Origin of the sequence: Streptomyces sp. NPDC050448 (assembly GCF_040655295.1) — a bacterium.
In the GTDB taxonomy this organism is placed as follows: domain Bacteria; phylum Actinomycetota; class Actinomycetes; order Streptomycetales; family Streptomycetaceae; genus Streptomyces.
In genome coordinates, this window is sequence record NZ_JBFAJR010000022.1 from 54296 (window position 1) to 108264 (window position 53969).

General features: G+C 71.4%; 56 protein-coding genes, 1 tRNA gene and 1 riboswitch (2 of these 58 running past the window's edge). Of the genes, 32 read left to right on the top strand and 25 right to left on the bottom strand.

Going from position 1 to position 53969, the window contains the following annotated elements; translation table 11 throughout:
* Window positions 1-772, bottom strand: the 5' portion of a protein-coding gene (locus AB0I68_RS24380) for a class I SAM-dependent methyltransferase (RefSeq protein WP_363179462.1). It extends 38 nt beyond the left edge of the window; the window shows 772 of its 810 coding nt (coding positions 1-772); the start codon lies at window positions 770-772; the stop codon falls past the left edge of the window.
* 293 nt (window positions 773-1065) lie between these two features.
* Here AB0I68_RS24380 and mshA point away from each other — a divergent pair, with 293 nt between their 5' ends.
* On the top strand, window positions 1066-2364 hold the full coding sequence (mshA, locus tag AB0I68_RS24385; RefSeq protein WP_363179539.1) for a D-inositol-3-phosphate glycosyltransferase: 1299 nt from the start codon (window positions 1066-1068) through the stop codon (window positions 2362-2364).
* A complete protein-coding gene (locus AB0I68_RS24390) occupies window positions 2357-2857 on the top strand; it encodes a YbjN domain-containing protein (protein WP_363179463.1) in 501 nt (166 codons plus the stop codon). Before mshA ends, AB0I68_RS24390 begins: the two co-directional genes overlap by 8 nt.
* A gap of 64 nt (window positions 2858-2921) precedes the next feature.
* Here the strand turns inward: AB0I68_RS24390 and AB0I68_RS24395 are convergent, their stop codons facing one another.
* A complete protein-coding gene (locus AB0I68_RS24395) occupies window positions 2922-4244 on the bottom strand; it encodes an MFS transporter (RefSeq protein WP_363179464.1) in 1323 nt (440 codons plus the stop codon).
* A gap of 152 nt (window positions 4245-4396) precedes the next feature.
* On the opposite strand from AB0I68_RS24395, the gene AB0I68_RS24400 reads away from it, so the two are divergent.
* Both AB0I68_RS24400 and AB0I68_RS24405 read left to right on the top strand, forming a co-directional pair.
* Window positions 4397-5155 carry a phosphoglyceromutase gene (locus tag AB0I68_RS24400; RefSeq protein WP_363179465.1) on the top strand — a complete coding sequence of 253 codons (759 nt, stop codon included), beginning with the start codon at window positions 4397-4399 and terminating at the stop codon, window positions 5153-5155.
* Between the two features lie 210 nt (window positions 5156-5365).
* Window positions 5366-5722 (top strand): carboxymuconolactone decarboxylase family protein, encoded by a 357-nt coding sequence (locus tag AB0I68_RS24405; RefSeq protein WP_363179466.1) that lies wholly within the window; start codon window positions 5366-5368, stop codon window positions 5720-5722.
* A gap of 174 nt (window positions 5723-5896) precedes the next feature.
* Here the strand turns inward: AB0I68_RS24405 and AB0I68_RS24410 are convergent, their stop codons facing one another.
* On the bottom strand, window positions 5897-6046 hold the full coding sequence (locus AB0I68_RS24410; protein WP_363179467.1) for a hypothetical protein: 150 nt from the start codon (window positions 6044-6046) through the stop codon (window positions 5897-5899).
* 130 nt (window positions 6047-6176) lie between these two features.
* Window positions 6177-6854, bottom strand: a complete 678-nt coding sequence (gene phoU / locus AB0I68_RS24415; protein WP_053787880.1) for a phosphate signaling complex protein PhoU — start codon at window positions 6852-6854, stop codon at window positions 6177-6179.
* A gap of 211 nt (window positions 6855-7065) precedes the next feature.
* On the opposite strand from phoU, the gene AB0I68_RS24420 reads away from it, so the two are divergent.
* Both AB0I68_RS24420 and AB0I68_RS24425 read left to right on the top strand, forming a co-directional pair.
* A complete protein-coding gene (locus tag AB0I68_RS24420) occupies window positions 7066-8292 on the top strand; it encodes an ATP-binding protein (RefSeq protein WP_363179468.1) in 1227 nt (408 codons plus the stop codon).
* 52 nt (window positions 8293-8344) lie between these two features.
* On the top strand, window positions 8345-9025 hold the full coding sequence (locus tag AB0I68_RS24425) for a response regulator transcription factor (RefSeq protein WP_007265514.1): 681 nt from the start codon (window positions 8345-8347) through the stop codon (window positions 9023-9025).
* A 116-nt stretch (window positions 9026-9141) separates the two neighbouring features.
* Here the strand turns inward: AB0I68_RS24425 and AB0I68_RS24430 are convergent, their stop codons facing one another.
* Window positions 9142-9822: a DUF461 domain-containing protein gene (locus AB0I68_RS24430; RefSeq protein WP_363179469.1), complete on the bottom strand. Its 681-nt coding sequence runs from the start codon at window positions 9820-9822 to the stop codon at window positions 9142-9144.
* Window positions 9823-10471: 649 nt separating this feature from the next.
* Here AB0I68_RS24430 and AB0I68_RS24435 point away from each other — a divergent pair.
* The 6 genes from AB0I68_RS24435 to AB0I68_RS24460 all read left to right on the top strand — a co-directional run bounded on the left by AB0I68_RS24435 (window position 10472) and on the right by AB0I68_RS24460 (window position 16878).
* The gene (locus AB0I68_RS24435; RefSeq protein WP_003953493.1) at window positions 10472-10954 is read left to right on the top strand and encodes a CarD family transcriptional regulator; all 483 of its coding nucleotides are present in this window, start codon (window positions 10472-10474) and stop codon (window positions 10952-10954) included.
* 237 nt (window positions 10955-11191) lie between these two features.
* Window positions 11192-11938, top strand: a complete 747-nt coding sequence (gene ispD, locus AB0I68_RS24440; protein WP_363179470.1) for a 2-C-methyl-D-erythritol 4-phosphate cytidylyltransferase — start codon at window positions 11192-11194, stop codon at window positions 11936-11938.
* The gene (gene ispF, locus AB0I68_RS24445) at window positions 11928-12533 is read left to right on the top strand and encodes a 2-C-methyl-D-erythritol 2,4-cyclodiphosphate synthase (RefSeq protein ID WP_363179471.1); all 606 of its coding nucleotides are present in this window, start codon (window positions 11928-11930) and stop codon (window positions 12531-12533) included. The genes ispD and ispF overlap by 11 nt, the downstream gene beginning before the upstream one ends.
* A 129-nt stretch (window positions 12534-12662) precedes the next feature.
* On the top strand, window positions 12663-14063 hold the full coding sequence (cysS, locus tag AB0I68_RS24450; protein WP_363179472.1) for a cysteine--tRNA ligase: 1401 nt from the start codon (window positions 12663-12665) through the stop codon (window positions 14061-14063).
* A 94-nt stretch (window positions 14064-14157) separates the two neighbouring features.
* On the top strand, window positions 14158-15129 hold the full coding sequence (rlmB, locus tag AB0I68_RS24455; RefSeq protein ID WP_363179473.1) for a 23S rRNA (guanosine(2251)-2'-O)-methyltransferase RlmB: 972 nt from the start codon (window positions 14158-14160) through the stop codon (window positions 15127-15129).
* A gap of 141 nt (window positions 15130-15270) precedes the next feature.
* Window positions 15271-16878 carry a DoxX family protein gene (locus AB0I68_RS24460; protein ID WP_363179474.1) on the top strand — a complete coding sequence of 536 codons (1608 nt, stop codon included), beginning with the start codon at window positions 15271-15273 and terminating at the stop codon, window positions 16876-16878.
* A 103-nt stretch (window positions 16879-16981) separates the two neighbouring features.
* Here the strand turns inward: AB0I68_RS24460 and AB0I68_RS24465 are convergent, their stop codons facing one another.
* The 3 genes from AB0I68_RS24465 to ugpC form a co-directional block, all read right to left on the bottom strand.
* Window positions 16982-17761 (bottom strand): nucleotidyltransferase family protein, encoded by a 780-nt coding sequence (locus tag AB0I68_RS24465; RefSeq protein WP_363179475.1) that lies wholly within the window; start codon window positions 17759-17761, stop codon window positions 16982-16984.
* A gap of 47 nt (window positions 17762-17808) precedes the next feature.
* Window positions 17809-18222 (bottom strand): hypothetical protein, encoded by a 414-nt coding sequence (locus tag AB0I68_RS24470; RefSeq protein WP_266666008.1) that lies wholly within the window; start codon window positions 18220-18222, stop codon window positions 17809-17811.
* 180 nt (window positions 18223-18402) lie between these two features.
* The gene (gene ugpC, locus AB0I68_RS24475; RefSeq protein WP_363179476.1) at window positions 18403-19491 is read right to left on the bottom strand and encodes a sn-glycerol-3-phosphate ABC transporter ATP-binding protein UgpC; all 1089 of its coding nucleotides are present in this window, start codon (window positions 19489-19491) and stop codon (window positions 18403-18405) included.
* Between the two features lie 175 nt (window positions 19492-19666).
* Here ugpC and AB0I68_RS24480 point away from each other — a divergent pair, with 175 nt between their 5' ends.
* The 3 genes from AB0I68_RS24480 to AB0I68_RS24490 all read left to right on the top strand — a co-directional run bounded on the left by AB0I68_RS24480 (window position 19667) and on the right by AB0I68_RS24490 (window position 22332).
* Window positions 19667-20347, top strand: a complete 681-nt coding sequence (locus AB0I68_RS24480; protein ID WP_363179477.1) for a hypothetical protein — start codon at window positions 19667-19669, stop codon at window positions 20345-20347.
* Window positions 20348-20813: 466 nt separating this feature from the next.
* A complete protein-coding gene (locus AB0I68_RS24485; protein WP_363179478.1) occupies window positions 20814-21929 on the top strand; it encodes a hypothetical protein in 1116 nt (371 codons plus the stop codon).
* Between the two features lie 330 nt (window positions 21930-22259).
* Window positions 22260-22332 (top strand) — tRNA-Thr (locus AB0I68_RS24490).
* Window positions 22333-22431: 99 nt separating this feature from the next.
* Here AB0I68_RS24490 and AB0I68_RS24495 read toward each other — a convergent pair.
* Window positions 22432-23811 carry an FAD-dependent oxidoreductase gene (locus tag AB0I68_RS24495; protein ID WP_363179479.1) on the bottom strand — a complete coding sequence of 460 codons (1380 nt, stop codon included), beginning with the start codon at window positions 23809-23811 and terminating at the stop codon, window positions 22432-22434.
* Window positions 23812-24119: 308 nt separating this feature from the next.
* On the opposite strand from AB0I68_RS24495, the gene AB0I68_RS24500 reads away from it, so the two are divergent.
* Entirely contained in the window at window positions 24120-24599 is a 480-nt protein-coding gene (locus AB0I68_RS24500; RefSeq protein ID WP_363179480.1) for a GNAT family N-acetyltransferase, read from the top strand.
* Between the two features lie 34 nt (window positions 24600-24633).
* Here AB0I68_RS24500 and AB0I68_RS24505 read toward each other — a convergent pair whose 3' ends face one another.
* Window positions 24634-25137 carry an FBP domain-containing protein gene (locus tag AB0I68_RS24505; protein ID WP_363179481.1) on the bottom strand — a complete coding sequence of 168 codons (504 nt, stop codon included), beginning with the start codon at window positions 25135-25137 and terminating at the stop codon, window positions 24634-24636.
* 220 nt (window positions 25138-25357) lie between these two features.
* On the opposite strand from AB0I68_RS24505, the gene AB0I68_RS24510 reads away from it, so the two are divergent.
* Window positions 25358-26032: a pentapeptide repeat-containing protein gene (locus tag AB0I68_RS24510; protein WP_363179482.1), complete on the top strand. Its 675-nt coding sequence runs from the start codon at window positions 25358-25360 to the stop codon at window positions 26030-26032.
* Between the two features lie 223 nt (window positions 26033-26255).
* On the opposite strand, the gene AB0I68_RS24515 is transcribed toward AB0I68_RS24510, so the two are convergent.
* From AB0I68_RS24515 to AB0I68_RS24525, 3 genes are all read right to left on the bottom strand, one after another.
* Window positions 26256-26759 (bottom strand): hypothetical protein, encoded by a 504-nt coding sequence (locus AB0I68_RS24515; protein WP_363179483.1) that lies wholly within the window; start codon window positions 26757-26759, stop codon window positions 26256-26258.
* Between the two features lie 96 nt (window positions 26760-26855).
* Entirely contained in the window at window positions 26856-27479 is a 624-nt protein-coding gene (locus AB0I68_RS24520; RefSeq protein ID WP_363179484.1) for a response regulator transcription factor, read from the bottom strand.
* Window positions 27476-28588: a sensor histidine kinase gene (locus AB0I68_RS24525; protein ID WP_363179540.1), complete on the bottom strand. Its 1113-nt coding sequence runs from the start codon at window positions 28586-28588 to the stop codon at window positions 27476-27478. Before AB0I68_RS24525 ends, AB0I68_RS24520 begins: the two co-directional genes overlap by 4 nt.
* Window positions 28589-28950: 362 nt before the next feature.
* On the opposite strand from AB0I68_RS24525, the gene AB0I68_RS24530 reads away from it, so the two are divergent.
* Both AB0I68_RS24530 and AB0I68_RS24535 read left to right on the top strand, forming a co-directional pair.
* Entirely contained in the window at window positions 28951-29508 is a 558-nt protein-coding gene (locus AB0I68_RS24530; protein WP_363179485.1) for a heme-binding protein, read from the top strand.
* A 65-nt stretch (window positions 29509-29573) separates the two neighbouring features.
* Window positions 29574-31007, top strand: a complete 1434-nt coding sequence (locus AB0I68_RS24535) for a M1 family metallopeptidase (protein ID WP_363179486.1) — start codon at window positions 29574-29576, stop codon at window positions 31005-31007.
* 451 nt (window positions 31008-31458) lie between these two features.
* Here AB0I68_RS24535 and AB0I68_RS24540 read toward each other — a convergent pair whose 3' ends face one another.
* The gene (locus AB0I68_RS24540) at window positions 31459-32034 is read right to left on the bottom strand and encodes a TerD family protein (protein ID WP_363179487.1); all 576 of its coding nucleotides are present in this window, start codon (window positions 32032-32034) and stop codon (window positions 31459-31461) included.
* A 170-nt stretch (window positions 32035-32204) separates the two neighbouring features.
* Between AB0I68_RS24540 and arfB the strand changes: the two genes are divergently transcribed.
* Entirely contained in the window at window positions 32205-32630 is a 426-nt protein-coding gene (gene arfB, locus AB0I68_RS24545) for an alternative ribosome rescue aminoacyl-tRNA hydrolase ArfB (protein WP_363179488.1), read from the top strand.
* Window positions 32631-32643: 13 nt separating this feature from the next.
* Here arfB and AB0I68_RS24550 read toward each other — a convergent pair whose 3' ends face one another.
* Complete coding sequence (locus AB0I68_RS24550; protein WP_363179541.1) at window positions 32644-33189, bottom strand: flavin reductase family protein; 546 nt, start codon at window positions 33187-33189, stop codon at window positions 32644-32646.
* Window positions 33190-33517: 328 nt separating this feature from the next.
* Between AB0I68_RS24550 and cdgB the strand changes: the two genes are divergently transcribed.
* Together cdgB and AB0I68_RS24560 are read left to right on the top strand one after the other, a co-directional pair.
* A complete protein-coding gene (gene cdgB / locus AB0I68_RS24555) occupies window positions 33518-35227 on the top strand; it encodes a diguanylate cyclase CdgB (RefSeq protein ID WP_363179489.1) in 1710 nt (569 codons plus the stop codon).
* Window positions 35228-35295: 68 nt separating this feature from the next.
* The gene (locus AB0I68_RS24560; protein ID WP_363179490.1) at window positions 35296-36330 is read left to right on the top strand and encodes a CBM35 domain-containing protein; all 1035 of its coding nucleotides are present in this window, start codon (window positions 35296-35298) and stop codon (window positions 36328-36330) included.
* Window positions 36331-36428: 98 nt separating this feature from the next.
* On the opposite strand, the gene AB0I68_RS24565 is transcribed toward AB0I68_RS24560, so the two are convergent.
* The 4 genes from AB0I68_RS24565 to AB0I68_RS24580 form a co-directional block, all read right to left on the bottom strand.
* A complete protein-coding gene (locus AB0I68_RS24565) occupies window positions 36429-36887 on the bottom strand; it encodes a hypothetical protein (protein WP_363179491.1) in 459 nt (152 codons plus the stop codon).
* A 155-nt stretch (window positions 36888-37042) separates the two neighbouring features.
* Complete coding sequence (locus AB0I68_RS24570; RefSeq protein ID WP_363179492.1) at window positions 37043-37963, bottom strand: 1-phosphofructokinase family hexose kinase; 921 nt, start codon at window positions 37961-37963, stop codon at window positions 37043-37045.
* A gap of 94 nt (window positions 37964-38057) precedes the next feature.
* Window positions 38058-39236, bottom strand: coding sequence for an N-acetylglucosamine-6-phosphate deacetylase (gene nagA / locus AB0I68_RS24575; RefSeq protein ID WP_363179493.1), 1179 nt, complete (start codon window positions 39234-39236; stop codon window positions 38058-38060).
* Window positions 39236-40168, bottom strand: coding sequence for an ROK family protein (locus AB0I68_RS24580; protein WP_363179542.1), 933 nt, complete (start codon window positions 40166-40168; stop codon window positions 39236-39238). Before AB0I68_RS24580 ends, nagA begins: the two co-directional genes overlap by 1 nt.
* Before the next feature lie 198 nt (window positions 40169-40366).
* Between AB0I68_RS24580 and AB0I68_RS24585 the strand changes: the two genes are divergently transcribed.
* The 3 genes from AB0I68_RS24585 to otsB all read left to right on the top strand — a co-directional run bounded on the left by AB0I68_RS24585 (window position 40367) and on the right by otsB (window position 42964).
* Window positions 40367-41668, top strand: coding sequence for an extracellular solute-binding protein (locus AB0I68_RS24585; protein WP_363179494.1), 1302 nt, complete (start codon window positions 40367-40369; stop codon window positions 41666-41668).
* Window positions 41669-41783: 115 nt separating this feature from the next.
* Window positions 41784-42044 (top strand): DUF3263 domain-containing protein, encoded by a 261-nt coding sequence (locus tag AB0I68_RS24590; RefSeq protein WP_363179495.1) that lies wholly within the window; start codon window positions 41784-41786, stop codon window positions 42042-42044.
* 68 nt (window positions 42045-42112) lie between these two features.
* Entirely contained in the window at window positions 42113-42964 is an 852-nt protein-coding gene (gene otsB, locus AB0I68_RS24595; protein WP_363179496.1) for a trehalose-phosphatase, read from the top strand.
* 117 nt (window positions 42965-43081) lie between these two features.
* Here the strand turns inward: otsB and AB0I68_RS24600 are convergent, their stop codons facing one another.
* On the bottom strand, window positions 43082-44530 hold the full coding sequence (locus tag AB0I68_RS24600; protein WP_363179497.1) for a trehalose-6-phosphate synthase: 1449 nt from the start codon (window positions 44528-44530) through the stop codon (window positions 43082-43084).
* A gap of 33 nt (window positions 44531-44563) precedes the next feature.
* Entirely contained in the window at window positions 44564-45514 is a 951-nt protein-coding gene (locus tag AB0I68_RS24605) for a glucosyl-3-phosphoglycerate synthase (RefSeq protein ID WP_363179498.1), read from the bottom strand.
* Between the two features lie 195 nt (window positions 45515-45709).
* Window positions 45710-45859: riboswitch (SAM riboswitch) on the top strand.
* A 17-nt stretch (window positions 45860-45876) separates the two neighbouring features.
* On the opposite strand from AB0I68_RS24605, the gene thrC reads away from it, so the two are divergent.
* The 4 genes from thrC to groL all read left to right on the top strand — a co-directional run bounded on the left by thrC (window position 45877) and on the right by groL (window position 50016).
* Window positions 45877-47151 carry a threonine synthase gene (gene thrC, locus AB0I68_RS24610; protein WP_363179499.1) on the top strand — a complete coding sequence of 425 codons (1275 nt, stop codon included), beginning with the start codon at window positions 45877-45879 and terminating at the stop codon, window positions 47149-47151.
* Between the two features lie 35 nt (window positions 47152-47186).
* Entirely contained in the window at window positions 47187-47465 is a 279-nt protein-coding gene (locus tag AB0I68_RS24615) for a MoaD/ThiS family protein (RefSeq protein WP_363179500.1), read from the top strand.
* Between the two features lie 382 nt (window positions 47466-47847).
* A complete protein-coding gene (locus AB0I68_RS24620) occupies window positions 47848-48051 on the top strand; it encodes a cold-shock protein (protein WP_005315736.1) in 204 nt (67 codons plus the stop codon).
* A gap of 342 nt (window positions 48052-48393) precedes the next feature.
* Window positions 48394-50016 (top strand): chaperonin GroEL, encoded by a 1623-nt coding sequence (groL, locus tag AB0I68_RS24625; protein WP_363179501.1) that lies wholly within the window; start codon window positions 48394-48396, stop codon window positions 50014-50016.
* Window positions 50017-50102: 86 nt separating this feature from the next.
* On the opposite strand, the gene AB0I68_RS24630 is transcribed toward groL, so the two are convergent.
* Window positions 50103-50675, bottom strand: coding sequence for a Uma2 family endonuclease (locus tag AB0I68_RS24630; protein WP_363179543.1), 573 nt, complete (start codon window positions 50673-50675; stop codon window positions 50103-50105).
* A gap of 137 nt (window positions 50676-50812) precedes the next feature.
* Here AB0I68_RS24630 and AB0I68_RS24635 point away from each other — a divergent pair, with 137 nt between their 5' ends.
* A complete protein-coding gene (locus AB0I68_RS24635; protein ID WP_363179502.1) occupies window positions 50813-51412 on the top strand; it encodes a phosphoribosylanthranilate isomerase in 600 nt (199 codons plus the stop codon).
* An 18-nt stretch (window positions 51413-51430) separates the two neighbouring features.
* On the opposite strand, the gene AB0I68_RS24640 is transcribed toward AB0I68_RS24635, so the two are convergent.
* Window positions 51431-51709: a hypothetical protein gene (locus AB0I68_RS24640; protein WP_363179503.1), complete on the bottom strand. Its 279-nt coding sequence runs from the start codon at window positions 51707-51709 to the stop codon at window positions 51431-51433.
* Between the two features lie 102 nt (window positions 51710-51811).
* Here AB0I68_RS24640 and AB0I68_RS24645 point away from each other — a divergent pair, with 102 nt between their 5' ends.
* Both AB0I68_RS24645 and AB0I68_RS24650 read left to right on the top strand, forming a co-directional pair.
* Window positions 51812-52876, top strand: a complete 1065-nt coding sequence (locus AB0I68_RS24645) for a PQQ-binding-like beta-propeller repeat protein (RefSeq protein ID WP_363179504.1) — start codon at window positions 51812-51814, stop codon at window positions 52874-52876.
* Window positions 52877-52966: 90 nt separating this feature from the next.
* Window positions 52967-53206 carry a hypothetical protein gene (locus AB0I68_RS24650; RefSeq protein WP_363179505.1) on the top strand — a complete coding sequence of 80 codons (240 nt, stop codon included), beginning with the start codon at window positions 52967-52969 and terminating at the stop codon, window positions 53204-53206.
* 1 nt (window position 53207) lies between these two features.
* Here AB0I68_RS24650 and AB0I68_RS24655 read toward each other — a convergent pair whose 3' ends face one another.
* A complete protein-coding gene (locus AB0I68_RS24655) occupies window positions 53208-53786 on the bottom strand; it encodes a Uma2 family endonuclease (protein WP_363179506.1) in 579 nt (192 codons plus the stop codon).
* Between the two features lie 160 nt (window positions 53787-53946).
* A protein-coding gene (locus AB0I68_RS24660) for a DUF397 domain-containing protein (RefSeq protein ID WP_363179507.1) crosses the window boundary here: on the bottom strand, window positions 53947-53969 show its final stretch. It continues 175 nt past the right edge of the window; the window shows 23 of its 198 coding nt (coding positions 176-198); its start codon lies off the right edge, out of view; the stop codon is at window positions 53947-53949.

A 53969-nucleotide genomic window follows, 5' to 3' on the forward strand; every position in this document is an offset into this window, starting at 1 on the left:
GTTCACCCTGCCGCCACCGCGCCGGCCCGTCCGCCAGGGGCCAGTCGGCGGCCAGCGCCCGCGCCGTCCTGATCCAGCGCTGCCGCGCCCCGTACGAGGCGTACGGGGCCGCCGCCGCCCACGCCCGGTCGAAGTCGCGCAGGAACGCATGCACCGGCTCGCCCGGCACATTGCGGTGGATGAGCGCCTTCGGCAGCCGCTCCGCCAGGTCCGAAGGGCGCTCGAGGGAGCCCAGCCGGGTCGCGAACGTCACCGTGCGCGCCCCCTCGGGCCCCAGCGCGACCCACACATGGCGCCGCCCGATCTCGTCGCACGTGCCCTCGACGAGCAGACCGTCCGGGGTCAGCCGGGCGCACAGCCGCTCCCAGACCGCCGCCACCTGCTCCTCGTCGTACTGGCGCAGTACGTTCGCCGCGCGGATCAGCGCCGGCCGGGCCCCGCCCTCCAGCGGCACCTCGAACCCGCCGTGCCGGAAGCTGAGCCCCTCCCGCTCGTACGGCTTCGCCCCCGCGACCCGCGCCGGCTCGATCTCGATGCCGACCACCCGCACCCGCGGCGCCGCCTCCCGCAGTCGGGCCAGCAGCTCCACCGCCGTCCACGGCGCGGCCCCGTAGCCGAGGTCCACCGCGACCGGCGCCTCCGCGCGCCGCAGCACCGCCCCGTGCGTGGCCGCGATCCAGCGGTCCATCCGGCGCAGCCGGTTCGGATTCGTCGTCCCGCGCGTCACCGTGCCCACAGGGCGACGCGGGGGCGGGGCAGAGCGGGAGGACATGCGCCGAGCGTAAGCGGAGGGCCCCCGCCGGATGAAAAGAGGGCAGACCGCGCGGCAGACGCCGAGGAAAAAACCCCGTCCCGCGGAATGCGGGACACGGCCATCCGGGTTGCACTCCTTGGAGGACGCCCCGCGTGCTCCGTCCGCCATGCCCTGCCCGCCCCGCCAGCCGCCGTCCGAGTGTCGTCCGAGCGAGAGGAATTGCTCCCTTGAGCCAGTACGTGTCCCGCCTCGGCGGCACCCTCGGCGGCCGGATCGCCGCCGCCCGCAGTGCCCGCCACGACCCGCCCCGCCTGCGACTGCCGGCCGTCGGCCACCACCGCAAGCCGCGCCGCGTCGCCATGCTCAGCGTGCACACCTCACCGCTGCACCAGCCCGGCACCGGCGACGCCGGCGGCATGAACGTGTACATCGTGGAGCTGGCCAGGCGCCTCGCCGCGATCAACATCGAGGTCGAGATCTTCACCCGCGCCACCGAGGGCGGCCTCCCGCCCGTGGTCGAGCTGGCCCCCGGAGTCCTCGTACGGCACGTGGACGCGGGCCCGTACGAAGGCCTCGCCAAGGAGGAGCTCCCGGCCCAGCTGTGCGCCTTCACGCACGGCGTCATGCAGGCCTGGGCCGGCCACCGGCCCGGCTACTACGACCTCGTCCACTCCCACTACTGGCTCTCCGGCCACGTGGGCTGGCTCGCCGCCGAACGCTGGGGCGTCCCCCTCGTGCACGCCATGCACACCATGGCCAAGGTCAAGAACGCCGCGCTGGCCGAGGGCGACACGCCCGAGCCCGCCGCCCGCGTCATCGGCGAGACCCAGATCGTCGCCGCCGCCGACCGGCTCATCGCCAACACCACCGAAGAGGCCGAAGAGCTCGTCCGGTACTACGACGCCGACCCCGGCAAGGTCGCCGTCGTCCACCCCGGCGTGAACCTCGACCGCTTCACCCTCGGCGACGGCCGCGCCGCCGCCCGCGCCCGCCTCGGCCTGCCGCAGGACGCCGTCATCCCGCTCTTCGCCGGCCGGATCCAGCCGCTCAAGGCCCCCGACATCCTGCTGCGCGCGGTCGCCGAGCTCGTCGACCGGGACCCCTCGCTGCGGCAGCGCCTCTTCGTCCCCGTCGTCGGCGGCCCCAGCGGCAGCGGCCTCGCCAAGCCGGAGGGGCTGCAGAAGCTCGCCGCGAAGCTCGGCATCGCCGACCTCGTGCACTTCCACCCCCCGGTCCGCCAGGACGCGCTCGCCGACTGGTTCCGGGCGGCGTCCGTGCTGGTCATGCCCTCGTACAGCGAGTCCTTCGGGCTCGTCGCGATCGAGGCCCAGGCCACCGGTACGCCGGTGCTGGCCGCCGAGGTCGGCGGGCTGCCGGTCGCCGTCAACGACGGGGTGACGGGGATCCTCGTACCCGGGCACGACCCGGTGGACTACGCGCGCGAGCTGCGGCGCTTCGTGGACGACCCGGGGCTCGTGGACCGGATGGGCGGCGAGGCCGCGCGGCACGCGCAGTTCTTCGGCTGGGACACGGCGGCGAGCGGCACGGCGGACGTGTACACCGCGGCCATGCATGATCACCGCCGTCGCGTACGCTCCCACCATGGCTGACGCTGACACCGCCGACACCGCCGCGATCATCGAGAGCACCCTCGCCGAGGCCGGACTCGCGTGGGAGAGCCCGGCACCGGGCGCGTACGTGGTCCAGCTCCCCGGCACCCGGAAGCTGAGCACCACCTGCTCGGTCCGGATCGGCCGGCACTCCCTCTCGGTGAACGCCTTCGTCATCCGGCACCCCGACGAGAACGAGGCGGGCGTCCACCGCTGGCTGCTGGAGCGCAACCTCAAGCTGTACGGGATGGCCTACGCGGTCGACGGCCTCGGCGACGTCTACCTGACGGCCCGGCTCCCGCTGTCCGTGATCACCCCCGAGGACCTGGACCGGCTGCTCGGCACGGTCCTGGAGGCGGCGGACGGAGCCTTCAACACCCTGCTGGAGCTGGGCTTCGCCGGCGCGATCCGGCGCGAGTACGAGTGGCGCGTCTCGCGCGGCGAGCCGACGTACAACCTGGACGCCTTCAAGCACCTGACGCAGCCGTCCTGAACGCGGTACGAAGTACGAAGCCCCCGCGAGCGCAGGGGCTTCGTACCGCGCGGGCGGACCCGCCCTAGAGGTCGACGGCAGCGGGAGCCGGGGCCGGGGCCGGGGCCGGAGCCGGAGCCGTAGCCGTAGCCGGGACCGTGGGGGCGGCCGCCACCGGAGCCGGGACCACCGGCGCCGGCCCGCCCTGCTCCAGGTTCCGCATGAGCAGCCAGTAGCCCAGCGCCGCCACGGTGCCCAGCAGCGCCACGGACGCCCAGAGCCAGCCCGGCCCCCACTGGTCGATCACGAACCCGGCCGTCAGCGGAGCCATCAGCGAGGCCACCGCCCAGGACATCGAGTACATGCCCTGGTAGCGGCCGCGGCCGTGCAGCGGGGAGAGCCGGGCGACCAGGCCCATCTGGGTCGGGGAGTTGATGATCTCGGCCAGCGTCCACACGCAGACGGTCAGCCCCAGGCTCCACACCGACCCTCCGAAGGCCGTCAGCCCGAACCCGTATCCGGCCAGCAGCGCCGAGACCACCAGCAGCTTCTGCGGGTCGCCCTTCTCGATGAACCGGGTGACCGGGATCTGCAGCAGCACGATCAGCACCCCGTTGACGGCGATGACCAGACCGTAGTCCCCGGTGGAGAAACCGCCCGTGCCCATGGCCAGCGGCAGCCCGAACGACCCCTGCATGAAGATCAGCGAAATCAGGAACGACAGCCCGACCACGCCCATGAAGCGCCCGTCCCGCAGCACCGCGGCGAGCCCGATTTCCGGTTCGGCGGCGGCCTGCTCCGCGGCGGTCCGCTCCGGCCGCGACTCCGGCAGCTTCACGTACACCAGCACCGCGCAGACCAGCGTGAGCGCCGCCTCGCCGAGGAACCCGGCGAGGTAGCTGTACTCGGCGACGAAGCCCGCCGCCGTCGCCGAGACGGCGAAGCCGAGGTTGATCGCCCAGTAGTTCAGCGCGAAGGCCCGGACCCGGTCCTCCGGCCGGACGATGTCGGCCATCATCGCCTGCACCGCCGGGCGCGAGGCGTTCGAGGTCATGCCGACGAGCAGTGCCACCGCCGCGATGGACGCCGGGTGCTGCATGAAGCCGAGCAGCGCCACCGAGAACGCCGTCGAGGCCTGAGCCGCCATCAGCGTCGGGCGCCGGCCCAGCCGGTCGGCCATCACGCCTGCGACGAGCGAGGAGATCACCCCGCCGAGCCCGTGCAGGGCCACCACGAGTCCCGCGAACGAGGCCGAATAGCCCCGGTCCACGGTCAGGTACAAGGTCATGAACGTGGCGACGAAGGCCCCGAGCCGGTTGACCAGCGTGCTCGCCCACAGCCACCAGAACTCCCGCGGCAGCCCCGACACGCTCTCGCGCGCCGCCCGTCTGAGACTGGCAACGGACATACGGAATCCCCCCGGCGATGTAAGCGTCTCTCCTGCTCACCGCACCCTACGGGCGAGGGGTCCGCGAAAGCCACCGGATTGACGCGCGCCGTCAATCCACGGCCGTGGACACCGCGCGCAAGCGCCCCCGCGCGTCCATTAGGCTCGTACGCATGGCCGACGCACCGTACAAGCTGATCCTCCTCCGCCACGGCGAGAGCGAGTGGAACGCGAAGAACCTGTTCACCGGCTGGGTGGACGTCAATCTCAACGAGAAGGGCGAGAAGGAGGCGGTCCGCGGCGGTGAGCTGCTCAAGGACGCCGGCCTGCTCCCCGACGTCGTGCACACCTCGCTCCAGAAGCGCGCGATCCGCACCGCGCAGCTGGCGCTCGAGGCCGCCGACCGGCACTGGATCCCGGTCCACCGCTCCTGGCGCCTGAACGAGCGCCACTACGGTGCGCTCCAGGGCAAGGACAAGGCCCAGACCCTCGCCGAGTTCGGCGAGGAGCAGTTCATGCTGTGGCGCCGCTCGTACGACACCCCGCCGCCGGCCCTCGAGGACGGTACGGAGTTCTCCCAGTCCGGAGACCCGCGCTACTCCTCCATCCCGCCGGAGCTGCGCCCGAAGACGGAGTGCCTGAAGGACGTCGTCGTCCGCATGCTGCCGTACTGGTACGACGGCATCGTCCCGGACCTGCTGGCCGGCCGCACGGTCCTGGTCGCCGCGCACGGCAACTCCCTGCGCGCCCTGGTCAAGCACCTGGACGGCATCTCCGACGCCGACATCGCGGGCCTGAACATCCCGACCGGCATCCCGCTCGCCTACGAGCTGGACGCCGAGTTCAAGCCCCTCAAGCCGGGCGGCACCTACCTCGACCCGGCCGCCGCGGCCGCCGCCATCGAGGCCGTCAAGAACCAGGGCAAGAAGTAGCCCTCACGCACGAGAAGGCCCCCTGCCTGCGGTTTTCCGCTGGTGGGGGGCCTCTTCGTGTGCTGGGGGCCGTGGGGCGGACCGACATGCGCGGGGGCCGGGCGGCCTCTACGGTGGAAGTCCAAGTGTCGACACGCGGGGGATACCTCTGCTCACTCGTGGCACTGGTGGTGCGTGCCGGCCCCGCACATACCGATAGGCGGTTCGAAGATGGCCACAATGTCTGAAACGCCCGTTCTTGACACCCTCACCGCCATGACGATTGATTCGATCGAACGCTGCGGCCTGGACGCGGACACACTGATCCTCACCCGCATCGCCGCGCTCGTGGCCATGGATGCGCCGCCGCTCTCCTACCTCGCCCACATCGACGCCGCAGCCAAGACCAACCTGACGGCCGAGCAACTGCAGGACGTTCTCGTGGCGATCGCGCCGGTCGTGGGCACGGCACGCGTCATGTCGGCCACCGGACACATCGCCCAGGCACTCGGCGTCGCCATCGCAGTGGCGGAGTCCGACGCCGAAGCGATGGCCGAGGCGGACGCCCAGAGCCGGAGCGGCTCCTGAGAGAAGCCCTGCCGGCCAGAGCTCATGTGAAGCAGCTCCGACGCACGACAAGGGCCCCCTGCAGGCGGTCTCCGCGCCGCCGCAGGGGGCTCCCGTGCGTGCGGAGCCGCGAAAGGGCCCCGGCCGGCGGATGCGGACGGGGCCCTTCGCGTACGGGATGCCGGGTCGGCGGGGTCAGCCGCCGCACTGGCAGGGCGCGCCGGACTGGCAGCCGCAGCCGCAGCCCGAGCCGCAGCCGCAAGCCGCGAGCAGCGGGAGCCGCAGCGGTTCGGGCCGGGGCGGCTGCTCGTGGTCCGGGGTGATGGGGACGGGGGAATCGGGCATGGATCCTCCTCGCAGGCGGCGTGCGTGGCGTTTTCGGCCTTCTCCGGCCCTCTACTGCCTCTGAACTGCCTTCGCCTTCATTCATGCCCAGCCACACCGGCGCGTCAACGGCGCACGGGGGCAGAACGGCTCAGACGCCGTCGACCTGCGTCGGCGCCTGCAGCTCGTCCGCGTGCTCGCCCGTCACCAGGTAGACCACGCGCTTGGCCACCGACACCGCGTGGTCCGCGAAGCGCTCGTAGTAGCGGCCCAGCAGGGTCACGTCCACCGCGGTCTCGATGCCGTGCTTCCAGCGGTCGTCCATCAGGTGCTGGAACAGCGTGCGGTGCAGCTGGTCCATCTCGTCGTCGTCCTGCTCCAGCTGGAGCGCCAGGTCGACGTCCTTCGTGATGATGACCTCGGCCGCCTTCGCCATCAGGCGCTGCGCCAGCTGCCCCATCTCCAGGATGGTCGCGTGCAGGTCCCGCGGCACCGCCGTGTCCGGGAAGCGCAGCCGGGCCAGCTTCGCCACGTGCTGGGCCAGGTCGCCCGAGCGCTCCAGGTCGGCGGACATGCGCAGCGAGGTCACCACGATGCGCAGATCGGTGGCGACCGGCTGCTGGCGGGCCAGCAGCGCGATGGCACGGGCCTCCAGGTCGTGCTGGAGGTCGTCGACCTTCTGGTCGGCGGCGATGACGCTCTCGGCGAGCTTCAGGTCGGCGTCGAGCATGGACGTCGTGGCCCGCCCGATCGCGGAACCGACGAGCCGCGCCATCTCGACCAGGCCTTCTCCGATCGAGTCAAGTTCCTCGTGGTACGCGTCACGCATGGGTTGTCCCTCTCTTGCCTACTGCCTCTTGCCCCTCGGGCCGGGCCGGGGCGGCCTCATGCCCACGTTGACACGGTGAGCCGCAAACGCGTCCGACTCCGGCATCACAAGTGAATCAACCCCATCGCCACGGTGAACTCTGGGCGACGACTGTTCGAGCTGCCACCCGAACGGCTGTGGAAGTGCCGTCGTGCCTGCTTAACCTGGATCCATGGACGTGAACGCGGCGGTCGCCGCAGCTGCAGCGATCGCCGGTCTTTGCACCGGTGTGATCGCGATGCTGGCGTTCCGCTGGAGCGAGCGCGACCAGGCCCGCCCCACCCGGAGCTCCATGCGCCCCGACATCAACGCGGTGCTCCCGCCCGGCGTGGACACCGTCCTCTCCGTACTCCGCTCCTCCGCCGTCGTCCTGGACGAAGGCGACGCGGTGGTCAAGGCCAGCTCGGCGGCGTACGCCCTCGGGCTGGTCCGCGGCGGCAAGCTGGCCGTCGAGCCCATGCTCCACATGGCCCGCGACACCCGCCGCGACGGGGAGATACGCCAGGTCGAGCTCGACCTGCCCCGGCGCGGCACCGGCCGCGGCGAGGCCCTCGCGGTCTCGGCGCGCGTCGCACCGCTCGGCTCCCGGCTCGTCCTGCTCCTGGTCGAGGACCTGACAGAGGCCCGCCGCATCGAGGCCGTACGACGCGACTTCGTCGCGAACGTGTCGCACGAGCTCAAGACGCCGGTGGGGGCCATCTCCCTGCTGTCCGAGGCCGTCATGGACGCCGCGGACGACCCCGAGGCGGTCAGCCGCTTCGCCGGCCGCATGCAGATCGAGGCCACCCGCCTGATCAACCTCGTGCAGGAGCTCATCGACCTCTCCCGGGTACAGAACGACGACCCGCTCGAGGACGCGGAGCCCGTACGAGTGGACACGCTGGTGGCCGAGGCCATCGACCGCTGCCGCCACACGGCGTCCTCCAAGCAGATCACCATGGCCGCGGGCGGCACCGCCGACCTGCGTGTTTGGGGCAACCGCGGCCAGCTCGCGGCAGCCCTCGGGAATCTGGTCGAGAACGCCGTCAACTACAGCCCCGCCCGCACCCGCGTCGGCATCGCCGGACGCCGGGTCGCGGCACCTGGGGGAGACTTGATCGAGATCGCCGTGACCGACCAGGGCATCGGCATCCCGGAAAAGGACCGCGAGCGCATCTTCGAGCGCTTCTACCGCGTGGACCCGGCCCGCTCCCGCGCCACGGGAGGAACCGGCCTCGGCCTTGCGATCGTGAAGCACGTAGCGGCCTCGCACGGCGGGGAGGTGTCCGTATGGAGCTCGGAGGGTCAGGGCTCCACGTTCACCCTGCGCCTGCCGGAAGCAGCCGCTCAGGCCCCGGCATCCACGGCCACCCCGGCCGCGGAGCCCGCCCCCGCACCCAGCCACCCCACCCCTGCCTGAACCACGCTCCTCAAAGAACCACGCCAGCCATCCCTGCCCCGGAGGTCCTTCCGTGACCCGAGTGCTCGTCGTCGAGGATGAGGAATCCTTCAGCGACGCCCTGTCCTACATGCTCCGCAAGGAGGGCTTCGAGGTCGCCATCGCCGCGACCGGGCCCGACGGGCTCGACGAGTTCGAGCGCAACGGCGCCGACCTCGTCCTCCTCGACCTGATGCTCCCCGGCCTGCCCGGCACGGAGGTCTGCCGGCAGCTGCGAGGCCGCTCCAACGTCCCCGTCATCATGGTGACGGCCAAGGACAGCGAGATCGACAAGGTCGTCGGGCTGGAGATAGGAGCCGACGACTACGTCACCAAGCCCTTCTCCTCGCGGGAGCTGGTCGCCCGCATCCGCGCGGTCCTGCGCCGCCGCGGCGAGCCGGAGGAGGTCACCCCGGCCGCGCTGGAGGCCGGACCCGTACGGATGGACGTCGACCGCCACGTGGTCACCGTCGCCGGAGCCAAGGTGGACCTCCCCCTGAAGGAGTTCGACCTGCTGGAGATGCTGCTGCGCAACGCGGGCCGCGTACTGACCCGCATGCAGCTGATCGACCGGGTCTGGGGCGCGGACTACGTCGGCGACACCAAGACCCTGGACGTCCACGTGAAGCGCCTCCGCGCCAAAATCGAGCCGGACCCGGGCGCGCCGCGCTACCTGGTCACGGTCCGCGGCCTGGGCTACAAGTTCGAGCCGTAAGCCGTAAGCCGTAAGCCGTAAGCCGTAAGCCGTAAGCCGTCAGCCACAGCCGTATACGAGAGGGCCCCCGTCCGCCGGAGCGGAAGGGGGCCCTTTCGTACGTGGTGCGGCCTGGCTCAGTGGCCGGCGCCGGGCGACGGGGAACCCGACGGCGTGCCGGAGGCCGCGCCCGACGGGGCGCCCGAGGCGGCGCCCGACGGCGCGGTGGACGGGGAGCCGGAAGGGCTGCCCGACGGCGCGCCCGAGGGGCTGCCCGACGGGGTGGCGCCGGGGGCGGCGACCGGGGCCTCGGTCGGGCCGAAGCCCGCGTACATGCCGGTGCCCGGGACGACGAACGCCTGGAGCTCCACGTCGCCCGCGTTGCTGAGCTGGAAGACGACCGGCTGCGCGTTGCCGTTCTGCACGGCCTCGCCGCCCTGGATCACGGCGGAGGCGTTGCCCTTGCCACCCAGGACGACGGAGCCGCCGGCCGGCACGGTGACCTTGGATGCGCCCTCGGCGGGCTTCAGCACGACCTTGGCCTTGCCACCCGGGAGGGTGATGGCGTCAAGGGTCTGCGCCTTGATGCCGCTGTTGAACAGCGTGGCGGAGACGGCGGCGGGGCCCTTCTTGTCCTTCTCGCCCTGGGTGATCACCAGCGCGTTCTGGATCTTGATGTCGCCCTTGGTGACGGCGGCGTTGTCCGGCTTGATCTGGAGCGTCTGCGCGTCGTGACCCGCAGCGCAAGCGGCCAGCGAGGCGATCGAGAACACGATGGCAGTGGCGGCGAGGGCGCCGCGTCGAAGGCTGCGGCTCACGGCGGCGGCAACTCCTTGGACGTACGGAACGGAAGGGTGGGCAGTCCCAGGGCGACTGAGGTAAAGCCGTCCTAAGGGTGTGTCAGCGCGCTTAGGTTACCGAGCCGCCGCCTCGCCCCCGCACCCGACCCTCCGCAGCGCCCGGGCGGCCCCGCGGCGGCCCTGCGATCTTGCATTCCGTCCGCTCTTCCGGCTGCCCTTCCGTTCGTCCTTCCGCCCGCCCTTGCGCCGGACACTTCCCGCGCCGTTCATCTGCCGATCATGTGCCGCCCGCATATCTCCCGCCGGGCCCGCCGTGATCAATTCCGGGATTCCTTCGAACGGCCCTCGGTGATCAATTCCGGATTGGGCCGGAACCGCTCCGTACGGGTGGTCGCCAGTCGAACGGAGTAGTTCGGTTTCCCGGCTTCGAAACCGGCAAAACGGGACGTACGTCACACTGACACGGTCCTCGCCCCGGTGTAGCGTGGCCGTTTCGCCTGGTCCGCACAGCGCCTCCGACCTGCGAATACCCCCCGCCGGAAGCCCTTCGCAGCACGTTCGTGTCGCTGTTGTCAAGCCCCGAGATGTGCCCTGACCTGCGAAAACGCCATTCATAACAGTCAGTTCTCGTGTTACCCTGGATAGCCACGGAAGGGGTACCTGTCACATGACGTTCAAGGTTGGCGACACCGTGGTCTATCCCCATCACGGGGCCGCGCTGATCGAGGCTATCGAAACTCGCCAGATCAAAGGCGTGGACAAGACCTACTTGGTGCTCAAGGTCGCCCAGGGCGACCTGACGGTTCGTGTGCCTGCGGACAATGCGGAGTTCGTCGGCGTTCGCGACGTAGTCGGCCAGGACGGGCTGGACCGGGTCTTCGAGGTGCTTCGTGCACCGTATGCCGAAGAGCCGACGAACTGGTCCCGGCGCTACAAGGCAAATCTGGAGAAGCTCGCTTCTGGCGATGTCATCAAGGTCGCCGAAGTGGTGCGTGACCTGTGGCGTCGTGAGCGTGAGCGCGGGCTTTCCGCGGGCGAGAAGCGCATGCTCGCGAAGGCGCGCCAGATCTTGGTGAGCGAGCTCGCGCTCGCTGAGAACACCAACGAGGACAAGGCCGAGGCCCTCCTCGACGAGGTTCTCGCGTCCTGACGCGAAACATCGTTCACACAGTTGTGCCGTGGTGCCCGATGACAAGCCCTCTCCTCCACGAGAGGGCTGTTGCCGGGCGCTGCGGCATGTCTGCACCCACACCTTTTTTCCACCGGCATGCCGGGTCCGGACAGCCTGCTCGACCGGTCGTCACGGAAGGGGCGAGGGCGTCGCACCCGGCACCCTTCAGGCCATACCCATGTCGGCCGAAGTCACAAACCTGGCTCGGAGCTACTGATGTCTGACGAATCGCGCCCCCACCGCACCGCCGCGGTGATCCCGGCCGCCGGCCGCGGGGTACGCCTCGGCCCCGGCGCCCCCAAGGCCCTGCGTACCCTCGGCGGCACCCCCATGCTCATCCACGCCGTCCGCGCGATGGCCCGCTCCCGGGCCGTCTCCCTCGTGGTCGTCGTCGCCCCGTCCGACGGCGCCGCCGAGGTGCGCCGGCTCGTCGACGAGCACGCGCTGCCCGACCGGACCGAGATCCTGGTCGTCCCCGGCGGCGAGACCCGCCAGGAGTCCGTACGCGCCGGCCTCGCCGCGCTCCCCGCGGACATCACCTCCGTCCTCATCCACGACGCGGCCCGCCCGCTCGTCCCCGTGGACACCGTCGACGCCGTCGCCCTGGCCGTACGCGACGGCTCGGCCGCCGTGGTCCCCGCCCTGCCGCTGGCCGACACCGTCAAGGAGGTCGAGCCCGGCAAGCCCGGCGAGCCCGAGCCGGTCGTCGCCACCCCCGAGCGCGCCCGGCTGCGCGCCGTACAGACCCCGCAGGGCTTCGACCTCGCCACCCTCGTCCGCGCGCACGAGACCATCGCCGTCAACGGCGAGGGCGCCACCGACGACGCCGCAATGGTGGAACGGCTCGGCATCACCGTCATGGCGGTCCCCGGCCACGAAGAGGCCTTCAAGGTCACCCGCCCGCTCGACCTGGTCCTCGCCGAGGCCGTACTCGCCCGCAGGAGGGCCACCGATGCCTACTAGCTCCGCAGGTTCCGAGAAGTCCGCCGGGGCGGGAGCCGGTCCCGCGGGCGGGGCCGACGTCACGCCCGCCGCCGACCTGGCCGCTGGTGATTCTGCCCCGGCCCCCGCCGCCCCCCTGATCCCGCTCGTCGGGATCGGCACCGACGTGCACGCCTTCGAGACCGGCCGCGAGCTGTGGTGCGCCGGCCTGCTGTGGGAGGGCGAGGACGGCCTCGCCGGGCACTCCGACGGCGACGTCGCCGCCCACGCCGCCTGCGACGCGCTCTTCTCCGCCGCCGGCGTCGGCGACCTCGGCGCGCACTTCGGCACCTCCCGCCCCGAGTGGTCCGGCGCCGCCGGCGTCACCCTCCTGGCGGAGGCCGCCCGCATCGTCCGCGCCGAAGGCTTCGAGATCGGCAACATCGCCATCCAGGTGATCGGCGTACGTCCGAAGATCGGCAAGCGGCGCGAAGAAGCGCAGAAGGCGCTCGCGGCGGCCGCCGGCGCCCCCGTCTCCGTCTCCGGCACCACCACCGACGGCCTCGGCCTCACCGGCCGCGCCGAGGGCCTCGCCGCCCTCGCCACTGCGCTGGTGTACCGGACGAACCCGTCCTAGACGGCGTACGACGGCACGCTCCGGGGCACCGCTCCCGGGCACCGCTGCCGACACCGCTTCGGCAACAAAGCGCCCCCGCGCCCCGAAAGGGTCGCGGGGCACTGCTACAGGCCCACTACCCTGGATGCCGTGACTATTCGCCTGTACGACACCAGCGCCCGGCAGATCCGCGACTTCACCCCGCTCGTTCCGGGCTGCGTCTCGATCTACCTCTGTGGCGCCACCGTGCAGGCGGCCCCGCACATCGGGCACGTCCGGTCGTACCTGAACTTCGACATCGCGCGCCGCTGGTTCACCTACCGCGGCCTCGACGTCACCTTCATCCGCAACGTCACCGACATCGACGACAAGATCATCGGCAAGGGCGACGAGCAGGGCCGCCCCTGGTGGTCCATCGGGTACGAGAACGAGCGCGCCTTCAACGACGGCTACAACGCCCTGGGCTGCCTCCCGCCCACGTACGAGCCGCGCGCCACCGGCCACGTGCCCGAGATGATCGAGATGATGCGCGGCCTCATCGAGCGCGGTCACGCCTACGAGGCGGACGGCAGCGTCTACTTCGACGTGCGCTCCTTCCCCGGCTACCTGGAACTGTCGAACCAGAACATCGACGACCTGCGCCAGCCCGCCGAGGAGGGCATCACCGGCAAGCGCGATCCCCGCGACTTCGCCATGTGGAAGGCCAGCAAGCCCGGCGAGCCCGACTGGGAGACCCCGTGGGGCCGCGGCCGCCCCGGCTGGCACCTGGAGTGCTCGGCCATGGCGCACAAGTACCTCGGCAGTGCCTTCGACATCCACGGCGGCGGCCTGGACCTGATCTTCCCGCACCACGAGAACGAGATCGCCCAGGCCAAGGCCTTCGGCGACGAGTTCGCGAAGTACTGGGTCCACAACGCCTGGGTCACCATGTCCGGCGAGAAGATGTCCAAGTCCCTCGGCAACTCGGTGCTCGTCTCCGAGATGGTCAAGGCCTGGCGCCCCGTCGTCCTGCGCTACTACCTCGGCACCCCGCACTACCGCTCGATGATCGAGTACAGCGAGGAGGCGCTGCGCGAGGCCGAGTCCGCGTTCGCGCGCATCGAGGGCTTCTACCAGCGCGTCATCGAGAAGGCCGGCAAGACCGTCGACCCCGCCCCCGAGGTCCCGCCCGCGTTCGCCGAGGCCATGGACGACGACCTGGGCGTCCCGCAGGCGCTCGCCATCGTCCACACCACGGTCCGCCAGGGCAACAGCGCCCTCGCCGCCGACGACAAGGACGCCGCCATCGCGCGGCTGTCCGAGGTACGGGCCATGCTCGGCGTGCTCGGCCTCGACCCGCTCGACCCGCACTGGGCCGAGGAGACCGACCGGGGCGAGGACCTCCACGGCGCCGTGGACACCCTCGTACGCCTCGTCCTGGAACAGCGCGAGTCCGCCCGGACCCGCAAGGACTGGGCGACCGCCGACGCCATCCGCGACCAGCTCCAGCAGTCCGGCCTCGTCATCGAGGACAGCCCGGCAGGCCCGCGCTGGACGCTCGGCCCGCGCTGAGCCCGGGCAGCCCGGTTTGGTGGCCGCCCGGCGCTCCGGGCGGCACACTCTTCATACGTACATATCGCAGCACCAACGAAAACAGGTAGAGGTCATGGCCGGGAACAGCCAGCGCAGGAACCGCCGCACGTCCAACAAGAAGGGCGCTACGGTCGGCAGCGGTGGCCAGCGGCGCAAGGGCCTGGAGGGCAAGGGCCCCACGCCCAAGGCCGAGGACCGCAAGAAGCACAAGGCGAACCGCATCAGCAACGCCATGGCCCGCCAGGCCGCCAAGCGCCGCCCCGCCCCCCGCCGCGGCGGCCCCAAGGGCACCAGCGAGATGGTCGTCGGCCGCAACCCGGTCTTCGAGGCCCTGCGCGACGGCGTCCCCGCCACCACCCTCTACGTCCAGCAGTTCATCGACAACGACGAGCGCGTCCGCGAGGCCCTCCAGCTCGCCGGCGAGCGCGGCAACATCAACCTGATGGAAGCCCCGCGCCCCGAGCTCGACCGCATGACCAACGGGCTCAACCACCAGGGCCTGGTCCTCCAGGTCCCGCCGTACGAGTACGCGCACCCGGAGGACCTCACCACCGCCGCGTACGACAACGGCGAGGAGCCGCTGATCGTCGCCCTCGACGGCGTCACCGACCCCCGCAACCTGGGCGCGATCGTCCGCTCCGTCTCCGCCTTCGGCGGCCACGGCGTGGTCATCCCCGAGCGCCGCGCCGCCGGCATGACCGCCGGCGCCTGGAAGACCTCGGCCGGCACGGCCGCCCGCACCCCGGTCTCCCGCGTCACCAACCTGACCCGCGCCCTCCAGGAGTACAAGAAGGCCGGCATCACCATCGTCGGCCTCGCCGCCGAGGGCCAGCACACGGTCAGCGACCTCGACGCGCTCGCCGGCCCGGTCGTCATCGTCGTCGGCTCCGAGGGCAAGGGCCTCGGCCGCCTCGTCGGCGAGAACTGCGACTACCTCGTCCGCATCCCGATGCCGGGCGGCGCCGAGTCGCTCAACGCCGGTGTCGCCGCGGGCGTCGTGCTCTACGAGGCGGCCCGCCGCCGCGCCGAGACGCCCCGCGCCTGATCCACTGATCCACTTGGCTCACGGAAAGTGACCCGTGAGCGTGCCACCCCGCCCCTTTCGGGCGGGGTGGCTTGATCTTGACGGGTCTCGGACACATCCCTCCCGTCAAGGCAGTGTCCTAAACACTGATCACTCGGTTAGATGAGTGTGGACACCAGAACGTCAGGGTTCGACGACCAGCCCGCGCTGAGCATGGTCAAGGTGCCGTGCGATCCCGCACAGGTCATCGTCAACCACGCCAGCTTCCGCGTGCGGCTCGCACCGAGCCCGAGCGCGCGTTCCAAGCCCGCGAACGCCCCCGGCCGCGTGCCCGTCCTCGGCGGCGCCGTGGTCGCCGCCGCCGGCGCCGGCCGCCGCCGGGCCCCCGTCGTCTGGAGCGGCAAGGCCGCCCCGGGCGACACCGCCGCCATGGGCGGACTCATCCAGGCCGTACGCGAACACGGGCGCGGATACGACGGCTACGACGACGGCGAAGGCGGCATCACCCAGACCATCCCCCGCATCGACCTCGCCCACGACCTCGCCGAGGACACGCTGGCCACACCGACCGTCATCGGCCAGCGCACCTACGGAGATCCGGACGAGACCCGCCCGCTGTCCGCCGTACGCGACCTCCCGTACGACCCCCGGTACGCGGGCGGCAGCGGACCCTACGGCAGCGGACCCTACGGCAGCGGACCCTACGGCAGCGGACCCTACGGCAGCGGACCCTACGACAGCGGACCCGGCACCGACACCCGCCGGGCCCCCTCCGACACCCGCGGGCAGGCCTCGTACTACCCCGGCCGCCGCATGAACCTGGGCGTCGTCCTCCTCCCGCTGCGCGTCTTCCTCGGCTTCATCTGCATCTACGCCGGCATGGGCAAACTGTGCGACCCCGTCTACTTCGACGGCGGCGAACGCGGCTCCATGGTCACCTGGCTCCGCACCCTCCACCCCTGGGCACTCGCCGAACCCCTGCGCGACTTCGCCCTCGCCCACCCCGTCGGAGCCGGGCTCAGCGTGGCCTTCCTCCAGGTCATCGTCGGCGTGCTGACCGTCCTCGGCCTGTGGCAGCGCTTCGCGGCCTGCATCGGCGCCCTGCTGTCCGCCGCACTCCTCATGACGGTGAGCTGGAAGACCGTCCCCGCCTACGACGCCCCCGACATCATCTACCTCGCCGCCTGGAGCCCGCTGATCATCGCCGGCGCCCCCGTCTACTCCCTCGACGGCCGCCTCGCCGGCGAAGCGTGGCGCACCCTCGGACCCCGCTCCGAGATCTGGCGGCTGCGCCGGCGCGTCCTGCGCCGCGGAACCATCATGGCCACCGTCGTCTGCGGACTCACCCTGCTCATCGGCTCGCTCCTCGGCGGCGCCGTACGCTCCACCACCGTGGTCACCGTGCCCGGGCCCGGCCAGGCCCCCAGCAACTACCTGCCCGGCTCCCCGCTCCCGCAGGCCCCCGCCAAGCGGCAACAGCAGCCCGCCACCCAGCAGCCGTCCAAGTCGGCTGAACCCACCGCCACCCCCACCGCCTCGGCTTCCGCCGCCAAGTCCGGTCGCACCGGCACCGGTTCCACCGCCAAGGAGACCGCCGGCGCCGGCGCGCAGTCACCCACCGCGACCCGCGGCTCCGGCAGCGGCCAGAGCTCGGGCAGCACGCCCAAGCAGTCCACCCCGAAGCCGCCGTCCTCCAGCTCGGGCAGCAGCGGCTCCGGCGGCGACGCGCCGTCCAAGAAGCCCGGCCTGGTCGGCGGCCTCCTCGGCTGACGAGGGGACGGGAAGGAACGCAACGAAGCCGGGTCCGGCGCGCACACAGCGCGCCGGACCCGGCTTCGTCTTACGCCGGCTTCGCCCTGCGCCGCGGACGGCCTCAGGAGCCCCTCTGCGCGGCCAACTCCCGCGCCGCCTCGGTCAGGTCCTTCGCCGTGTCGATCGCCCGCCAGTAGGCCCCCTGCGGCAGCGGGAAGCCCGCCAGCCGCCGCTCACGCGCCAGCCGGGGGAACGTCGTCCGCTCGTGATCACCCAAGTCCGGCAGCAGCGCCGCGAATTCGGGACCGAAGACGTACACGCCCGCATTGATCAGATACGGCGACGGCGGCGACTCGATGAAGTCCAGCACCTGCCCGAACTCATTGGTCTCCACCGCCCCCCACGGAATCCGCGGCCGCGCCAGCGCCAATGTCGCCGTCGCACCCCGCTCCGCATGGAACGCCGCCATCTCGCGCAGCGAGAACCGCGTCCAGATGTCCCCGTTCGTCGCGTACCAGGCCCGGTCCGGGTGCGGCAGATGCCGGGCCGCGTACTTCAGCCCGCCACCGCGCCCCAGCGGCTCCTCCTCCACCACCGTGGTCACCCGCAGCGGCAGGTCCGCCTGCGCCAGCCAGTCCTGCAGCACCTCCGCGAGATGCCCGCACGACACCACGGCATCCGTCACCCCCTCCGCCGCCAGCCAGGCCAGCTGATGCCCGATGATCGGCACCCCAGTCCCCGGGATCTCCACCATCGGCTTCGGCCGGTCGTCCGTATACGGACGCAGCCGCGAACCCTGGCCACCCGCCAGCACGACCGCCTGAGCAGGCGCCTGAGCGAGAGAGGCCGGGAACGCGGCCGCGGAAACGGAGGAGCGGGACACGGGCGGTACGTCGGTCATGGCCGTCAGCGTAGAGGCCCCGGCCCGGTGGAGTACGGCGACGCCCGTCAGCCCATCGAGGCGACGCCGGTCGCGTACGAGGTGTCGCACACGGGGCGCGCGAAGGACTGCGCCTTCGTCGGACCGTACGCATCCACCGCAGCCCGCCCCAGCGCCCGCGCGATCCCCACGCAGTGCTCGGCCAGCGACGGCCGCCGGTCCACCTCCCGCTGGAGGTGCGTCAGGACGTCACCCGGCGCCTCGCCCTGCTGCAGCTCACCCAGCAGCTTGTCGCGGAGCACGTCCTGTGCGGCACGCGGCTTGGCGGGGACGGACACGTCCTCGGCGGAGGCGGTCAGGATCTGGGAAGGAGTGTTGTCCGCCCAGGGGACCATGGTGACCGCGAGGGTCCCGGACAGGACCAGGACGACGGGCAGGACCAGGGCGAGGGATCGGCCGATACGGCGGGCAGTGTGGGTCACGAGGGCGAGAGTAGCGCTCGGTGAAGATTTGGCGACATTTAGTCACCCGGTCGGGGGATGGTTCGACGTGGCTTTTCGAATTAAGGGTTGACGAGTGGGGGTGAATGGCCCGGTCTGCCCGGGATGGCGGACAGGGGCGCCCCGGCCGGGACCGCCCCTGTCCGTCCCCTTTGCCTGCCGTCAGCCGGAGAGCCGCTCACCCGACGACGTCGAGAACACGTGGATCTCATCGGCCCGCGGCACCACGTGCAGCGTCGAGCCCTTCTCCGGCACCTGGCGCCCGCCCACGCGCACCACGATGTCCTGCGCACCCTCGGCCTCGGTGGTGCGGCCGTAGACGTAGCCGTCGGCGCCGAGCTCCTCGACGACGTTGACGGCGATCGTCAGGCCGCCCTCGCTGCCGATGTCGAAGTGCTCCGGGCGCACGCCGACCGTGACGGTGCGGTCGCCCGCGTCCGCGGCGGCGGACAGCGCCTCGCGCGACACCGGGACCACGCTGTCGCCGAACTTCACACCGCCGTCGGCGATCGGGACCTCGACCAGGTTCATGGCCGGGGAACCGATGAAGCCGGCGACGAACAGGTTCGCCGGGCGGTCGTACATGTTGCGCGGGGTGTCGACCTGCTGGAGCAGGCCGTCCTTGAGGACCGCCACCCGGTCGCCCATCGTCATGGCCTCGACCTGGTCGTGGGTGACGTAGACGGTGGTGATCCCGAGGTCGCGCTGGAGCGCGGCGATCTGGGTGCGGGTGGACACGCGGAGCTTGGCGTCGAGGTTCGACAGCGGCTCGTCCATGAGGAACACCTGCGGCTTGCGCACGATGGCGCGGCCCATGGCGACACGCTGGCGCTGACCGCCCGAGAGCGCCTTCGGCTTGCGGTCGAGGTACTGGGTGAGGTCGAGCATCTTCGCCGCGTCCTCGACCTTCCTGCGGATGGTCGCCTTGTCCTCGCCGGCGATCTTGAGCGCGAAGCCCATGTTGTCGGCGACGGTCATGTGCGGGTACAGCGCGTAGTTCTGGAACACCATCGCGATGTCCCGGTCCTTGGGCGGCAGGTGCGTGACGTCGCGGTCGCCGATGCGGATGGCACCGCCGTTGACGTCCTCCAGGCCGGCCAGCATGCGCAGCGAGGTGGACTTGCCGCAGCCGGAGGGCCCGACGAGAACGAGGAACTCGCCGTCCTCGATGTGCAGCTCGAGCTCGTCGACGGCGGGCTTGTCGCCGCCGGGGTACAGCCGGGTCGCCTTGTCGAAGGTGACAGAAGCCATGGTGATGAATCCCTTCTACCGGCAGGAACGTGCCGGACGATCCGAGTGGAAGGTCTAGTCCAGTAAGCAGGACTCCGCCCGACGCTACCCGCCGGCCCGCCTCCTGTCAGCACCTCCACCGGGGTGACTTCGGACTCTGTGCGATCTGTCGGACCCGGATGCTTGGATGACACGCATGAACGGCACCCGGCGGCCCCGCGACGTCCACGAACTGATCCGCGTCCTCCCCGACGTCCCGGTCCTGCGGGACCGCTGCCGGGCGCTGGCGGCCCTGGACGTACTCATGGACGGCCGGGGCGGGAGCTACTTCGACTACGACCCCGCGTGGGGTCCGGGGACCGAGGCCGCACTGATGAACAACGGCGCGGGCGACGAGTACGCGATCCTCTTCACGCCCGACGGAGTCTTCGGCCGCGGCTTCGACCACGAGTCCTGGATGAGCCCTTACACGAACGAGGACATGGCCCTGTGGCCCGGGCTCGTGGACACCCTGCCGGAGGTCTTCCGGCCGCTGCTCGCGGAGCCGGCCTTCTGTGACGACGACGTGCAGGTGGCCACCGTCGTCTTCTGGCGGGAGACCGCCGACACCGCCTGGCGGGCAGGGCCGGTGGAGATCCCCGAGGACACGGACGACGGCACGGGCCACCTCTTCCACGTCCTGGCGGCCGGCACCCCGGAGGCGTACCGCGCCTTCGCCGAGGGCTACTACGAGACCACCCTCGACCCGGCGGCGATCCGGCACGTCTGGGACCTCCGCCCCCTGGCGGACGACACCGTGAAGGCGCTCAACCCGCACCTGGACCTGGCCGAGGCGACCGCGATGCTGAGCCGCGTCGGCTATCCCGTGACCCGGTAGACGCCAGAGCGCTCCCGCCAGCGGAACCCGGTGCGGACGTACGCGGCCTGGAGCCACGACGTCTTCCTGGCCTGACGCCACCCCGTCAGTGCACGGGAGGTCTCGGGCGAAGACCGGTCACCTGATCGAGGACGCTGACGGCGTGTCGGTTTCGGTGGTGGGCGATGGCGTTGACGGTGCCGGTGTGACATCGAAGACGACGGTGGCGGGCCGGGAAGCGGCGGCCGCGCACGGGCTGAGCCCCAGGCTGAATCGGGGCAGGGTAGCGACTCGCGGTGCGGCTGCCCAGCCGTATCTCTTGCCCTGACGGAGTGACGCAGGCTCGTGGCGTGCCGACGGGGGCACGGGCGCTGACTTTACTACCCATGTTCCCAACAGGTACGGAGCCGTCCCTGACCACCAGTGAGGCAGTACCTGCACCGCAAGGAGAGTCATGAGATCCACCGCACTGTGTGCCATCGCGGCCATGACGACGACCATCGGCGTCGGCCTGACGGCCTCCCCGACGGCCGCCGCGACAGGAGGCTCGGTAGCCTGCAGCACCTCAGCCCTGACCACTGCGATCTCCAATGCGGCGGCGGGAGACACGCTCTCCCTCACCCGCCACTGCACCTACCACCTGACCTCCGCCTTCGTGAACAGCGACGGGCTACCTGTCGTCGACAAGCAACTGACCATCAACGGCCACGGCGCCACGATTGTCCGCGACTCGGCTGCAGCCGGTGCGTTCCGCATCTTCCATGTGGTCTCGGGCGGCGATCTCCGTCTCGACGATGTCACGGTCAGGGGTGGCAACGCTCCGGGGGATGGCGGAGGCATCCTGGTCGACGGCGGTGGCAAGCTGAAGCTCGCACGTGTCACTGTGCGCGACAACACCGCTTCCGTTCGCGGCGGAGGGGTCGCCGCCCTGGCAGGGGCCACCGCGGTCATCAAGCACAGCTGGTTCAAGTTCAACAATGCAGACACCGGTGGAGGCCTGCAGTCCGACGGCACGGTCAGCGCCGACGACACCGAGTTCACACGCAACCACGCACGGCGGTTCGGCGGCGCCATCGACCACGACGCCGGTAACGCCGTGTTCACGGGCGTCGCACTCCAGAACAACACCGCCGCCGGCGTCGGCGGCGCTGTCGACATCGACGGCGGCACAGTGGAGTTCGTCAAGAGTAAAATCCTGAACAACACCAGCACGGACACACACGGCGGCGGCATCTGGAACGGCGCCTCGCTGAAGCTCACGGACACAGAGGTCTCCGGCAACGTCATCGGCGGCGCAGGCGGCAAGGGCGGCGGCATCTACAACACAGGCACGGTCGCCTTGCCCGCCACGCTGGTACTGAAGAACAGCACCGTCAGCCGCAATAGCGCCAACGGCTCCGGCACGTCACAGGCCGGCGGCATCTACAACACCGGCGGTGCCGTCACACTCGACCACAGCACCGTCGACGACAACGCCTCAACCGTGGCACCCGGTGGCGTCTGGACCAACATCCAGTTCACCGTCGTCCAGTCCACCATCAAGAACAACATCCCCACCAACTGCGCGGGAAGCCCCGTCATCGTTACCGGCTGCGCGAACTGATACGGCCAAGCATGTCGGTGGGCCGTGGCGTCCTGCTCCTCGCCGCGGCCCACTCGTGTGGTGCCCCGCAAAGAGCCGTCAGTGCGCAGGTGCTCGCCGCCATCTCCTCGAAATGGCAGGCCAAGTACCCGGCCGCGGTCCGGGCCTGGGAACGTTCGGCCGACTCTCGGCCGAACGAGTGTGAGCCAACCAGACCAACGGGAAACCTCTACGCCAACCGAGTGGTGAACACCGCTTTCGTGATACTCCCCGGCTGGAAAGGTCTTCGCGGTGGAGCCTGGTGGCTGTGTAAAGTGAAGGCGATTCTGTGCGCTGTGCAGCGTCACGTGTGCCGCCTTAGCTCAGTTGGTAGAGCAGTTCACTTGTAATGATCAGGTCATCGGTTCGATTCCGATAGGCGGCTCCGTCCCAGGTCAGAGGTTTGCTGGCCCAGGGGATTCGTGCAGAAGCGGAAGGCCCCGGAAACCTTGTGGTCCGGGGCCTTCCGTGTGTCCGCGGGGTGTCAGTGGCGGCCCGAGATGCGGTTGGCCAGGCGGGCCAGGGGGGTTGTGGTCGGGCTGTGGGTGGCCGTTTCGAGGCGGTCCGCCTCGCGGTAGGCCGCGTAGAGGGCCTGGACGCCGAGCCAGCGGAAGGGTTCCGGCTCCCAGCGGCGGACGCGGTGGTTGACCCACGGAAGGGTGGTCAGCTCCGTGGTGTCCTCCAGGACCAGGTCGCGCAGGGTGCGGGCCGCGAGGTTGGCGGTGGCGACGCCCGAGCCGACGTAGCCGCCGGCCCAGCCCAGGCCCGTCGCGCGGTCCAGGGTGACCGTGGCGCACCAGTCGCGGGGGACGCCGAGGACGCCCGACCAGGCGTGGGTGATCTCCACTCCCGTGAGGATCGGGAAGAAGGAGGTCAGGAGTCGGGTCAGTGAGGTGATCGTCGACTGCTGGGTGGTGCCGTCGGTGTCCGTGCGGGAGCCGAAGCGGTACGGGACGCCGCGGCCACCGATCGCGATGCGGTCGTCCGCGGTGCGCTGGGCGTACATGTAGGCGTGGGCCATGTCGCCGAGGGTGCAGGCGTCCGACCAGCCGAGGCGGGACCACACCTCGGGCGGCAGCGGGGCCGTCGCGATCATCGACGAGTTCATCGGGAGCCAGGAGCGCTTGTGGCCCTTGAGGGCCGCGGTGAAGCCCTCCGTGCAGCGCAGGACGTAGGGGGCGCGGACCGAGCCGTACGGGGTGACGGCCCGGCGGGGTGCGATTTCCGTGACGGGGGTGGATTCGTGGATGACCACGCCGAGGCGTTCGCAGGCGGCGGCCAGGCCCTTGACCAGCTTGAGGGGGTGGATGCGGGCGCCGTGCGGGGTCCAGCTGGAGCCGACGGCGTCGGCGATGTCGATGCGGGCGCGGGTGTCGGTGGCGTCGTAGAGCTCGCGGTCGGTCTCGCCGAAGGCGAGTTCGGCGGTGTGGAAGGCCTTGAGGCGGCTGAGCTGGGCGGGGGTTCGGGCGACTTCGAGGACGCCGCCGCGGTGGATGTCGGCGTCGATGTCTTCCTTGGCCGCCGCGTCGATGATTTCGGTGACGGTGTCGTTCATGGCCTGCTGGAGGCGGAGTGCGGCCTGGTGGCCGTGGAGTTCGGCGTAGCGGTCGCGGCCGGCGATGCCGTTGTAGAGCCAGCCGCCGTTGCGGCCGGAGGCTCCGTAGCCGCAGAACTTCTGCTCGAGGACGGTGACGCGGAGGTCGGGGGCGGAGGTCTTGAGGTAGTAGGCGGTCCACAGGCCGGTGTAGCCGCCGCCGACGATGACGACGTCTGCGGTGGCGTGGCCGGTGAGGGGGGCGCGGGGTGGCTGGGGGGTCGTGTCGTCCGTCGCGTACCAGAAGGAGATGCCGCCGTTGATCGTCATGGGGGAGTTGGTACACGGGGTTCCGGAGGGGTGTCCAGGTACCGGGTGCCGGGTTTTGGGGTGGGAGAGGTGGCCTTTTGGCTGATGTGGCGGGAGTGGTGGCGTCCGTAGGGTGACGGCAGGGGTTTCATCCCGGTTCTGACGGGTTTGGTTGGTGGTGGGCGTACGGAAGGCAGGGCGCGCGCGGCGTTTGGCCGGGGCGGTCGTGGCGGCGGCCAGGCCGGCGGGGTGGTGGCGGAGCTGCTGCCGGAGCGGTGATGCGCGGCTGTGCTCCAGGCTGTGTTCAGGCCGCGTTCTAGGCTGCGGGCATGATCCGTAGCGCTGTAGTCGAAGACGTTCCCGCCGTCCACGCCATGATCCGTGAGCTGGCGGAGTACGAGAAGGTGCCGCACGAGGCACGGGCCACCGAGGAGCAGTTGCGGGAGGCGCTGTTCGGGGCGCGGCCGGCGGCGTTCGCGCACATCGCGGAGACGGACGAGGGGGAGGCCGTCGGATTCTCGCTCTGGTTCCTGAACTTCTCGACGTGGCGCGGGGTGCACGGGATCTATCTGGAGGACCTGTACGTGCGCCCGGGCGTGCGCGGCGGCGGGTACGGGAAGGCGCTGCTTGTGGAGCTGGCGCGGATCTGTGTGGAGCGCGGGTACGAGCGGCTCGAGTGGTCGGTGTTGAAGTGGAACGAGCCGACGATCGCGTTCTACGAGGCCCTGGGTGCGCGGCCGCAGGACGAGTGGTCGGTGTACCGGCTGACGGACGAGGCGCTGAAGGGGCTGGGCTCGGCGCAGGGCTGAGGCCGCTGCGCCGGGCCGGCGGTGGCGGGGCGCGTCAGCCGGTGATCTTGGCGGTGAAGGCGTCGAGGTTCGTGCGGGCGCGGCCGATCTTCTCGGCGAGCATGAGGGTCTCCTCGTAGTGGCCGACGCGCAGCTTCGGCTGTCGCTTGCCCCGGATGTAGAGGGAGCAGGCGAGGTCGGCGCAGACGTAGATGCCGACGGTGTTGCCCTCGCGGCCGCGGGCCCCGGCGAGGGGGGCGACGAGGAGGGAGACGCCGGAGGCGGCGTGGCCGGTGAGGCAGATCTGGCAGGTGCTGGACTTGAGGGCGCTGGTGCGGCTCGTGCCCGGGACGCGGAGGGTGATGCCGACGGGGGAGCCGTCGGCGTCCTGGCGTACGAGGTGGGCGCGGAGCGGGGCGCCGGGGTCCACCCAGCCGAGGAAGTCGAGGTCTTCCCAGGGGAGTTCGCTGAAGTCCAGGGGGAGCTTGAGGCGGGCTGCCTCGCCCTTGGTGCAGTTCACGAAGGACGAACGGATCTGTTTTTCGGTGAGCGGGTCCACGTGGGGGGACGGTACGTGGGGGTACGGGCTGCTGTCATCCGATATTCCCGGGCGGGCGCTGCTCAGGCTTCGAGGGCGTCGACGGTGCCCGCGATCTGGCGGCCGAGGGCGTGGAGGCGGATGGCGTTCATGGTGTCCGTGGGGACGGGCACGGAGCTGAAGCGGGGGTGAGGCCGAGGTTCTGCCCGGCGTTGTCAGTGGGGCGGGGGACGATGGGGGAATGGCGCGCAAGGGGCAGCAGGAGACGGTGAAGGCGGCGCGGCGGCCGGAGGGGCGGTTGCCGGAGCTGAGCGTGTGGGAGGGCGGCGGGCTGGAACCGGACGGGGACTACGACGGTCTGGAGTTCGCGGACCTGGACCTGGCGGGGCAGGAGGGCATCGGGGCCCGGTTCATGGACTGCGCGCTGCGGCGGTGCGCGCTGGACGAGGCGGCGCTGGCGAAGGCGCGGATCCTGGACTCGGTGCTGGAGGGGGTCCGGGGGGTGGGGACGGACCTGTCGGGGGCTTCGCTGCGGGACGTGGAGCTGGTGGAGGCACGCCTCGGCGGTGTGCAGCTGCACGGGGCGGTGCTGGAGCGGGTGGAGTTCCGCGGGGGCAAGATCGACTACTTGAACCTGCGGATGGCGCGGCTCAAGGACGTGGTCTTCGACGGGTGCGTGCTGGTGGAGCCGGACTTCGGTGGCGCGGTGCTGGAGCGGGTGGAGTTCCGCGGATGCGCGCTGCGGGGGGCGGATTTCACGGGGGCGCGGATGACGGACGTGGATCTGCGGGGGGCTGCGGAACTGGACATCGCGCGGGGGGTGGGCGCACTGTCCGGGGCGGTGATCAGCCCCGCCCAGCTCTTCGACCTGGCCCCGGCCCTGGCGGCGCAGCTGGGGGTGCGGGTGGTGGCGTAGCGCTCGCGGCGCGGGGGCCTGCTCAGCCGGTAGGGGCCATTCCCGCCGGGGGCGCGCGGGTCGGCCGAGGCGCGGCGGCGAGCCGGGCCGGGGGGCCGGGGCTTGGGGCCGGCTTGCGGGTCGCGTCGGCGCGGCGCTTGACCGGCGGCTGCCGGGAGCGGCGCCAGTCCGGGCCTGCGCGACCCGGGCGGTGAGGTGGGGTGACCGGGGAGCCGGGGAGGGGTCAGGCCGGGACGCGGGGGAAGCGGGACTGGAGGGTCCAGATGGCGGGGTTGTCGGCGAGGCCGTCGTGCATGTCGACGAGGTCTGCGATCACGTCGTGCAGGAAGTCGCGGGCCTCGCGGCGCAGCAGGCGGTGGCTGAAGGTCAGCGGTTCCTCCTCCGGCGGCATCCAGTCGGCCTCGATGTCGACCCAGCCGAAGCGGCGCTCGAAGAGCATCCGGTCGGTGGATTCGGTGAAGTCGAGTTCGGCGTACTGGCGGTGGGCGGAGCGGCTGCCGCGGGGGTCCTGGTCGAGCTGCTCGACGATGTCGCAGAGCGCCCAGGCGAAGTCCAGCACGGGTACCCATCCCCAGGCTGTGGACACTTCCCGGTCCTTGGCGGTGTCGGCGAGGTAGACGTCCCCGCAGAACAGGTCGTGGCGCAGGGAGTGGACGTCCGCCGAGCGGTAGTCGGTCTGCGGGGGGTCCGGGAAGCGCCGGGAGAGGGAGTAGCCGATGTCGAGCACGTACCCGATGGTGTCACGGGTGCGCGGCCGGCTACGACAAGAATCCCGGCGGGGTTGTCCGATCACGCCCCGCCCGGGGTCCGGAACCCGATGCCGTCAGGGCAGGAGGCGTTGTTCCTTGGCCACCGAGACCGCTCCCGCGCGGGTGTCCACGCCGAGTTTGTCGTAGATGCGGCCCAGGTGGGTCTTGACCGTGGCCTCGCTGATGAACAGGGCCCGTGCGATGTCCCGGTTGCCCAGGCCCCGCGCCAGCTGGCCCAGGATGTCCAGCTCGCGGTCCGTCAGGGTCGGGCGGGAGCCCCGCATGTGGGCCATCACGCGGCTCGCCACCGGCGGGGAGAGCGTCGTGCGGCCCGCCGCCGCCGAGTGGATCGCGGAGAACAGCTCCTCCGGGCGCTCCGCCTTCAGCAGGTAGCCCGTGGCGCCCGCCGCGATGGCCCGGGTGACGTCCGCGTCCGTGTCGTACGTCGTGAGGACCAGGACGTGCGGGGGTTCGGTCACCGCCGTGATGCGGCGGGTGGCCTCGACCCCGTCGATGCCCTCGCCCAGCTGGAGGTCCATCAGCACCACGTCCGGGCGGAGCTTCGCCGCCAGGGCCACCGCCTCCTCGCCGCTGCCCGCCTCGCCCAGCACCTCGATGTCCGGCGCGCTGCCCAGCAGTGCCAGCAGGCCGGCGCGGACCACCGCATGGTCGTCGCAGAGCAGGATCGTCGTCGTCATCCGGTGGGCTCCAAGGGGATGGCCGCGGAGAGGACGGTGCCCTCGCCGGGGGTGGATTCGAGGGTCAGGGTGCCGCCGAGCTGGCGGACGCGGGCGCGCATCGCCGGGAGCCCGTGCCCGCGGTCCCCGGCCGCCGCCCGCGGCTCCGTGAAGCCCCCGCCGTCGTCCGCGACGTCCAGGACCACCTGGTCCCCCAGGAAGCTCAGGGTCAGCGCCGCGGTCCGGGCGTGCGCGTGCTCGCGGACGTTGGCCAGCGCCCCCTGCGCTATCCGCAGCAGCGCCGACTGGACGCGGTCCGGGAGGGGGGCCGGCGCGCCCTCCAGGTGGAAGCGGACCTCGATGTCCGGGCCCGCGTCGAGTGCGCGCAGCGCGTCCGCGAGGCCGCCGCCTTCGAGCTCCGGCGGGGCCAGGTCGTGGACCAGCCGCCGCGCCTCCGCCAGCCCGCGCGCCGCGATGTCGGTGGCGGTACGGACGTGCGCGCGGGCGGTGGCCGGGTCGCTGCCCCAGGTGCGGTCCGCGGCCTGGAGCAGCATCTGCTGGCTGGACAGGTGCTGGGCGAGCGTGTCGTGGATCTCCATCGACAGCCGCTGCCGCTCGGCGAGGGTGCCCTCGCGGCGCTCGGTGGCGGCCAGCTCGCGGCGGGTGCGGATCAGGTCGTCGATCAGCGCGCGCTGGGACTCGGCCTGGCGCTCCATGTGGACGAAGACGGCGGTGGCGAGGGCGGCGACCGCGGGCGGGGCCAGCAGGAGGTTCGGGTCGAACGCGTGGGAGAGCTTGAGCTGGGCCGCCACCACGAACGCCGTCAGCAGGGCCACCAGGACGATCGCCGCGCGGGGCGGCAGGGTGCGCAGGGCCGTGTAGAAGAGGGGGACGGCGCACCACGCGAAGCTGGGCGCGAGGACGACCAGGACCACCCAGGTCGCCACCACCAGCCCGAGCCAGAGCAGCCGCCGCAGCGTGGGTGCGGCCCCGAGCGCGGGGCCGAGCACGTACAGCAGGGCCAGCATGATGCTGAGGGCGATGATCCACGGGGTGCTGGGCGAGCCGGGGTGGCGCAGCAGGAAGCGGGCCACCGAGGCGCCGAGGAGCAGGAAGAACGCCGTGTGCATGACGGTCGCCAGGGCGCGGGTGTCGGCCTTCCCCGGCGTCCCCGGTGTTCCCGCCGTCCCCGGCGTGCCGGGCGTGCCGGGCGTCCCCGGCGCCTGCGGCGGGGTGTGGCTCACGTGGCTCACAGCGGGCTCCCGGGTCGGTGTCTGGCTCCTCCATCGTGCCTGGTCGTACGCGATGGCGCCGACCAGCCAATCCGCACCCGCACCCGGTCCGCATCGACCGATCGGTTGACCCCCGGGTCAACCGGTGCGGCAGCCGTCGCGAGCCGGTACGGGGACCGGTGGGAGCCGGGTGCGGCCCCAGGCTTGGAGCGAGCAGAACGAGCCGACGCACTCAGCCGATGCACTCAGGAGCAGCAGACATGAACACCCGCACCCGCGTTCTCACCGGTACCGCCCTCGCCGTCGCGCTCGGCGCCGGGACCTTCGGTGCGGTCAGCGCCAGCGCCGCGCAGTCCGGGACCGCCCCGGCCGTCGCCGTCGCCAAGAAGGACGGCGAGACGGCCGAGAAGAACTTCACCACCACGACCCACCTCACCGTCGCCGCCGCCACCCGCGCCGCCCAGGCCGCACTGGAGGCCGCGCAGAAGGAGAACCAGAAGGTGACGGTCGCGGTCGTGGACCGCAACGGCAACACCATCGTCACCCTGCGCGGCGACGGCGCGGGCCCGCAGTCCTACGAGTCGGCGCAGCGCAAGGCCTACACCGCCGTGTCCTGGAACGCCCCGACCTCGGTCCTCGCGGGCCGCCTCGCCCAGGCTCCGAACCTGAAGGACATCCCCGGCACCCTCTTCCTCGCCGGCGGCACCCCGGTGCAGGCCAAGGGCGCCCCGGTCGCGGGCATCGGCGTGGCCGGCGCCCCGAGCGGCGACCTGGACGAGAAGTACGCCAGGGCCGGCGTCGACGCCCTCGACAAGTAGTCGGAATCCGGCCCTCGTGGGAAACGCCCCGAAGTACCACATCGGGCCCACATAGGATCGAGCGCGTGGAACACCGCGCGCTCTCCCGCCTCGCCGTCCCTGCCGCCGCCCTGCTCGCCCTCACCACGGCGTGTACGGCCGGCACGGTGCAGGGGCGGCCGGGTGCGTCCGGGCTGCGCGACCCGTACTTCCCCAAGGCCGGCAACGGCGGCTACCAGGTCGAGCACTACGGCCTGGACCTCGACTACGACCCCGCCGACGGGGAGTTGAACGCCACCGCCGTCATCACCGCCCGCGCGGAGCAGGGGCTCAGCTCCTTCAACCTCGACCTGAGCGGCCTGAACGTCGAGAGCGTCACCGTGCAGGGCAAGGGTGCCCGGTACAACCGGACCGGGCGGGAGCTGACGGTGCGTCCGGCCGAAGACCTGAAGAAGGGCGCGGTGTTCCGGACGGAGATCGAATACCGCGGGAAGCCGAAGCCCATCACGGACGCGGACGGCTCCAAGGAGGGCTGGATCACCACCGGGGGCGGGGCCGTCGGGGTCGGTGAGCCGATCGGGTCGATGGCCTGGTTCCCCGGGAACCACCACCCCAGCGACAAGGCCACGTACGACATCACCCTGACGGTCCCCAAGGGCTACGAGGCGGTCTCGAACGGCGAGTTGGGCTCCCGCACCGACACCGCCGGGGTTCCCTCCCGGACGGAGTCCGGGGGAGGGCAGACCGAGTTCGTGTGGCACAGCCCGGAGCCGATGGCGAGCTATCTGGCCACCGCCGCGATCGGGAAGTTCAAGGTGACGACCGGGCGGACCCCCTCGGGGGTCGCCCTCTACGAGGCCGTCGCACCCGGGGAGGCGGCCGCGAGCGCGCCGGCGCTGGCACGGCTGCCGGAGATCGTGGAGTGGGGCACCGGCAGGTTCGGCCCGTATCCCTTCGGCACCGCCGGGGCGATCGTGCTGCCGGCCGACACCCTCACGTACGCGCTGGAGACGCAGACCAAACCCGTCTTCTCCGGCGCGCCCGACGAGAAGCTGGTCCTGCACGAGACGGCCCACCAGTGGTTCGGCGATTCGGTGTCGCCGAAGTCCTGGAAGGACATGTGGCTCAACGAGGGCTTCGCGACCTACGCCGAATGGCTGTGGTCCGAGGACCACGGCGGGACCACCGCGCAGCAGTACTTCGACGCCTTCCTCGCGGGCGACACGGCGGTGGACAAGGACGCCGCGTCCGACTGGGACGCCTTCCCGCCCGCTTCCCCGCCCGGGCCGAAGGACATCTCCGAGGCTCCGGTGTACTACCGGGGCGCGATGGTCCTGCAGCGGATCCGCCAGGAGGTGGGCGACGAGAAGTTCTTCGCCCTGCTGCGCGGCTGGGCCGCGGACCACCGGCACGGGAACGCGAGTACGGCAGACTTCACCGCGTACGCGGAGCGGAAGACGGGGCACGACCTGAAGAAGGTCTGGGACGTCTGGCTGTACGGGAAGGACCGGCCCAAGTAGGCGACCCTGCCTGTCCGCGCGGCCCGGCGCGACAGCGCCCTCCGCGGCACGGTGCAGTCGCGCCCCGCTCGCGGTCCTCGACCAGGGTCGCGACGGTGCGCCCGCATCCCTCGCGGTGCGCGGTGGCGTCGATGAGCAGCAGGCCGTCCACGGGTCCGGGTCGCCGCAGGCCGGGGGATCCCCGGACCGTGATGCGGTCCGGGTCGCGGAAGTCGCCGCCGGGTTCGAAGAAGGCGCGGGTGGTCGCGCAGAGCGCGGCGATCTCGGTGCGGACCGGGCCGGGCAGGGCGCCGTCCACGGGGACGGGCGGGGGAGGATCACACGGCGAACCGCAGCGAAGCCCCCTCCCCGGACGGGCGGTTTCCAGGGGGCTTCGCTGCGACGGTGCCAGCCGGTCGGGCTCGCGCCGCGACCGGCGGGTCCGGGCCTTGAGCTCGGCTCAGGCTCAGGCTCAGACGTTGACGCCGAAGTCCTGGGCGATGCCGGTCAGGCCGGAGGCGTAACCCTGGCCGACCGCGCGGAACTTCCACTCGGCGCCGTTGCGGTAGAGCTCGCCGAAGACCATGGCGGTCTCGGTGGCCGCGTCCTCGGAGAGGTCGTAGCGGGCGATCTCGGAGCCGCCGGCCTGGTTCACGACGCGGATGTACGCGTTGCGGACCTGGCCGAAGTTCTGGCTGCGGGCGTCGGCGTCGTAGATCGAGACCGGGAAGACGATCTTGTCCACGTCGGCCGGGAGTCCGGCGAGGTTGACCTTGATGGACTCGTCGTCGCCGGAGCCCTCGCCGGTGCGGTTGTCACCGGTGTGGACGATGGTCTGGTCCGGGGTGGACTTGTTGTTGAAGAAGACGAAGTGACCGTCGGAGACGACCTTGCCCATCGCGTTGACCGCGATGGCGGAGGCGTCCAGGTCGAAGTCGACACCGGTCGTCGTACGGACGTCCCAGCCGAGGCCGACCGTGACGGCGCTGAGGCCGGGGGCCTCCTTCGTGAGCGAGACGTTGCCGCCCTTGGACAGGCTTACTGCCATTTTGACTGGTGTCCCTTCCTCGTCGCATGGCCGCGAGATTGTGGCCAAGGTACCGCTGACCTTCATAACGCGGGGAGGGGGGCAGTAGGTTCCGCTTCAGGACCCCACCGCCGGACTCCGCCGCGGAAATACGCGTGACGGGCATCGCGCAGGGCGGGATCATAGGGGGCATGCCTGGTCCCTATGTCATTCGCGGTTCGGTCGTGCTCCCCGAGGCGGAGCTCGCCTGGCGCTTTTCGCGATCCTCCGGGCCGGGCGGGCAGCACGTGAACACCTCGGACTCGCGGGTGGAGCTGCTGTTCGACGTGGCGGCGACGAAGGCGCTGCCGGACGTCTGGAAGGAGCGGGCGCTGGAGCGGCTCGCCGCCCGGCTGGTGGACGGGGTGCTGACCGTACGGGCCTCCGAGCACCGGTCGCAGTTCCGCAACCGGGAGATGGCGCTGGTCCGGATGGCGTCCGCGCTCGCCGAGGCCACTGCCCCGCCGCCCAAGGCGCGCCGCGCCACGAAGATCCCCCGGGGGATCAACGAACGCCGCCTGCGGGAGAAGAAGGCCCGGGGCGAGACCAAGCGCGGCCGCACCGGCCGCGACTGGTAGTGCTGCCGGATCCTCAGCCCGCCAGGTGGCGGTAGCGGCCGCGGAAGTAGGTCAGCGGCGGGGAGTCGGGGGACGGGAGGGCCGAGGTGAGGACGCGGCCGATGACCAGCGTGTGGTCGCCCGCCTCGACGCGGTTCTCCGTACGGCATTCGAGGGTGGCCACGGCGCCCGTCAGCAGCGGGGCCCCCGAGACCTCGCCGCGGACGTAGGGGAGGTCCGCGAAGAGCAGCCGGTCGCTGATGCGGTTCTTCATCGAGAAGCGGCCCGCCACCTGCACCTGGTGGTCGGCGAGGACCGAGACCGCCCACAGGGGCTGCTCCGCCAGCAGGTCGTCCATCCGGGAGCCCTCGCGCAGGCTCACCAGGACCAGCGGCGGGTCCAGGGACACGGACATGAAGGCGGTGGCCGTCATGCCGACGTCCTCGCCGCCCGGGCCGTCCGGCGTCAGGGGGTTCTCGTGTGCGGTGATCAGGCACACGCCCGCCGCCAGTCGGGACATGGCGGCCCGGAACTCTTCGTTGCTCACGCCCTCAGGATGAAGGGTGGAGGCGATCGGCATGGGTACAGGGGTCGTCTTCGGCACGCCCAGAACGCTAGTCTCGCCCTCCCGCGCCGCACATCGGGCCCGAGTCCGAGTCGCGTCCCCGCCCGTCGACCTAGGCCCGGGCGTATCGTTTGCTCCCGGGAATGTGGGGGAGCGCTCCCAGGTGTCACAGCCCCCCTCCGCCCACCTTTATTCATCTCATGTGACTTGAGTCACAGAGGGCAAGATTTGTTGACCCTGTGTACCTGGCGCACAGCTCACTGTGATTCAGTGGACGGGACACCGCAACGAAACGCCGATGACAAACCTGGAGTTGCTGTCGAGGTCTCGGGGAGAGCGAGCAATGGAGACCGAGTCGGAGCCGTACGTCCGTCTTGCGACCCTGCGGCAGCTTCATCAGGTGGTGGCCGAGCTCAATACGGCCAGGAGCCTGGCGGACACTCTGCAGACCGTCGTGGACGGCATCGTCGTGGGCCTCGGCTACGAACTCGCCTGTGTCAACCTCGTACGCCCTGACGGGGATCTCGTCGTCGCCGCCTTCGCCGGCGACCCCGCCGCAGAGGCTCTCATCACCGGCCGCGTCGGCTCCCGCGCCTCCTGGGAGCGCCGTCTGACGATGGGTGAGAGCTGGGACGGGCTCCGCTTCATCCCGCACACCGAGGGCTGGGTCCTCCTCGAGGACGACGTACCCCAGTGGCACACGGACGGCCCCGATCCGCGCTTCGAGGACGAGTGGCACCCCGAGGACCGGCTCTATGCCCCCATGTATGCGTCCGGAGGGGAACTTCTGGGTGTCATTTCGGTGGACAGACCGCGCAATGGGCGCCGCCCCGGCGCGTGGGGGCGCGAAGCGCTCCAGATGTACGCCTTCCAAGCGGCGATTGCGATCAGCAACGCACGGCTGCGCGCGAACATGCAGCGGGCCCTGGTCCGGCTGGAGCGTGAACAGCAGGCGCTGCGCGCGAGCGAGGAGTCGTTCCGGCAGGCCTTCGAGTACGCGCCCAGCGGCATGGCGATCGCCGAGATGGGCGGGGACCAGCACGGGCGGCTGCTGCGGACCAACGACGCGCTGTGCCGGCTGCTGGGCCGGCCCGCCTCCGTACTGCGCCGGTACTCCTTCTCCGACCTGGTCCACCCCGAGGACATCGGGACCCTGCTGCGGACCTCCGCCGAGGGTGGCCGGGCCGAGCTGCGGCTCGGGCGGCGCGACGGCACGTACGTGTGGGTGTCGCTGCGCAACTCCGTCGTCGCCGACGCCGCCGACGGGCCGCGCTTCCTGCTCACGCACGTCGAGGACATCGAGGAGCGCAAGCGCCACGAGCTGCAGCTCGCCCACCGGGCCAGCCACGACTCGCTGACGGGCCTCCCCAACAGCGCCGAGCTGCGCTCCCGCCTCGGGGCGCGGCTGTGCCGCAGGCCGCAGTCGGTCCTCGCCACCGCCGTGGAGGCGCTCGACGCGGCGTACGAGGGGCAGGGCGCCGGCGGGCTCGTGGCAGGTGGTGGTGCCGGCGAGCACGGCTTTCGGCCCGACGCCTTCCCCGAGCCCTTCGAGTTCCCCGGTGCGCCCGGGGTGCCCGGTGCCCCCGGCGCGGGGGCGGGCCCGTACGACCACCACGTGCACATGGTGGCGCCCGCGACGGACGTCGACGACGGGACGAAGGGGCTCGCGGTGCTCTTCTGCGACCTCGACGGGTTCAAGTCGATCAACGACCGGTTCGGGCACCACACGGGTGACGCGGTCCTGATCGAGGTGGCCCGGCGCCTGACGACGGGCGTCAGGGACGGTGACACCGTCGCCCGGCTGGGTGGTGACGAATTCGTCGTCCTCGCGGACGGCCTGGGCGCCGCCGACGCCGCCGACCTGGCCGTCCGGCTGCGCAACGCGATCATCCCGCCGATCCGGGTGGACGGCCGCGCGGTCCGTGTGGGCGCGAGTTTCGGCATCGGCTGGGCCAGCTGCGGCATGTCGGCGGACGAGGTGCTGCGCTCGGCCGACCAACGCATGTACATCGAGAAAAGGTCCCGTTCCAAGGCGCACCGCCGCGCGGGATGAGCCGATCGGCCGCCCGTGGGCGCACGTGTTCGGGGTAGGCTCCCGTGGGTCGAAAGGAGTGACCTGCGATGACGACGCCCGCGAACCACGGCCCGAACAGTGGGGCGAACCAGCCCGAGGACGACGACCCGTTCGGCTATCTCTACGCGGACGGCCAGGCCGCCGGAGCCACCCCGCCCGCGCCGGGCGGTGGATACGGCTACCCAGGCCCGACGGTCGGTGGTCAGCCCGGCGCGCAGCCCGGTGTCCCCCGTACCTCGTACAACCAGGTGCGCACGGTCGGTGAGCGGACGTACGGCGGCCAGCGCGGCCCCGTCCCGCACCAGCAGAGCCCGCAGCAGCCGCCGGCCTACCAGGCGCAGTACCAGGCCCCGGAGGCGCTCCAGGCGGGCGGCTACGGGGTTCCGCAGCAGCAGCACCCCACGGCGGCGGTCCCCGCACCGAGCGGCCACGGCGGCGGAGGCGGCGGCTCCAGCCGCAAGGGCATGCTCATCGCGGCGGTCGCGGTGGTCGCCGCGGTCGTGATCGGCATCGGTGCGGCCCTGGCCTTCGGCGACAAGGACAAGGGCAAGGACGACAAGGGCAACACCGCGGGCGGGCAGCAGTCCGCGCAGCCGCAGAACTCGCCGTCCGCGCAGCCGAGCACCTCGGAGTCCCCACAGGCCCCGCTGCCCAAGGCGGACGCCTCGGGCGCGGGCATGTCCCTGACCGGCGGTGCGCACCTCGAAGGCTCGGTGGCGGGCGCGAAGAGCGCGGGCGGCCAGTATGTGAGCGGCTTCAACCAGGTCGGCGCGGCGCTGACCTGGACCGTGGACATCCCGACTGCCGGGGACTACACGCTCTTCGTGAACTATGCGGTGCCCGGGAAGGACGCGAAGGCGACCCTCACGGTCAACGGGCAGAGCCCGAACCAGTCCCTGAACCTGTCGAACTTCGCCAAGGCCGACCCCGGTGTCTGGGACAAGGACAAGTGGACCCGCACATTCGCGTGGATCAGCCTCAAGAAGGGCTCCAACACGATGAAGATCTCGTGTGAGGCCGGCAACCAGTGCGAGGCGATCTTCGACCAGCTCGACCTGGGCCAGGGTCACGTCAAGCGCTGACCTCCCACCAGTACGCGGCCCCGGCCGCCACCGGCCCGAGACGACTCCGGCCCCACCGCGTGTGCGGTGGGGCCGGAGCCCGTTGTGCCGTCGGCCCGTCAGCCGCAGTGCACCCAGCCGGTGTTCTCCGAGTGCGTCGACACCAGGTAGGCGGAACCCTTCCAGACGCCCGTCACGTGGGCGTTGATCTGGACGCACGCGCCGCGGGCGGAGACGTACACCGGGCCCGCGTACTGCGTGTAGGCCCGCTGGCCGTCGACGTCGCTGCCGCCGTTGCTGGACTTCAGGCTGATGTCCATGCCGTCGGTGACGAGGAAGTTGGCGTCACGGCGCAGGATGGCGCAGTTCTTGCCGGTGGAGCTGCTGTAGTAGAGAAAGATGACGCCGGCGCCGGTGGCGCCTTCGCCGTCCCCGAGCGGGTAGGCGTCCTGCTGGTAGTAGCCTGCACCGCAGGAGCCGCCCGAGACCGTCTGGGCCTCGGCGGGGACCGCGGCCAGCGCGGAGACGGCCGCCACTCCGGTGCCGATGGCGAGAGCCCTGCGCAGGATTCGGTTCATGTGGTTCAGCCTGTGGCTTTTGAAGATCAACTAATGCGGTGATCCTAATGGCCGGATTCTGATGCTCATGACCTGTCGATCCGTCAAGAAGGCTCCAGCCGAGGTGTTCTGATGGTGGTTTTGGAACTCCGACGGGGTGCCGCGCGGTCGGGTCGTCAGTTGCCGCCGGTGACCGAGACGGCCTGCCGCAACTCTTCGTAGGTGCGGGGGTCGAATTCTCCCGCCGCCGGGGCCTTCACCGTGGCCGCCGACAGGGCGACCGCGCGGGTGAGGCGGGCCGGCCAGTCCAGACCCTCCACCAGGGCGGACAGCAGGCCCGCGACCACGGAGTCGCCGGCTCCGGTCGGGTTGCCGGACAGGGCGCGCGGCGGGGCCGTCTGCCAGGTGCCCTCGGGGGTGGCGGCCAGCAGGCCGTCCGGGCCGAGCGAGGTGACCACCGCGTGGGCGCCCCGGCGGCGGGCGTCGCGGGTGGCCTGGAGCGGCTCGCGGGAGCCGGTCAGCTCGGCGAGCTCGGCGGCGTTCGGCTTGATCATCTCGGGGCGGGCGGCGACCCCGCGGCGCAGGGCCTCGCCGCTGGTGTCGAGCAGGACGGGTACGCCGGCCGTGCGGGCCGACCGTACGAGGACGGCGTACGCGCCGACGGGCACACCGGGCGGGAGGCTGCCGCACAGGGCGACCGCGCCGGCTCCCGGCAGCAGGGCCTCGTAGCGGGCGAGGAACTCCGTCCACTCCGCGGAACTGATCAGCGGGCCGGGCTCGTTGAACTGCGTGGTGTCGCCGGTGGCCCCGTCGACGACGGCCAGCGTGCGCCGGGTGGTGTCCGCGCAGGGGACCAGGGCGTCCGTCACCTGCGGGGAGCCGGCGAGCAGTTCGCGTAGGACCGCGCCCGTGCGGCCGCCCGCGAAGCCGGTCGCGGTGACCTCGTGGCCGAGGGCGGCCAGCACGCGGGCGACGTTGAGGCCTTTGCCGCCGGGTCTCTCGGTCACGGCGGTGACCCGGTGCGAGGTGTGCGGAACCAGCTTCGGTACATGGTGGGTGACGTCGAGTGCGGTGTTGAGCGTCACGGTCAGGATCATGGCAGGCCTCGGTCTCGGTGTGTGCCGGGATCATGCCAAACATGAGTGCGGGCGGCCCAGTCCTCCGGGCCGCCCGCATACCTCCCGTACCCGCTCAGACCAGCGGATCGACGATCCATTCGCCGCGCCGCATGACGCCCTTGACATCGAACCCGGCGTCCAGGACGACCAGGTCGGCGTACTTGCCCGGCTCCAGCGAGCCGACCTCGTCGTACAGGCCGATCAGCCTTGCGGGGTTGACGGAGATCGCCTGGACCACGGACTCGACGGGCAGCTTGTCCAGGGTCACCGACCGCTTGAAGGCGGTGTCCAGGGTCAGTGTGGAGCCGGCGATCGAACCGCCCTCGACGAGGCGGGCCACGCCCTCCTTGACCTCGACCTCCAGCGGCCCGAGGTGGTAGGTCCCGTCGCCGAAGCCGGCCGCGTCCATCGCGTCGGTGATCAGCGCCACGCGGTGCGCGCCCGCGTGGTGGAAGGCCAGCTCCAGCATCGCCGGGTGCAGGTGGGTGCCGTCGTTGATCAGCTCGACGGTGACCCGCTCGTCCTCCAGCAGCGCGGCGATCGGGCCGGGCGCGCGGTGCTCCATGGCGGGCATCGCGTTGTACAGGTGGGTGGCCACGGTCGCGCCCGCGTCGATGGCCTGGCGCGTCTGGTCGTACGTGGAGTCGGTGTGGCCGATCGCGGCGATGACCCCGTGCTCGGCCAGCAGCCGTACGGAGTCCAGCCCGCCCGGGAGTTCGGTCGCGAGGGTGAACATGCGGGCGGCGCCGTGCGCGGCGTCGAGCAGCTTGCGGACCTCGGCCGGGTCGGGATCGCGGAGCAGGTCCTCCTTGTGCGCGCCCTTGCGGCAGGGGTTGATGAACGGACCCTCGAAGTGGATGCCCGCGATCTCGCCCTGCTGGGTCAGCTCGGCGAGCAGCCCGGCGCGGCGGGCCAGTTCGTCGAGGTCGCCGGTGACGGTGGAGGCGACGAGCGTGGTGGTGCCGTGCTCGCGGTGGGTCCGTACGCCCTTGAGGACCTCCTCGGCGGTGCCGGAGGTGAAGGAGGCGCCGCCGCCGCCGTGGTTGTGCATGTCCACGAAGCCGGGGACGATCCAGTGCCCGGACAGGTCGACGGTCTTCGCGCCCTCGCCGGCGCTGCCGGCGATGCGGTCGCCGTCGACGATGACGCGGCCGCCCGCCACGGTCCCGGTGGGCAGCACCACCCTGGCGCCGGAGAGAATCCCCCCGCTACCGCCGGGGGTACCCCCAGTGCTGTGTGCGCTTCCGGACATCAGGCAGGTACCTCCGTGGCGAGTAGGTCCCAGGCGAGCAGCCCTGCGCCCAGGCATCCGGCGGTGTCCCCGAGGGCCGCCGGAACGATGTCGGGCAACCGCTGGAACGTCACGCGCTCCTCGACGGCCGTCCGTAGTGGTGTGAACAAGGTTTCCCCGGCCTCGGCGAGCCCGCCACCGATGATCAGCGTGCGCGGGTCCAGCAGGGTGATCGCGGTGACCAGGCCGTCGGCGAGGGCGCCGACCGCGGTCAGCCACACCTCCCGGGCTGCGCCGTCGCCGGACTCGACGGCCTTGGCGCAGTCCGCGGCGTCCGCGCCGGGGTGGCCGCAGGCGCTCGCCCAGGCGCGGCTGACCGCGGATGCGGAGGCCAGGGTCTCCAGGCAGCCGTGCTGGCCGCAGCCGCAGGCGGGGCCGCCGGGGCGGACCACGATGTGGCCGATCTCGCCCGCGTAGCCGTGGGCGCCGGCCTCGATGCGGCCGGCGATGCCGATGGCGCCGGCGATGCCGGTGCCGAGGGGGACGAACAGGAAGCGGTCGGCGCCCCGGCCGGCGCCGATGCGGCCTTCGGCGAGTCCGCCCGTGCGCACGTCGTGGCCCAGGGCCACCGGGAGCCCGCCGAGACGTCTGCTGAGCAGCTCGCGCATCGGTACGTCGCGCCAGCCCAGGTTCGCCGCGTAGACGGCGATCCCGTTCTCCGCGTCGACGATGCCGGGGACGGCGACGCCGGCGGCGGAGGCGGGCACGCCGAAGCGCTCGCGGCCGAGCTCGAACAGCTCGGCGGCGAACTCCAGGATCGTCTCGACGACGGCGTCGGGGCCCCGGTCGCGGCCGGTGGCGCGGCGCGCTTCGTGGAGCAGGGTGCCGTCGCCGGCGATGAGGGCGGCCTTCATTCCGGTGCCGCCCACATCGAGGGCGATGACGTGTTTCACGGGTTTCACAGGTGACAGTCTCGCGTGCTCGGCGGGGAAAGGTCTAGTCCATTGGAAGGGATTGTTGAGCTGCCATACAAATGCGCGACCTTGGTCGGGACACCAACCGGACACGGTGCGTTCCGGATGTGGACGAGCCGCCAAAGTGGTGTAGACCTTACGTGGATCGTACGTACAACAAGGGGTGGATCGAGAACTGTGAAGGGCCGTTACCTGAGCCTGGCCGCGACCGGCGCCGCGCTGAGCCTGACCGCCGTGGCGCTGACCGGCTGCGCAGCCGTGAGCAGCCTCACCGGGGACAACGAGGTGACCCTGCGGGTCGTGGCGGCCGACTACGGGGACAATCCGCAGAACTCCTCGACGGGGTACTGGAAAGACCTCGCCACCGGCTTCGAGAAGGACCACCCCGGGGTCAAGGTCGAGGTCAGCGTCTACTCCTGGTCCGAGGTCGACGCCAAGGTCGCGGCGATGGTCAAGGCCGGCAAGGCCCCCGACATCGCGCAGATCGGCGCCTACGCCGACTACGCGGCCGCCGGCAAGCTGTACACGGCGGACGAACTGCTCTCCGTCACCACCGAGGCGGACTTCCTGACGCCGCTCGCGGACGCGGGCAAGATCCGGCGGGTCCAGTACGGCATGCCCTTCGTGGCCAGCACCCGCCTGCTCTTCTACAACGAGAAGCTGCTGACGGACGCCGGGGTCATCGCGAAGGACGCCAAGAGCGGGTGGCAGCCGAAGAGCTGGGCCGACCTGGAGGCCGCCGCGAAGAAGCTCAAGACCGCGGGCGTCCCGACCCCCTTCGCGCTGCCGCTGGGCCGCGAGGAGGCGCAGGCCGAATCGATGATGTGGATGCTCTCCGGCGGTGGCGGCTACACCGACAACGAGGAGGCGTACGCGATCGACTCCCCGGAGAACGTCAAGACCTTCGAGTTCCTGCGCGACAAGATGGTCGGCCAGGGGCTGACGGGCTCGGCGGAGCCGTCGAAGACGGACCGGCAGGCCGCCTTCGACGCCTTCGCGCGGGGCGAGGTCGGCATGCTCAACGGCCACCCCACGCTGCTGAAGCAGGCGGCGGGGAAGGGCGTGAAGTTCGGCATGGTGGCCATGCCGACCGCCGACGGGACCGACCACCCGACGATGGGCGTCGCGGACTGGGTGATGGCCTTCAAGAACGGGCACCGCAAGGAGTCCGGGAAGTTCCTGGACTACCTGTACGAGGCGAAGAACGTGACGGCCTTCACGAACAAGTACGACCTGCTGCCGGTCACGACGAGCGGCTACCGGGCGGTGGACTCCAGTACGGGGGGCGCGGCCCCGCAGCTGAAGACGTTCCTGCAGGCGCTGCCGAGCGCACGCCTCTACCCGGTCGGCAAGAAGTCCTGGGCCGGGGTGAGCGAGGACGTCAAGCAGAACATCGGCAAGAGCGTGCAGCCGGGCGGGCAGCCGGCGAAGGTCCTGGAGGGCATCGCGCAGGCGGCGCGCAAGGCGGACGCCCACTGAGCCGCGGACGCCCACTGAGCCGCGGACGCCCACTGAGCCGCGGGCGCCCACTGAGCGGCGGGCGCCCGGCTGCGGGCGCCCGGTGGCTGTCGGCGGGCGGCGTTAATCTGGCCGTATGACGGATGACGGGAGGCCGGACGGGAGGCCGGACGGGCGGCTGACGGCCACCGAGGCCGCTGTGCTCGCGTACGAGGGACGCACCTGGCCCGGGCCAGGGGCCAAGGAGCGGGCCATACGGGAAGGGCTGGGGATGACCCCGGTCCGCTACTACCAGCTGCTCAACGTGCTGATGGACGACCCGCGGGCGCTGGCCCACGCGCCCGGCACCGTCAACCGGCTCCGCCGCATCCGCGAAGCCCAGCGGGCCAGGCGCTGACGCACCGGCGCCCACGGGCCCGCCGCGCGCCGTAGCCGTGGCCCGGCAGGGCCGTTAGGGTCGTCCGTATGGGGAGCCATCCGCACAGCCTGCCGATGCCCGTGACAGCCGCCGGACGTGAGGGACTCGAAGCCCTCCTCCGCTCACCCCGCCGTTCCGTGGTCGCACTCGACTTCGACGGCACCCTCGCCGAGATCGTCGCGGACCCGGACCAGGCGCGGGCCCACCCGGAGGCCGTCGAGGCGCTGGCCGCGCTGGCCCCGCAGGTCGCCTCGGTGGCCGTGATCACCGGCCGCCCGGCGGGTGTCGCGGTCCGCTACGGGGGCTTCGCCGGGATCCCCGGCCTGCAACACCTGGTGGTCCTCGGCCACTACGGGGCCGAGCGCTGGGACGCCGTGAGCGGCATCGTGCACACCCCGGCCGAGCACCCGGGAGTCGCCGCCGTACGGGCGGAGCTGCCCGGGTTCCTGGACTCCATCGGCGCCTGGCGCGGCACGTGGATCGAGGAGAAGGGCCGCGCGCTGGCCGTCCACACCCGGCGCGCCGAGGACCCGGAAGCGGCCTTCGCCGCGCTGCGCGAGCCGCTGGCCGAGCTGGCGGCGCGCCACGGGCTCATGGTGGAGCCCGGCCGGGCGGTGCTGGAACTGCGGCCCCCGGGAATGGACAAGGGCGTGGCCCTGACCGAGTACCTCGCGGAGACGGGCGCCGAGGCCGTCGTGTACGCGGGGGACGACCTCGGCGATCTGGCCGCCTACGCAGCCGTCGAGAAGCTCCGCACCGACGGCCTCCCGGGGCTGCTGGTGTGCAGCGGCTCGGCGGAGGTTCCCGAACTCGCCTCCCGCGCCGACCTCGTGCTGAACGGCCCGGCCGAGGTCGTGGCCTTCCTGGCGACGTTGGCCGAAGCCATCCGCTCCGCGTAGACAAACGCCGGCGGGGCCGATTTTCAGTCTCGCCGGCGTTTGAGGCGCGGGGTCTGGGGCGGAGCCCCGGTTTCGGGAAGGGGCGGGGCGGGGAAGGGCTCCGCGCAGCGGCAGCGGCTACGCCTCGCGCAGAGCGGCCAGCTGGGCCGCGAACCAGTCCGCCGGCGGGAGGGCGGTGGCAGCGGCAGCCAGCCGCTTCGTACGCTCCAGCCGCTCACCCACCGGCATCGACAGCGCCGCGTGCAACGCCGCGGCCGTCGCCGACACGTCGTACGGGTTCACCGTCAGCGCGTCCTCGCGGAGCTCCCGGTACGCGCCCGCGCCGGTCGACAGCACCAGCGCGCACCCCTCTTCCGACACCACCGGGATCTCCTTCGCCACCAGGTTCATCCCGTCCCGCACCGGATTCACCAGCGCCACGTCGGCCAGCCGGTACGCCGCCAGCGAGCGCTCGAAGTCGTCCTTCACGGACACGAGCACCGGCCGCCAGTCCGCCGTACCGAATTCCGCGTTGATCCCGGCCGCCAGCTCCCGCACCGACTTCGTGTACTCCCGGTACACCGCCAGGTCCTGCCGCGAGGGGTAGGCGGAGGCCAGGTGCACCACCTGCCCCCGCCACTCGGGGTGGACCGTCAGCAGTTCCCGGTACGCCAGCAGGCCGCGCAGGATGTTCTTCGACAGCTCGGTCCGGTCCACCCGGACGATCGTCCTGCGGCCCCCGACCTCCGCCCGCAGCTCCGCCAGCTTCGCGTCGACCTCCGGCCGGTGCGCCAGCGCCCGCAGCTCGTCGGCGTCCACGCCCAGCGGGAACTCGTCCACGTGCGTGAACCGGTGGCGCCCGTGCCTCCCGTGGTGCTCCACCCCGAACCGCGGGTCCCCGCTCGGCCAGTACCCGTGCGCGTGCCCGCTCGCGTCGTCGATGCCCGCGCCGGTGATGAAGGCGCCGGACCACGCCCGCGTGTGGAAGCCCAGCCGGTTCGCCCCGAGCATCCCCCACAGCAGCTGCCCCCGGACGTCGTCCGGGAGCATCCGCAGGAACTCCGGCGACGCCCACGGCGTGTGCGTGAAGTGCCCGATCCGCAGGTCCGGCCGCAGGTCCCGGAGCTGACCCGGCACCAGCGCGAGGTGGTAGTCCTGCACCAGGACCCGGGCCCCCTCGGCCGCCTCCTGCGCGAGGGCCTGCGCGAAGGCCTCGTTGTACGCGACGTACGTCCCCCACTGCCGCCGGAATTCCGCGTCGAAGACCGGCTCGCGCGGGATGTCGTAGAGGTGGTGGTGGGTGAACCAGAGCACGGAGTTCGCGATGCCGTTGTACGCGGCGTCGTAGATGGTGGGATCGATGTCCAGCATCCGGACGCCCGGCTCGGAGACCCCCCGGCGGACCGCCTCGCGGTCGGCGTCCGAGAGGGCCGCGCAGATCCACAGCGCCTCCGGCTGCCGGGCGAGGGCGGCGGAGAGGCCGGAGACGAGACCACCCCCGCCGCGGCGGGCCGTGAGTGTGCCGTCGTCGGCGAGAACGTAGGAGAGCGGGCCGCGGTTCGCTGCAACGAGTACCTGGGAAGCCATGCGGCCAACCTAAACGTGTGTACGCCGCACCCGCTACGCCACGCGACGCACCGCGTACTCCTCGACGTCCGCCATCGGCGGCCGCTCCTCGGTGTCCACGGGGTACGTGTGCGGGACGAACCCGTCGGGCCCGCGCTCGAACTGCGTCAGTTCCGGCCGTACGTGGTGCCCGCGCGAGAGGCGTACCAGGGCCGTGCTGTAGATCGCCGCGGCCATCCGGCCCAGCGCCCGGCCGTCCTGATGGCGGTGCAGCCGTACGCCGACGTCCACCTGGGCCAGCGCGTCCAGCCCGACCGTGTGCAGCGCGTCCACCAGCAGGCCCAGCTCGACGCCGTACCCGACGGGGAAGGGGAGACGTTCCAGCAGGGAGCGCCGTACGGCGTACTCGCCGCCCAGCGGCTGGACGAAGCCCGCCAACTGCGGCCAGTGCAGATTGAGGAGGGGGCGGGCGACGAGCTCGGTCACCCGCCCGCCCTGGCCCGGCGCGTCCCCGAGCGGGCGGTCGTACATCGCCTTGACGAACTGCACGTCCGGCTCGGTCAGCAGCGGCCCCACGATCCCGGAGACGAACGTGGCCGAGAAGTCCCGCAGGTCGGCGTCGACGAAGCAGACGATCTCGCCGGTGGTGGCCAGCAGCGAGCGCCACAGCACCTCGCCCTTGCCGGGCAGGGCCGGGATGCGCGGCAGTATCTCGTCGCGGTGCACCACCCGGGCGCCGGCCTTCGCGGCCACCTCGGCGGTCCGGTCGGTGGAACCCGAGTCGACCACGACCAGTTCGTCGACCAGCGGCACCGGCAGCCCGTCGATCAGATCGCGCCGGATCACCTCGACGATGGCGCCGACCGTCTCCTCCTCGTCGAGCGCGGGCAGGACGACGCTGACCGTGGTGCCTGCCGCCCGCTTCGCGGAAAGCAGCTGGTCGAGCGGTCGGTCGGCCGCGGACCAGGAGCGGTCCGCAAACCAGCGCTCCACCTCTTCCAGCACGTTCGGCACTCCTTGGTTCCTCGTCGGTCCTCGGCGGTTTCCGCCGAAAAGTGATCCATCTCGCGGTTCGGACGGCTGTCTCAACCAACCGGACCTTCAGTTACAGTCTTGAACAACGCGAAGGGCCACCGCATGCCGGGGGTCCCCGCGAACAAATGCCCGGACGTGCCCAGAGCGCGCGACCCGGTGCCATACCGCTCATCCAGAGGGGCAGAGGGACACGGCCCGTTGAAGCCCCGGCAACCCTCCAGTCGGTTCTCGCGCTTGTTTGCAGCAGCGAGGTCCCCGGCTAGGGAAGGTGCCAATTCCGTCTCATGGCGAAGTGCGCCATGGGGAAGATGAGGAGAAAGGGCCTCGCCATCATGGCTGCACAGACTGTTGCCACCTCTGTCGATCTCGGACCTGCCACCGGCCTTTCCTGTCGTGAGTGCGGTACCCGCTTCGAGCTCGGCCCCATCTTCGCCTGCGTCGAGTGCTTCGGGCCGCTGGAAGTCGCCTACGACCTTCCCACCGGCGACCCGCAGGCCCTGCGCGCCGCGATCGAGGCCGGCCCGAACAACATCTGGCGCTACGCCCCGCTGCTGCCCGTCCCCGCGGACGTGGCCTCCAAGCCCAGCCTGAACCCCGGCTTCACCAAGCTCGTCGACGCCCGGAACCTGGCCAAGGAGCTCGGCGTCACCGGCAAGCTGTACGTCAAGGACGACTCCGGCAACCCGACGCACTCCTTCAAGGACCGCGTCGTGGCCATCGCCGTCGAGGCCGCCCGCGCCTTCGGCTTCACCACGCTCTCCTGCTCCTCCACGGGCAACCTGGCCGGCGCCGTCGGCGCCGCGGCCGCCCGGGCCGGCTTCCGCTCCTGCGTGTTCATCCCGCACGACCTGGAGCAGGGCAAGGTCGTCATGGCCGGTGTGTACGGCGGCGACCTGGTCGGCATCGAGGGCAACTACGACGACGTCAACCGCTTCTGCTCCGAGCTCATCGGCGACCCGCTGGGCGAGGGCTGGGGCTTCGTCAACGTCAACCTGCGCCCGTACTACGGCGAGGGCTCCAAGACGCTCGCGTACGAGATCTGCGAGCAGCTCGGCTGGCAGCTGCCCGACCAGATCGTGATCCCGATCGCGTCCGGCTCGCAGCTGACGAAGATCGACAAGGGTCTGCAGGAGCTGATCAAGCTCGGCCTCGTCGAGGACAAGCCGTACAAGATCTTCGGTGCCCAGGCCGAGGGCTGCTCCCCGGTGTCGACCGCCTTCAAGGCCGGTCACGACGTGGTCCGCCCGCAGAAGCCGAACACCATCGCCAAGTCGCTCGCCATCGGCAACCCGGCCGACGGCCCGTACGTCCTGGACATCGCCCGTCGTACGGGCGGCTACGTCGAGGACGTCAACGACGAGCAGGTCGTCGAGGCCATCAAGATCCTCGCGCAGACCGAGGGCATCTTCGCCGAGACCGCGGGCGGCGTGACCGTCGGCGTGACCAAGAAGCTCATCGAGAACGGGCAGCTCGACCCGGCGCTGACCACAGTGGTCCTGAACACCGGTGACGGCCTCAAGACCCTGGAGGCGGTGGCCGCGGACAGCGGGCAGACCGCCACCATCCGCCCGAGCCTGGACGCGTTCCGCGCCGCCGGCCTGGTCTGACCCACCCCCTCCGTTCCCGGAAAGGCAGTAGCGCCATGAGCGTCAACGTCCGCATCCCCACCATCCTGCGCACCTACACCGGCGGCAAGGCCGAGGTCGCCGCCGAGGGCTCGACCCTCTCCGAGGTCATCGAGTCCCTGGAGAAGAACCACCCGGGCATCGCCGCGCGCGTCCTGGACGACCAGGGCAAGCTGCGCCGCTTCGTGAACGTCTACGTCAACGACGACGACGTGCGCTTCGAGGGCGGCCTGGACGCGGTCACGCCGGACGGCGCGGGCGTTTCGATCATTCCCGCCGTCGCGGGCGGCTGCTGACACGCGAAACCCAGAATTGCCCCTTCCGGTAAAAGCGGAGGGGGCAATTCTGCTTGGTTGGGCGCGGTAGAGTTGGGGAAGTCCCCTCCGCTGTTCTTGCCTGCCGCATATGAGCGGGTCGAGCGAGGGTTGACATTGAGTCAATGTGCAAGTGCGGTATGGGGCTTTGGCGAGATATGCCGGGTCCGAGTTGCCCGGCAATATGCCAAATTTTCACTCTATTTCAATGTATCCCCGTGTCCGGATTTCTCGTCGGATTGACCTGTTGCAGACAGCAGCGGTGCAGATACATTCAGCCCCGGTCGAGGCGTTCCGGCGCAAGTTCTGACCCGGGACCGCGAAGTGCGGTCCTGCGCAAGGGCCAGTAATAGGGGAGTTAGGCATGGCTCAGGGCACCGTCAAGTGGTTCAACGCGGAGAAGGGCTACGGCTTCATCGCGGTCGACGGTGGTGCGGATGTGTTCGTCCACTACAGCGCCATCCAGATGGACGGGTACCGCACCCTTGAAGAGGGTCAGCGGGTCGAGTTCGAGATCTCGCAGGGCCAGAAGGGTCCGCAGGCGGACATGGTCAAGCTCGCCGTCTAGCCCCGGCGCGATCGACCACCGACGCATACACACGAGGGCCCGCATCCCGGACAGGGATGCGGGCCCTTCGTGCTGGGGGCGGGGAGTCACCCGAGCCGCGGCGAGGCTTCTTCGAAGCCGCTTGCACTCTCGGGGGTCGAGTGCTAATCATTGGCGTTAGCACTCTCCTGGTGAGAGTGCTACTACACAGGACCGGGTCGGTGAGGCCCGCAGGGTCCGGCGGGAAGGAACCGCCGGGCACGCAGGCCGTCCGTCGCGGGCGCGGGCGCGGTCCGGAGCAATCCAGCCCTCCCCTCGCGCCGGCGGCGCAGGGGGAACCCCAGTCCTGGAGGACCACTTCAGATGGCCAAGATCATTGCGTTCGACGAGGAGGCCCGGCGCGGTCTCGAGCGCGGGATGAACCAGCTCGCCGACGCCGTCAAGGTCACCCTTGGCCCCAAGGGTCGCAACGTCGTCCTTGAGAAGAAGTGGGGCGCCCCCACGATCACCAACGATGGTGTCTCCATCGCCAAGGAGATCGAGCTCGAGGACCCGTACGAGAAGATCGGCGCCGAGCTGGTCAAGGAAGTCGCCAAGAAGACGGACGACGTCGCGGGCGACGGTACGACCACCGCCACCGTGCTCGCCCAGGCGCTCGTCCGCGAGGGCCTGCGCAACGTGGCCGCCGGTGCCAACCCGATGGCCCTCAAGCGCGGCATCGAGAAGGCCGTCGAGGCCGTCTCCGGCGCCCTGCTCGAGCAGGCGAAGGATGTCGAGACCAAGGAGCAGATCGCTTCCACGGCCTCCATCTCCGCCGCCGACACCCAGATCGGCGAGCTCATCGCCGAGGCCATGGACAAGGTCGGCAAGGAAGGCGTCATCACCGTCGAGGAGTCCCAGACCTTCGGTCTGGAGCTTGAGCTCACCGAGGGCATGCGCTTCGACAAGGGCTACATCTCGGCGTACTTCGCCACGGACATGGAGCGTATGGAGGCGTCCCTGGACGACCCGTACATCCTGATCGTCAACTCCAAGATCGGCAACGTGAAGGACCTCCTTCCGCTGCTCGAGAAGGTCATGCAGTCCGGCAAGCCGCTGCTGATCATCGCCGAGGACGTCGAGGGCGAGGCCCTGTCGACCCTGGTCGTCAACAAGATCCGCGGCACCTTCAAGTCCGTCGCCGTCAAGGCCCCGGGCTTCGGCGACCGCCGCAAGGCCATGCTCGGCGACATCGCCATCCTCACGGGCGGCACGGTCATCTCCGAGGAGGTCGGCCTCAAGCTCGAGAACGCGGGCCTGGACCTGCTCGGCCGCGCCCGCAAGGTCGTCATCTCCAAGGACGAGACCACGATCGTCGACGGTGCCGGTGACAGCGACCAGGTCCAGGGTCGCGTCAACCAGATCCGCGCCGAGATCGAGAACTCCGACTCGGACTACGACCGCGAGAAGCTCCAGGAGCGCCTCGCGAAGCTGGCCGGCGGCGTGGCCGTCATCAAGGCCGGCGCCGCGACCGAGGTGGAGCTCAAGGAGCGCAAGCACCGCATCGAGGACGCCGTTCGCAACGCGAAGGCGGCCGTCGAGGAGGGCATCGTCGCCGGTGGTGGCGTGGCCCTGCTCCAGGCCTCCGCGGTCTTCGAGAAGCTCGACCTGTCGGGTGACGAGGCGACCGGCGCCAACGCCGTGCGGCTCGCCCTGGAGGCCCCGCTCAAGCAGATCGCCGTCAACGGTGGTCTCGAGGGTGGCGTCGTCGTGGAGAAGGTCCGCAACCTGACCGTCGGCTGGGGCCTGAACGCCGCGACCGGCGAGTACGTGGACATGATCGCCGAGGGCATCATCGACCCGGCGAAGGTCACGCGCTCTGCCCTGCAGAACGCCGCGTCCATCGCCGCGCTGTTCCTGACGACCGAGGCCGTCATCGCCGACAAGCCCGAGAAGGCCGGTGCCCCGGCCGGCGGCGGCATGCCGGGCGGTGACATGGACTTCTGATCGGCCCCTGGCTGATCGGCTGTTCTCGAACGAGGGCGGCACTCCTTCCACGCGAAGGGGTGCCGCCCTCGGGCGTTTTCGGTGCCTCAGAACCCGGTGGTGTCGAGTGCGAAACCGAACGGTTCCGGGACGGGCAAGGCCTCGCCGAAGGTGACGGTCCTGCGGGTGCGGTAGCCCTGCGGGGAGGGGTCCGAGAAGCAGGTGATCTCGGATCCCTGCATGTCCACGACTAGGTAGACGGGCACGATGCGGCCGTACACCTCCAGCTTCTCCTCCCAGTCGGCGTCCTTGGTGGACACGGAGGTGAACTCGCCGACGAGGGACAAGGCGGCGCCGTCCGCGTGGCGGCCCTCCTCATCGAACGCGGCCTCGTCCGCCACGTACAGGTCCGGCCCGTAGCCGCGTTCCACCGATGGGAACCGGAAGAGGAAGGGGGAGGTGTCTGCGAAGTGCCCCTCGGGAAGGTGTGCCTGAAGCTGCTCGCGCAACGCCCGCATGCGACGGGAGTAGCGAAGCTTGGACCACGGTGACACGACGATCTTCCCCCGGATGAGCTCGGCCTTGTAGCCGTCTGGTGTGTCCATCTCCTCGACCGTGCGCAGGAGCATCTCGAATGTCGGTGGTGCCGCCTGCTCTATCGGTGTGGCCCGTTCGATCATGATCGTCACCGTCGTCCTCCGCGTGGCGTGCCGTGCACGGGGCGTGAGCCCCCGTTCCAGGCTAGCGGCGCAAGGGTGGCCCCGCCCGATCCCGAGACGGGTATCGACCGATCGGGGGGGTTTGGTTGACTGGGGGGATGAGCGAGCTGTTCGTGAAGATCTGTGGTCTGAAGACCGCACGGGACGTCGACGTGGCCGTGGACGCCGGGGCCGATGCCGTGGGGTTCGTCTTCGCCGCCGGGAGCCCCCGTACGGTCGGCGCCGCCGCCGCGCGCGAGCTGGCCGCCGGGGTCCCGGACTCGGTGCTGACCGTCGGGGTGTTCCGCGGGCAGCCGGTCGACGAGGTCCGGCGGCTGACCGAGGAGAGCGGCGTACGCGCGGTACAGCTGCACGGGGACGAGGGGCCCGAGTACTACGAGGCCCTGCGCGCCGAGGGGCGGACCCTGCTGCGGGCCACCGCCCTGCACGTCGGGCGCTGCGGGGAGTACGGCGAGGACCTGCTGCTGATCGACGCGCCCGACCCCGGCTCCGGCAAGCCGTGGAACTGGGCGTCCCAGGAGTTCGCCGCGCCCGAGGGGCGCTGGCTGCTGGCCGGCGGGCTGAATCCGGGGAACGTACGGGAGGCCGTGGAGACCACCGGTGCCTGGGGCGTGGACGTGTCCAGCGGGGTGGAGCGGGAGCGCGGGGTGAAGTCCCCCGAGCTGATCCGGGCCTTCATCGAGGCCGCCCGGGGGTAGCACCGGGCGGCCGCCGTTTCAGTGCGACGAGTTCCTGAGGCAGGCCACGTCGTACTGGGAGACCGAGTGGGGGTTGTTGTTGTTCTGGTCCTGTTCGCCCGCGTAGCGGGTGCCCGCGATGCCGTCCTCGTTGAAGGCGGAGCCCGGGGCGGTCGCGGAGTGGCCCGGGCGGGCGGAGGAAGGCAGGTCCTCGCAGGACGCGCCGGGCTGGCCGGCGAAGGCGGTACCGATGCCCGCTGCGCCGGTGAGCAGCACGGCAGAGGCCAGGGCGAAAGCTGCCCGCTTCAGGGGGTTCATGATCGCTTCTCCTTCCTCGGAGTACCTACGCATCCGGTACGTACGTACGCCGGAAAGGGATTGCCCCCGGACACCCCCTAACCTGTGGCCGGGGGGTGGATCATGGACACCGCATCACGACCGCGCCAGCGGATCACCGCACACCTGCTGCTCGTGCTCTTCTCGGCTTCGGCGGGCGTACTGGCGCTGTATCTGGCTCTGCTCGCGAAGCTGGCGCTCGCCGACCTGCCGGGAGGTACGTGGAGCGCCGAAAGCCGGCCTCGCGGCATGGGACGGCTGGCGGTCTTCATCCCACTGCTGTTGATCGCCTTGGTACTGCTGTGGGGGTGGTACCGGCGCAGCCGCCCCGGCGGGCGCAGCCCGGGCGCGGCCCGGGCCGTCGCCGTGCTCGTCGCCCTGGCTGCGCTCGCGCCCGGCTGGCTCGGCTTCTCGTGGATGCGCGGCCCGCAGATGGATCTCTTCGGCTGGCAGACCCCGGAGGGTCCGACCGCGGGGAAGCCACTCGGCTCCTGGGCTGCGGACCCGACCTCCGGGGACGTGGTCCGGGTCCGCGCGGACGGCGTCACGGCCTACAACGGGGAGGGCCGCCACGGCTGGGACCTGCGCGCCCCGGACGGCGGCGCGGTGTGCGCGATGAGCAAGGACTCCCCGTCGGGCGTCGGCCTCCTCACGCTGTCCACCGCGCAGGGCGCGTGCGGAAGCCGCCTGATGGCGTTGGACCTGTCCGGCAAGGAGCGCTGGACCAAGGACATCCCGAACCTCGTCGGCGAGCCGTCCGCGGCAGGCTCGCTGGCCGTGGCCGCGACGGCGGACTCGGTACTCGCCCACGACCTGCGCACGGGCGCGGAGCTGTGGCGCTATCCGCTGCCCGCGGGCACCGTCGTCCCGGAGGTCGCGGCCGGACCCGACCGGGTCCTGTTCCTGGCGCGGACCGACCAGGGCAGCGAGTTGTTCGCCTTGGACGCCCGCACAGGATCCCGTTCCTGGCAGTCCCCGCTTCCGGCCGGGCACGGGTCCCCGGGCATCGTGTCGGCCTCCCCGGCCGCCGCCGTCGCCGACGGGCGGCTGCTGCTGTTCGACGACGCGGGGCGACCACGCGCCGGCTCGCAGCCCTCGCACGTCCCGGCCACGGACGGGGCGCGGCTGGTCGTCGGCGACGTGCTGTAGGCGGTCCTCGAGCGGGGGGAGCGGCAGCTGCTGTCGGCCTTCTCCCTGACGGACGGCCGCCACCTGTGGACGCGTGCCTTCGAGGACGACGTGCGGATCCGCACGCTGGCCGTCGGCCGGAACGGCCGGATCGCCGTCGTGACGGAGGGCGCCTACACCCACCTCTGGCACCTCGACCCGCGCACGGGCAGGCCCGGCGGGGAGTCGACGGTCCTGCGCGACCTCCCGCTGGGCACGTCGTTCGCCCTCTACGGCAGGACGTTCGTCAACCTCGACGCCGGCGGCCGCCTCCCGCCGATCTTCGACGTACGCCCGGCCTTCGGCTGGTGACTCACGTGGCGAAGTCCTTCAAGGCCCCGGTCCCGAGCGTGATGCCGACCGGGGCCGGGATCTTGACGGTTTCGCCGTACGGGAAGGAGGGACTGCGGTGGTACGAGCCGCCGCCGGGATCGCTGTGGACGATGACCGTGCAGCTCTGCCGGTCGATGAGTACGTAGACGGGGATGCCGGCCGCCGCGTACCCGTCGCGCTTCTCGCTGCGATCCCGCCGGTCGGTGTCGTGGTCGTGGGAGGTCACTTCCAGCACCATCAGGACGCCTGCCGGATCGGCCCACTCGCCGGCACCGGCGAACGTGCCGACGGGTGCCAGCGCGCCGTCCACGCGGGCGCGGCCCGCGCGGTACTGCTCGACCTCCAGTCCCCGCTCCGGGTACAGCGCCAGCTCCGGGCGCTGCTGCATGCACTGCCGCAACACCCACATGATGATCTCGTCGTGGTCGCCGTCGGGCACGGGCTTGACCTCTAGCTTTCCCTGAATGAACTCAAGGGTCACCGTCTCGGGTGCCGCCCGGGCGATCTGCTCGAACTCCTCGACAGTCATCTGCGGGTGCTCGACAAAACTGGGGGTCATGGCGTCGCCTCCTCGACACCATGGTGCCCCGTGAGCCCACCTCCGGATCGACTGAATCGTCATACGCGCTCCGTTCGGGTGCGGATGGTGCACACGCTAGGGGCATATGACGGATGGCGTTCCGAGTGCGACGCGTGTTAGCCCGGAGGAGTGAGCCTGCTCAGAGGTTGGTGAGGAAGGCGC

Bases quoted from the DNA above. Each gene is read 5' to 3' on its own strand.
- AB0I68_RS24390 (WP_363179463.1), top strand. From the start codon at position 2,357: ATGGCTGACGCTGACACCGCCGACACCGCCGCGATCATCGAGAGCACC.
- AB0I68_RS24395 (WP_363179464.1), bottom strand. From the start codon at position 4,244: ATGTCCGTTGCCAGTCTCAGACGGGCGGCGCGCGAGAGCGTGTCGGGG.
- AB0I68_RS24400 (WP_363179465.1), top strand. From the start codon at position 4,397: ATGGCCGACGCACCGTACAAGCTGATCCTCCTCCGCCACGGCGAGAGC.
- AB0I68_RS24405 (WP_363179466.1), top strand. From the start codon at position 5,366: ATGGCCACAATGTCTGAAACGCCCGTTCTTGACACCCTCACCGCCATG.
- AB0I68_RS24410 (WP_363179467.1), bottom strand. From the start codon at position 6,046: ATGCCCGATTCCCCCGTCCCCATCACCCCGGACCACGAGCAGCCGCCC.
- phoU (WP_053787880.1), bottom strand. From the start codon at position 6,854: ATGCGTGACGCGTACCACGAGGAACTTGACTCGATCGGAGAAGGCCTG.
- AB0I68_RS24420 (WP_363179468.1), top strand. From the start codon at position 7,066: ATGGACGTGAACGCGGCGGTCGCCGCAGCTGCAGCGATCGCCGGTCTT.
- AB0I68_RS24435 (WP_003953493.1), top strand. From the start codon at position 10,472: ATGACGTTCAAGGTTGGCGACACCGTGGTCTATCCCCATCACGGGGCC.
- ispD (WP_363179470.1), top strand. From the start codon at position 11,192: ATGTCTGACGAATCGCGCCCCCACCGCACCGCCGCGGTGATCCCGGCC.
- ispF (WP_363179471.1), top strand. From the start codon at position 11,928: ATGCCTACTAGCTCCGCAGGTTCCGAGAAGTCCGCCGGGGCGGGAGCC.
- rlmB (WP_363179473.1), top strand. From the start codon at position 14,158: ATGGCCGGGAACAGCCAGCGCAGGAACCGCCGCACGTCCAACAAGAAG.
- AB0I68_RS24460 (WP_363179474.1), top strand. From the start codon at position 15,271: ATGAGTGTGGACACCAGAACGTCAGGGTTCGACGACCAGCCCGCGCTG.
- AB0I68_RS24465 (WP_363179475.1), bottom strand. From the start codon at position 17,761: ATGACCGACGTACCGCCCGTGTCCCGCTCCTCCGTTTCCGCGGCCGCG.
- ugpC (WP_363179476.1), bottom strand. From the start codon at position 19,491: ATGGCTTCTGTCACCTTCGACAAGGCGACCCGGCTGTACCCCGGCGGC.
- AB0I68_RS24480 (WP_363179477.1), top strand. From the start codon at position 19,667: ATGAACGGCACCCGGCGGCCCCGCGACGTCCACGAACTGATCCGCGTC.
- AB0I68_RS24485 (WP_363179478.1), top strand. From the start codon at position 20,814: ATGACGACGACCATCGGCGTCGGCCTGACGGCCTCCCCGACGGCCGCC.
- AB0I68_RS24495 (WP_363179479.1), bottom strand. From the start codon at position 23,811: ATGACGATCAACGGCGGCATCTCCTTCTGGTACGCGACGGACGACACG.
- AB0I68_RS24500 (WP_363179480.1), top strand. From the start codon at position 24,120: ATGATCCGTAGCGCTGTAGTCGAAGACGTTCCCGCCGTCCACGCCATG.
- AB0I68_RS24510 (WP_363179482.1), top strand. From the start codon at position 25,358: ATGGCGCGCAAGGGGCAGCAGGAGACGGTGAAGGCGGCGCGGCGGCCG.
- AB0I68_RS24520 (WP_363179484.1), bottom strand. From the start codon at position 27,479: ATGACGACGACGATCCTGCTCTGCGACGACCATGCGGTGGTCCGCGCC.
- AB0I68_RS24525 (WP_363179540.1), bottom strand. From the start codon at position 28,588: ATGCACACGGCGTTCTTCCTGCTCCTCGGCGCCTCGGTGGCCCGCTTC.
- AB0I68_RS24530 (WP_363179485.1), top strand. From the start codon at position 28,951: ATGAACACCCGCACCCGCGTTCTCACCGGTACCGCCCTCGCCGTCGCG.
- AB0I68_RS24540 (WP_363179487.1), bottom strand. From the start codon at position 32,034: ATGGCAGTAAGCCTGTCCAAGGGCGGCAACGTCTCGCTCACGAAGGAG.
- arfB (WP_363179488.1), top strand. From the start codon at position 32,205: ATGCCTGGTCCCTATGTCATTCGCGGTTCGGTCGTGCTCCCCGAGGCG.
- AB0I68_RS24550 (WP_363179541.1), bottom strand. From the start codon at position 33,189: ATGCCGATCGCCTCCACCCTTCATCCTGAGGGCGTGAGCAACGAAGAG.
- cdgB (WP_363179489.1), top strand. From the start codon at position 33,518: ATGGAGACCGAGTCGGAGCCGTACGTCCGTCTTGCGACCCTGCGGCAG.
- AB0I68_RS24560 (WP_363179490.1), top strand. From the start codon at position 35,296: ATGACGACGCCCGCGAACCACGGCCCGAACAGTGGGGCGAACCAGCCC.
- AB0I68_RS24565 (WP_363179491.1), bottom strand. From the start codon at position 36,887: ATGAACCGAATCCTGCGCAGGGCTCTCGCCATCGGCACCGGAGTGGCG.
- AB0I68_RS24570 (WP_363179492.1), bottom strand. From the start codon at position 37,963: ATGATCCTGACCGTGACGCTCAACACCGCACTCGACGTCACCCACCAT.
- nagA (WP_363179493.1), bottom strand. From the start codon at position 39,236: ATGTCCGGAAGCGCACACAGCACTGGGGGTACCCCCGGCGGTAGCGGG.
- AB0I68_RS24590 (WP_363179495.1), top strand. From the start codon at position 41,784: ATGACGGATGACGGGAGGCCGGACGGGAGGCCGGACGGGCGGCTGACG.
- otsB (WP_363179496.1), top strand. From the start codon at position 42,113: ATGGGGAGCCATCCGCACAGCCTGCCGATGCCCGTGACAGCCGCCGGA.
- AB0I68_RS24600 (WP_363179497.1), bottom strand. From the start codon at position 44,530: ATGGCTTCCCAGGTACTCGTTGCAGCGAACCGCGGCCCGCTCTCCTAC.
- thrC (WP_363179499.1), top strand. From the start codon at position 45,877: ATGGCTGCACAGACTGTTGCCACCTCTGTCGATCTCGGACCTGCCACC.
- AB0I68_RS24615 (WP_363179500.1), top strand. From the start codon at position 47,187: ATGAGCGTCAACGTCCGCATCCCCACCATCCTGCGCACCTACACCGGC.
- AB0I68_RS24620 (WP_005315736.1), top strand. From the start codon at position 47,848: ATGGCTCAGGGCACCGTCAAGTGGTTCAACGCGGAGAAGGGCTACGGC.
- groL (WP_363179501.1), top strand. From the start codon at position 48,394: ATGGCCAAGATCATTGCGTTCGACGAGGAGGCCCGGCGCGGTCTCGAG.
- AB0I68_RS24630 (WP_363179543.1), bottom strand. From the start codon at position 50,675: ATGATCGAACGGGCCACACCGATAGAGCAGGCGGCACCACCGACATTC.
- AB0I68_RS24635 (WP_363179502.1), top strand. From the start codon at position 50,813: ATGAGCGAGCTGTTCGTGAAGATCTGTGGTCTGAAGACCGCACGGGAC.
- AB0I68_RS24640 (WP_363179503.1), bottom strand. From the start codon at position 51,709: ATGAACCCCCTGAAGCGGGCAGCTTTCGCCCTGGCCTCTGCCGTGCTG.
- AB0I68_RS24645 (WP_363179504.1), top strand. From the start codon at position 51,812: ATGGACACCGCATCACGACCGCGCCAGCGGATCACCGCACACCTGCTG.
- AB0I68_RS24655 (WP_363179506.1), bottom strand. From the start codon at position 53,786: ATGACCCCCAGTTTTGTCGAGCACCCGCAGATGACTGTCGAGGAGTTC.